Genomic DNA, 51,280 nt, shown 5'->3' on the forward strand with positions numbered 1-51,280 from the left:
TCACTCCGCCCGACCGGCCGCGTGTGTTCGTCGACGCGGTCGGTCGACACATCACGTGAAGGACAGTCCTTGCGGGCGTCAGAGTGGCAACGAGTCAGACCGGCCGCGTCAACGAACCCAACCAGTATCACTGAGTGGCAAAGTGCGTGATGGTGCGCATTTCCGCACCCGTACCGGGAGCGCCTAAGCTCTACCCTTGTGCTTTCCGTCGTTCCTCGCCCCGTCGTCGTCAGGGCCCCGTCCAAGGTCAATCTGCATCTGGCTGTCGGGGACCTGCGTGACGACGGCTATCACGAGCTGAAGACGGTGTTCCAGGCGCTCTCGCTCGGGGACACGGTGTCCGTGGTCCCGGCGGAGACGCTGTCGGTGAAGGTCCGCGGTGAGGACGCCCGCGTCGTGCCCACCGACAGCGGCAACCTCGTGTGGCAGGCCGCCGAGATGCTCGCCGCCGAGGCGGGGCGGCGTCCGGACGTCGAGATCGCCATCGACAAGGGCATCCCGGTGGCAGGCGGGATGGCCGGCGGCAGCGCCGACGCCGCGGCGACGCTGGTCGGTCTGAACGCGCTGTGGCAACTCGACCTGTCGCGGGAGGAACTCGACGGGTTCGCCGCGAAACTCGGCAGTGACGTGCCGTTCTCCCTCCACGGCGGCACCGCGGTCGGGACGGGACGCGGCGAGCGACTGCTGCCGGTGCTCTCCCGCAGCACGTTCCACTGGGTGYTCGCGCTCGCGAAGGGCGGCTTGAGCACCCCGACCGTGTTCCGGGAGCTGGACCGGCTGCGTGCCGACGGGAATCCGCCACGACTCGGCGGACCCGAAGGCCTGATGCACGCCCTCACGACGGGCGACGCTGCCACGTTGGCTCCGTTGCTGGGCAACGACCTGCAGTCGGCCGCGCTGTCGCTGAATCCGGGACTGCGGCGGACGCTGCGAGCCGGGGTCGCGGCGGGCGCCCTGGCCGGGATCGTCTCCGGGTCCGGCCCGACCTGTGCCTTTCTATGTGCTGAAGCGGATGCCGCGGTCCGTGTCAGCGCAGAACTCGCAGGTGCGGGGGTGTGTCGCACGGTGCGAGTCGCCAGCGGACCCGTACCGGGCGCCCGAATAATCAACGACGCGGCGGAGGGATCGCACTGATGGCGAATCTGATCAATCTCGAGCAGGTATCGAAGTCCTTCGGCATCAAGCCGCTGCTCGATTCGGTATCCCTCGGACTGCAGGAAGGCGAACGCATCGGCGTCGTCGGCCTCAATGGCGGTGGCAAGACCACCATGCTCGAGGTGCTCGCCGGGGTGGAGGCGCCCGATTCGGGACGTGTCAGCCGGGTCGGCGGCCTGCGCATGGCGGTCGTGACCCAGCGCGGTGTCCTGCCGCCCGGGTCCAGCGTCGGCGACGTGGTGCTCGGACCGCTCGGGGTTGCCGACCACGAGTGGGCGGGCGACGCCCGCATCCGGTCGATCCTGGCCGGGATCGGCATCGACAACCTCGGGCTCGAGGTGTCGGTCGACGGACTGTCGGGTGGCGAGCGGCGACGCGTCGCGCTGGCGGCCGCGCTCGTCCAGGACCTCGACCTGCTGGTGCTCGACGAGCCGACCAACCACCTCGACGTCGAGGGTGTGCAGTGGCTGGCGGAACATCTCGTCGGCCGGCGCAGCGCGCTGGTGGTCGTGACCCACGACCGGTGGTTCCTCGACACGGTGGCCAACCGCACGTGGGAAGTGGTGGGCGGCAGGGTCGAAAGCTACGAGGGCGGCTACAACGACTGGATCTTCGCCCGGGCGGAGCGCTCCCGGCAGGCCGACGCCTCCGAGGAACGCCGCCGCAACCTCGCCCGCAAGGAACTGGCCTGGCTGCGGCGCGGCGCGCCCGCCCGCACGTCCAAGCCCAAGTACCGGATCGAGGCCGCCGAGGCGTTGATCGCGGATGTCCCGCCGCCCCGCGACAACGTGGCGCTGGCATCGTTCGCGCAGCGCAGGCTCGGCAAGGTTGTCATCGAACTCGAGGATGCGCGCCTGGAGACGCCGGACGGCCGGGTACTCGTCGACGACCTCACGTGGCGGCTGGCGCCGGGCGAGCGCGTCGGTCTGGTCGGCGTCAACGGCTCCGGCAAGACGACGCTCCTGCGCACGCTCGCCGGGGAGATCGCGCCGGCGTCGGGCAAACGCATCCAGGGGCAGACGGTGCACATCGGCTGRCTCCGTCAGGAACTCGACGACCTGCCGACGAACATGCGGGTGCTCGAGGCCGTCAAGGACGTGGCCGAGCGGATCACGTTGGGCGACAAGGAGGTATCGGCCGGGCAGCTCGCCGAACGGCTGGGCTTCACCCCCGCCCGGCAACGCACACCGGTCGGTGACCTGTCCGGTGGCGAACGTCGCCGGCTGCAGCTGACGCGTGTGCTGATGTCGGAGCCGAACGTGTTGTTGCTCGACGAGCCGACCAACGACCTCGACATCGACACGCTGCAGCAACTCGAGGACATTCTCGACGGCTGGGCGGGAACGATGGTCGTCATCAGCCACGACCGGTACCTGATCGAACGCATCTGTGACTCCACCTGGGCGTTGTTCGGCGACGGCAAGCTGACCAACCTGCCCGGGGGGATCGAGGACTACCTGCGTCGGCGAGCGAAGATGGTCGACACCGGCGCACCGTCAGTGGCGTCGACGGCGACCGGTGCGTCCGCGCCCAAGCAGGTGCGGGACGGGGCCGCCGAACGCGCCGCCCGCAAGGAACTGTCGCGTCTCGAGCGGGCCGTGGCGAAGCTGGACGACCGGGAACGCAAGCTGCACGAGAAGCTGGCGGAGGCCGCCACCGATCCGGACAAGCTGCAGAAGCTCGACACGGAGCTCAAGCAGGTCGTCGCGGAGAAGGAATCCACCGAGGAACAGTGGATGGAGCTGGCCGCCGAGCTGGATTAGCGACTCCGGCCGGTCACCACTCGAGTCGGTAGTCGTACATCCAGCGCAGGCTGTCGCGGCGGCCGATCATCCGCATGACCGTCGGCAGGGTGAGGTCGCGGATCGCGCGCCCGACCGGACCGGGTGCCTTGCCGCTGCCGTTTCGCTTGCCCTGGGCGACGATTCGCTCGACCCGGGCGCGCCGTGCGGTCTCGTACGCGGCCAGGGCGACGGCGGTGTCCCGGTACTCGCGCAGGCATCGCGCGAGCACGACGGCGTCCTCGATCGCCATGGAGGCGCCCTGCCCGGACGACGGTGACGTGGCGTGCGCCGCGTCCCCGATGATCACCATCCGCTCGTTGCGCCACGTCGGCACGGTCGGAAGGTCGTAGGTGCTCCAGCTGCCGATGATGTGCTCGGTGGCCTCGACGATCTGCAGCGCGGGCCCGGCGTCGCGCGAGAACAACTCGGTCAGTTCGGCGCGCTGCTGCTCCGGCGTGATCGAGGCGAGTTCGCCTGCCGACGGTTCCGTGCGGCGCCCGGGATTGGCGAACCACCAGACGTCGCCGTCCGGATGGATCAGATAGCCGAAGAAGCACCGCTTGCCGAAGACGAAATGGGCCGCGCCGGGTTCACCGTCCAGGGCGAGGCCGGTCGCGAATCCTCCGGTGTTGAGGAGGCCGAGGTATCGGGGTGTGGGCGCCTGCGGGTCGAGGAGGGACCGGGTGCGCGACCACAGCCCGTCGGCGCCCACCAGCAGATCGCCGTCCGCGGACGTGCCGTCCGCGAAATCGGCGTGCACCCGATCRTCGCCCTGGCGGGCGTCCCGGAGTTGTTTGCCGTACTCGATGCGGATGCCGCGCCGGAGTGCTTCGTCGCGCAGGGTGCGGTAGAGGTCGGCGCGGCGCAGCGTCCGAGACGGCGTGCCGAAGGAGGTGAGTCCACCGTTGTCGAACTCGGCCAGGCGTTTCCCGGTTCCGCTGACGATTCGCATCCTGCGGGTGCCCATTCCGAGCGCGGTGACCTGGTGATCGAGGTCCAGCAGGTGCAGTGCCTCCAGGCCGTTGGTGGCCAGGGTCAGGAACGCGCCGACACCGTCGGCGCCGTGACCGCGCGCTTCGTACACCACGGGATCGAGTCCGGCCTTCTGCATGGCCATCGCCGTGACCGGGCCGGCGACGCCTCCTCCGATGATCACAACCTGTTTAGTCATATAAAGACTATACATAAAATGACTAATTACGGTCGACCGATATGCTCGGCAAATGTCCTCACCGCGTAGATCCGTGCTGGCGATGGCCGTGTTGTCGATGCTGTCGGAAGAGTCGATGCACGCCTACCGCATGCAGCAACTGATCAAGGAGCGGCACAAGGATGAGGTCGTCAACGTCGCTCAGCGCAACAGCGTGTACCAGACGATCGAGCGCCTGCTGCGCGACGGATTGATCGAGGTCGAGGCGACGGAACGGGCCGAGAATCGACCCGAGCGCACGACGTACCGGCTCACCGCACCGGGTGCGACGACGCTGACGCGCTGGCTGCGCGAGATGGTTGCGGAACCGGCGCGCGAATTCCCGGAATTCCCTGCCGCGCTGGCATTCCTGCCGAGTCTCGACGCCGGCGACGCGCTCGGCGCCCTGCGTTCGCGGATCGCCTCGCTCGAACGGCAACTGGCCGGGCTCGATGCCGGCCTCGCCGAGTCCGGGGCGGTTCTTCCGCGACTGTTCCTCGTCGAGGACGAGTACCGCCGGGCGGTGGTGGCCGCCGAACTCGACTACGTCCGGTCGCTGGCCGACGACGTCGCGGGCGGTGACCTGCGCTGGTAGCGCGTCACGCTAGCGCGGGCCGAGGTATCTGTAGATTCGGGGTCACAGCAATCGTGTCCGACGTTCGGTGCGGGCGGCTCGCCCCGTGCGGCCCGCGGCGGCAACGTTCACTGAAAATGCTGTGCAGCAATGGGATTCGAGCGTCATGGCTCCGGGCATGCCGGAGGATCGCATCACTATCAGGTGAGGCTTGCCTAAGGTAGTGTGGAGTGTGTGCTGGAGCGCAGGCCATGCAGTCATTTCGTAACCTTTTCGTGTCCCGGATCACGGCCTGAATATGCATGATCCGGGCAAAACGGGGGAATCCAACGCGAACCTGCAGATTCTCGGACTAATCTGCAGTCCAGGGTTTGCATGTCGCTGCACAGGAGGCGGGGGTCATGGATCTCGAAGCGATCAAACAGATCGAGCAGCTCAAGCACCGTTACTCACGTGCACTCGACACGAAGTCGTGGGTGGAGTTCGCCGACACGATGGTCCCGGACGTCACCGCGACGTACAGCGAATACCTCACGTTCGACTCCCGTGACTCGTTCGTGTCCTTCCTCGAGAACACCCTCGGGACACACGTCATCACCGAGCATCAGTGCGGCCAACCCGAAATCACCGTCACCGGTGACACCGCGGTCGGCGTGTGGTTTCTCGCAGACACCACGCTGATTCCCGAGGACGGCATGCTGCTGCGCGGGTCCGCCTACTACCACGATCGTTACCTTCGGTGCGCCGACGGCAACTGGCGGATCACGCACACCGGGTACGAACGCACCTGGGAATCGGTTGCGGCGCTGTCCGATTTCCCGAGTTTCCGGCTCACTTCCAACAAGTGGGCGATGTTGCAACCTCCGGCGTCCGCCTGAGGGGGCACACTGGGACTCGACGCATCACGGACACTGGGAGGTGACGACGTTGCCCGAAGTCCCCGTTCCCGGCGCGCTGCCGTACCTGACGGTGCGGCGCGGTGTCGAGGCGATCGAGTGGTATTCCAAGGTGTTCGGCGCCCAGGTGGTGGGTGAGCCGATCGTCATGGACGACGGCCGGGTCGGTCATGCGGAACTACGGTTGCCGACCGGCATGATCTATCTCGCCGAGGAGTTCCCCGAGATGGGTCTGACCGCGCCGGAGTCCGGGTCGACGTCCGTGAGCCTGATGTTGTCCGTCGACGACCCCGACGCCGTCCTGGTGGGTGCCCGCGACGCCGGCGGCACCGTGGAACGCTGGATCTCGGAGGGTCACGGACACCGCAACGCCACCCTCATCGACCCATTCGGGCATCGCTGGATGCTGGTGGGGCCTGCCGATCCGGCCGTGTCCGACTGAACGATCCGGGCCGCGGCTACTGTCGGCACATGCCGAACATGCCGACTGCACCCGACCGCTCGTCGTTTCCGGACACCCGCGCATGGATCCGCGCACTGCCCGCACTCAGCGGCGCGACGCCTGCGCCCGTCGACACGCTGCCGGACTCACCGACGGCGCTGTTCCTCGACTGGATCGAGCAGGCCGCGGAAGCCGGCGTGCCGGAACCGCATGCCGCTGCGCTGTCGACCGTCGACGCCGACGGAAATCCGGACGCACGTTTCCTGCTCCTCAAGGACGTCACGGAGCAGGGCTTCTGGTTCTCGGGGGACACCCGCTCACCGAAGGGACATGACCTGGCCGCGAATCCCGTTGCCGCACTGTCATTCTACTGGCGCGAGCAGGGCAGGCAGGTGCGGGTGCGTGGCACCGTGATCGAGGGGGAGCCGGCGCTGTCCGCACGCGACTTCCGCGAACGGTCGGTCACCGCACGCGCCGTGGCGGCCGCCAGCAGGCAGAGCGAGGTGCTGGACGATCCCGCCGAATACGAACGCGCGGTCGCGGCGGCGGTGGCCCGCATCGAGGCCGACCCCGACTTCGTGTCGGCGACCTGGCGGGCATGGTGCATCGTCCCCGACAGCGTCGAATTCTGGCAGGCGGACGCCGGACGCAGACACGTGCGCCGGCTGTACCGCCGGGAGTCGGACCGGTGGATCCGTGAGGTGCTGTGGCCCTGACCGCGCCCGGCGGCAGGAGTCAGCGCGCGGTCGAGGGCGAACGCAGGTCGACGACGATCGACTGGCCGTTCAGCTTCGCGTGGATCTCGGGGCGTTCGAACCCGGCCGCGACGAGGTACTCGCCGAGCAGCGCCAGCAGTTCGTCGGCGTCCACGGTGGGATCGGCGGAGTGGCTGCTCGCCGACGCGAGGTGCTCCTCGAGCAGTTCGGTGTGTGCAAGACGGCCCGCGACTCGCACGGCTGCCACTCCCATCGCGTTGCGTCGCATGACGGTGCGTCCACGAGATTCGGGCGGCGCCGTCGTGTCGGAGGCCGCGGCCGGTTCCTCGGTGCTGTGCGAACCCGAACTGCGCGTCGGCAGCGGGAAGGTGAACGTCTCGGCGGAGCTGGTCGTGGACTTGCCGTTGCCGTTGCTGCTGCCGGTCAGTCCGCCCGTGCCCGGTTCGGCGAAAGGGGACCCCGTCGCCGGGCTCCCCGCGGAGCCGTTGCTGCCCGATCCGTTCGTGGAAATGCCGTTCTCCATCGTTTCGCTTCCTGCTCGTGGCCAAACGGGTACCGCGCAAAGCCCGTCAGTGTGCTCGATTCGGTCTGAAAGCTACCAGCAGCGTCCGGCGGGCCGCGCACCTCGACGGCTCACGACACGGCCCCGTCGCCGCCCGGACTCTCGGCAACGGTGTGTCAGCGGACCCCCTCCGTCCGCAATTCCCTGGCCCATGCCGACGCGTGCCTCGTCAGCACGCCGGCGATCCGCTCCAGCTCACCCGGGTACGACGCGACCTCGGCGGGCATGGACACACTGAGGGCGTCGGTGGCGGGGATCCGGTAGGGCACCACGGTGGCGATGCACACCACGCCGACCGTGCCCTGTTCCCGTTCGAGGGCCCACCCCCGGTTGCGGACCTCGCCGAGTTCGGTGACGAGGTCGTCGAGGTCGACGATGGTGTTGTCGGTGAACCGCTCGAGTTTCGCGGGAAGCAACTCCCGTACCTCGCCGGTGGTGAGTTCGGCGAGAAGGGCCTGCCCGAGTGCGGTGACGTGGCACGGCAGTTTGCGGCCGACGCGGTGCATCCGCCGAACCTCGACCTTCGATCCGCGGCTGGCGAGGTAGATGACGCTTTCCTCGTCGCGTCGCGCGAAGTGCACGGTGTGGCTGACTTCCGACCGGAGCGCCTCGAGCACCGCCGCCGCCCTCGACACGACCGAATCCTTGTCGAGATACGACGTGCCGGTGAGCAGCGCGTGGGTGCCGATGCCGTAGCGGGAACCGGACTCGTCCGCCTCGATCCACCGCAGATCCTTGAGCGTGCGCAGGAGGGCGTGCAGACTCGAGCGCGGATATTTGCACGCTTCCTGCAGCTCGCCGAGGCTCATGCGGGTCGGCGACGCGGCGAGCGTCTCGAGGATGTGGATGGTGCGTTCGGCGGATTTGACCGGCTGGGATTCCGGGGCCGCCCCACGCGTGTCTTCTGTCACCATGAAGACACTATCTCTCATTCTGAACGCGATATCACCTACTGACCCGTGCCCGGTACCGGCGAGGGGTCGCACTCAGTACTCCGCGACGAGGTTGGCCGCGATGTACTCGAGATCGATGTCCTCGCCGAGACCCGGCCGCTGTGGCATCGCCACCATGCCGTTCTCGTCGACGGGGTCGACGATGGACTTCAGGTGCGGCGGCACCCAGTCGTAGTCGACGTGCGGGTGCAGAAGACCGCGCTCGTACCACTGGACGTTGTTGGCGGCGCCGACGAGCGCGAGATTGGGGGCGCCGTTGCCGTGGATCTCGCAGTCGAGGCCGAAGCCCTCGGCCATGTGCATCGTCTTCAGGGCCGGGGTGATGCCACCGCCGTTCATGGCGCCGACGCGCAGGATGTCGCACGCGTCGTTCGCGATCCAGTCGGCACGGGACCGGTGCCTGCCCGGTGTGGTCTCGGGTCCGATCACCGGGGTGTCGATCTGGTCGGCGAGCCACTTGTACGAGCGCAGCGAGAACTCGTCCATCGGCTCCTCGAACCAATCGAACTTCAGCCGGTCCAGTTCGCGCCCGAGTCTCAGGGCGTCGGTGCGTGAGTACCAGTGGTACCCGTCGAGCATCAGCGAGAAGTCCTCGCCGACGGCGTCGCGGACCGCGGCGCACGCGTCGATGTCCCGGCTCAGGCTGGGGGCGCCCGGCAGCGGCGGCATCCAGGTGTGCAGTTTGATGCCCTGGTAGCCACGCCTTTTCAGCTCGACGGCGAAGTTCGCGTAGTCCTCCGGGGTGGCGAGGCCGCCGTCGATGTCGTCACCGCACATGGTGCTGGCATACGCCTTGACCTCGGTGCGCGCGCCGCCGAGCAGTTTCCACACGGGTGTGTCGAACTTGTTGCCCGCGAGGTCCCACAGCGCCTGGTCCAGGTAGCTGCAGGTGTGTTCGGGAAGCTCGACCGCCCGCGTGCGCTGCCGGATCGCCCACTTCTTGTCCGCCGCCTCCCGTGCCAGCGGGTCGGAACCGATGAGGACGGGCCGGAAATGCTGCTCCACCTGGTCCTGACGAAGGTAGTTCGGCTTGCCCAGGACGTACCCGCTGACGCCGTCGGAGTCGGTGATCCGCAGCAGCGCCCCGGTCGTCGGCACGGACGGGCCGGGATGGCGATGACCGTACGAGTCGACCGAGGTCCGTGCCTCCGTCTTGAAAACCTGCACGGCGACTTCTGTGATCACGCTGGACATGATGATTCGCTTCCTCTTCGAAATGTCTTATTTGCCCTGGCGGGCGACGTACTTGGCCATGGAGCGGTCGAGTTTCTCGGCGAAGTCGTCGGCGAAATCCTGCGCACTGAGCTGCCCGATGAGCACCTTCTGCCACTGGCCGAGCATCTGCACCTGAACGATCTTGCCGAAGTCCGGCAGGTAGTCCGGCGGCGTCACCAGCACGGTTTTCGGGTCGTCCAGTGCCGCGAGCGCGGCCTGCACCGACGGCATGCTCGCGAATTCCGGCGCGGAGCGGGCGGCCTTGTTGACCGGGATCTGCCCGACCCGCTCGTTCCAGTACGCCTGCGATTCCTGGGACGTCATGAACTCGAGGAACTTCCACGCCGCGGCCTGGTGCTTGCTGCTCTTGAACACGGTGTACGACGGGAACGGGTCGGTCATGACGGTGCGCTTTCCGTCCTCGTTACGCGGCAGGGCCACGGCGCCGGCCTTGTCGCCGAGCGCCTTCTGGTGGTTGCTCAGCGAGCCGAGGTTGTGCTGCATCATCGCCACGGATCCGCCGCCGAAGCTCGCGACCATCTGCGGGAAGCCGTTGTTGACGTCGGCGGTCGGGGTGGCGACGTCGTAGAGCGCTGCGAAGCGTTCGATGGCGTCGACCATCTCGGGACGGTTCAGCGTCGACTCGCCGTCCTCGAAGAAGCTCTCGATTCCGGTGCTGGCGAACATGTACTGCAGCAGTGGGTAGATCGATCCGGCGCCGCCGCGAATGGTGAATCCGTAACGGCCGTCGTCCTTGTCGGTCAGATCCTTCGCGGCCTCGAAGAACTCGTCGTAGGTGTCCGGCGGTTCGATCCCGGCCTCGGCGAACCAGTCGGCGCGATACCAGAGGGTGGCGTTGTTGCTGGTGTACGGGAGACCGAACAGATGCTCGCCACCACCGGATTCGCGTGCCGACTCGAGAATTCCGGCGTCGTACTCGTCGCGCTGCGGTGACGCCGCCATGAAGTCGTCGAGTGAGATGACCGCGTCCTGGGCGACGAGCGGGGCGAGGTAGGCGGTGGAGACGATGCCGAGATCCGGTGCCGAGCCGCCGGCGAGCGCGGTCTGGTACTTCTGCTGGGCGCTGTCCGACGGAAGGCCCACGTATTGGATGTCGATGCCGGGATTCGCGGCCTCGAACCGGCGGATCAGCTCCTCGTACAGCGGAGTGCGGTCCGGTCCGGCGTTGTTGTCCCAGAACGTGAGCTGGGCGTTGTTCGGATCGCCGAGGGCGCCGTCGGGCAGCGAGGTCTCGGAACTGCAGGAGGCGAGCACGAGCGTGGCCGCCGCCCCGACCAGGGTGGAGCGCAGGAGCGTTCGCCGGTTCATGTGGATCCTCTTTTCGAAAGTCATGATCAGCCCTTGACTGCGCCGGCGCTCAGGCCCTGGACGAGGTATTTCTGGATGACGGCGAAGACGGCGACCACCGGCACCGCGGCGATGAGACCGCCCGCGGCGAGAACTCCGAAGTCGACGTTGTAGGAGCCGATGGTGTAGCTGAGGCCGACCGGCAGCGTGAACTTCTCCTGGCTGCTGATGAACATCAGGCCGAACAGGAAGTTGTTCCAGCTGCCGATGAAGGCGAACGATCCGACGGCGATCAGGCCGGGGCGTAGCAGCGGCAGCATGATGATGCGGAACGCGCGCAGGCGTGAGCAGCCGTCGACCATCGCGGCTTCCTCGAGTTCGACCGGGATCTGCGCGATGAAACCTGCCATGAGCATGGCGGCCAGCGGAAGCTGGAACACGGTGTCGGCGACGATGAGTCCCGTCAGGTTGTTGACGAGGTTCATCTCGCGGAACACCTGGAACAGCGGGATGAGCAGCATGGCGCCGGGGACGAACTGGCTGCAGAGCAGGGCCATCACCAACGGGATCTTGGCGCGGAACTTGAAGCGGGCCAACGCGTATCCGGTGGCCAGCGCGACGAAGGTGGTCAGGACGAGCGACAATGCGGCAACGATGAGGCTGTTCTTGAAGAAGAAGCTGAAGCCGAGGGTGTTCCACACGGTGTCGAAGTGCTCGAACGTGATGGGCCAGGGGAGCATCGAGTTCGATCCGGCGGGCCGGAACGCGAACACGATCATCCAGTAGAACGGCACGAGTGTGAACAGCAGGTACAGGGCGAGCGGCAGTCCGACGCTGAACAGGCGCGGCTTCTTCGTGCGCACCCGCAGCTTCCCGGTGGTGTCCGGCTCGGGCAGCGCAACGGTGGGGCGATCGGTGGTGGTGGTCACGGCGGTCAGACCTTCTCACTGTTGAACTTGCTCAGGCGCAAGTAGAGGATCGAGCAGAACAGCAGGATCACGAATGCGACCGTGGTGAGTGCCGAGCCGTATCCGAAGTCCTGGGCGGTGGTCGCGAGCTGTGAGACGTACAGCGGGAGCGTCGTGGTGACGTCGGCGGGGCCGCCCGCCGTGAGGGTGTAGAGCAGATCGACGTTGTTGAACTCCCACACACCGCGCAGCAGCGTCGACAAGATGATGACGGCCTTCAGGTGCGGGAGGGTGACGAAGCGGAACCGCTGCCAGCGGTTGGCGCCGTCCACGTTGGCCGCCTCGTACAGGTCCTTGGGGGCGCTCTGCAGCTCGGCCAGGATGAGAATGGCGAAGAACGGAACACCGCGCCACAGTTCCGCGACGCCCGTCGCCCAGAACGCGGTGTCCGGATCGGCGATGGGAGCGGCGGTGCCGTCTCCGATGCCCATGTTCCCGAGAAGTTTGAACAGGCCCGTGGACGGGTTGTAGATCAGCAGCCAGATGCCGGTGGTGAGGACGCCGGAGACCGCCCAGGGGGAGAACACCAGGGCGCGGGCCAGGCCGCGGCCCCGGAACACCTCGTTGACCAGCAGGGCCAGCCCGAGGCCGAGGATCAGCTGGAACACGACCTGAAATCCCACCCATTTCGCGGTGGTGACCAGGCTGGTCCAGAAGAGGGAGTCGGCGAACATCAGCCGGAAGTTGTCGAGGCCGGCGAAACCGTTGTCCCACGGCGTCGTCGGATTGTAGTACTGCAGGCTGTAGTAGAAGACGCTGCCGACCGGGTAGAAGATGAAGACCGCCAGCAGGAGGACCACCGGCGCGATCAGGATGTAGGGGGCGGCGGCTCTGCGCCAGGCGGGTCTGCGGCGAATGCGACCGGGAGAGGCCGGCGCCGCCGCCGCGGTCCGCCCTCCTGGCCTGGGGGAGGTGGTGGTGACCATGGTGCACGCTCCGAGGTTCGGTGCCGGTCGCGCCGGCGGGTCAGGGGATTGTGGCTATTGCTGCTGACGCGAGATCACCGAGGGTGGCGCGTCAGCGGGGAAGGAGATGGGGAACGACTGCGGCCTCCGGCCTTCCCGGTGAGCCCGATGTGCTCGGGCCTCCGGTGGCGGTGCGTCCTATCGTTCATGTATGTGAACTCACGTTCTCTATGTGAATTGTCGAACTCACTATGACGGCAGTCACAAGGTCCTGTCAAGCGTGATCGGCTAGACGTTGCACCGGATCCAGTCGGCGGCCCCGGCCTGCATGTCGGCCGAAAACCGGTGCCCGCCCGCGAACCACTGCGTGGTCAGCGCGTCGGATCCGACGTACGCGCGTCGCAGCAGGCTCTCGGAGTCCCGCATCCCCTGCGGGCCGAAGTGCGAATCGTCCCGCGCGAACTGAACCAGCAGCGGCCGCGGCGCAGCGCATGCGGCGACCTCCGGCCAGTCGCAGACCGCCGGCAGGCCTGGAGTGATCATCAGCCACGTCGTGTCGTCTGCCCTGCCGTCCGCGACGTCGGCAAAAGTGCTCATCATCGCGGTGATCACCCCTGCTCGCAGGCGCGTCGAACACGCCAGCAGGTGTGCGACGCGAGCCCCGCCGCCCGAGAATCCCGCCGCGGCCACCCTGTTCGGATCCACGCCGTCGGTCGCGAGGAGAACGTTCAGCGCCCGCAGGTCCTCGGCGACGACCTTGGCGGCGAGCGAGGTGCCGGTCAGGGTCGCTGCCTTGGCGAGGCCGTTCTCGTGCTCGCGGGCCGCCGCCTCGTATCGGCGCAGGCGAACCTCGGGGGTGTCGAGCCCGGGTGGGCATGCGGTGAAACCCGCCGACCTGGCGCGGTCCGGCAGTTCCGGCCAGGGCACGCGCCTGCTGCCCCAGGGGAAGGCGTCGTGCACGAGTACGACGAAACCCGCCTGCACCAGCCCCGTTGCGACGGCCAGGCCGTCGTACCCCCGTGTCCGGAGTTCGGCGACGGCCGGTGTGACGCCGTCGGGGCCATCGGCCACCTTCTCCTTGCCGTAGAACTTGACGCCGTCGTGGGCGTGCATCAGCAGGACCGCGGGACGTGCGGCGGTCTCGGCGGGCCGGTCGGGGCGCAGGAGCCAGGCCGCGGTGTCCGGACCGTCGTCACCGGCCGCCCACGTGAGTTCGCGACCGGCGACGCCGTCTCGGGTCCACGACCTGCCGTACCGCACGTCGGGGGTGGCCGCCGCCTGTTCGCCGGGCACGCCGAGGGCGTCGCGAACGGCGTCGCGGCGTCGATCGGCGGGGGTCGATCGTGGACAGTGGGGCGAAAGGTGTGTTCCCATGTGTGAACTCCGTCTTGTCTACCGAATCCTGTTGTCGAACTGCCGAGGGGTTTTCACATGTCCGAAAGAACCGTCGATCGCATCGTCGCGCACGCCTATCCGTGGGACGTGCTCGGTGATCCGCACTTCGTCGACCGTGCGCGCGCCCTCGGGGTCGCCGAGATCTCGCTCGCCGCCAGCTATCACTCGACCCGCGCCGCAACGCCCCTGCATCCGGCCCACAAGGTGGTCGACGCCCACCACGCTGCGCTGTACCGCCCCATCCGGACCGCCGCGTGGGACGGCCACACCGTCACGGCCAAGGCGGCGACCTGGGCCGGTTCCGAGGATGCGTTCGCGGATGCGGCTCGAATCCTGATCGACGCCGGCATCGAGGTGAACGCATGGATCGTGCTGTCCCACAGCACCGTTCTGGGGCATGCGCATCCGGGCGCCACCGTCGTCAACTGCTTCGGGGACCGCTACCCCTACGCGCTCGCGCCCGGGCACCCGGACATCGTCCGGTACGCCCTAACCCTCGCGGTGGAGGCGGTGCGCGGCGTCGCCCTCCACGGTGTGTCGATCGAAGCGTGCGGACAGCTGGGTATCGCGCACGTCGGCCCGCACGAGAAGACCGATGGCGCCTATCCGGGAATCGGCGACACGCTGATGTCGATCAGCTGCACCGAACGGGAACGGGCACTGTGGGCAGATCGTGGCGTCGATCCGGACAAGCTGACGGCCAAACTGCGTGCCGGCGTGGATGCGCTGACCACGGGCACCCTCGCCCCGGACGCCGCGATCACCGACGTCCTCGACGAGACGGAGGCCGAGGCGGTGCTGTCCGTGCGCCATGCGCAGGCCGATGACCTCCGGGTTGCGGTGCTCGGCGCAGTGCGAGCCGAGATCCCGTCGGCCCGCGTCACGCTGCACGGTCATCCGAACCCCTGGAAGACCGGGCCTTCGCCGGCGCTGACGTCCGCCGCTGCGGAAGACGTCGACGCCGTGCTCGTCTCGGCCTGGCCGGGAACCGCGGAGACCGTCGCCGTCACCACGCAGACCCGGGCGCTCGTCGGTGACGCCGTCGACGTCGGGGCCTACGTGTCGGTGTTGCCGCCGAAGAACCTGGACGACGTGAGCGGCCACGTCGCAGCCACGGTCGCGGCCGGCGCCAACGAGCTGCACCTGTATCACCTCGGGTTGGTCAACGCGGTGCAGCTCGCCGCGTTGGGCCGTATCATCCGCGACTTCTCGGTCTGACGCAGTCGAGGTGGGCGCCCACGGCGCCCACCTCGGGATGTCACCGCATCCGCTGTCCGAGCGGGTGGTCGCAGAACGCTCCGCCGACCCGCTGGAGGATCGGGTCGTCGAAGGACCACTCGTGGTCGGCGAGGAACTCGTCCGCGAACACCTCCGCGTCGTCCCGGGGTTCGTACCCGATGGCGGCGCCCTCCGCTGCGGACCACCAGCTGCGCGTGTTCCGCGAGATGCCCCACACGGTGTGAAATCCCTTGGCGGAGTCTGATAGTGCGGCCTCGATCAGGCGAGCGGTGTCGGCCGGGGACATCCAGGACGCGAGCCCGCGGTAGTTGGGCGGGCGGTCGAAGCTCGAGCCGATGCGCAGGTTGACGACGTCGATGCCGAAACGGTCGTGGTAGAGCCGGCCCAGTGCCTCGACCGCTGCCTTGCTCCAGCCGTAGAACCCGTCCGGGCGCGGCGGAACGTCGCCGGGCAGCGGGTCACCGCCGGCCTCCGCGTGCGTCCAGAAGCCCACGGCATGGTTGCTCGACGCTGCGATCACGCGCGTCACGCCGTGCGCGACGGCGGCCTCGAACACCGCCTGGGTGCCGTCGACGTTGACGGACAGAATGTTCTCCCACGAGTCCTCGGTGCTGAGTCCGCCCAGGTGGAGCACGGCGTCGACACCGTCGACCGCGGCGGCCACGGCGGCGCGGTCGGTGACCGAACCCTGTACGTACTCCTCGTGTTCGGGGTCGATGTCGGTGATGTCGGCGATGTCGAACAGGCGGAGGGTGCGGCCGGGCTTGCGGAGCAACGGCCGCAGCATCTTGCCCATGTTTCCTGCGGCGCCGGTGATCAGCAGACGCGAGGCGGTGTCGGTCATGTCTTCTCGTACCTCTCTGGGAGTAAGTCTTGTAATGCACATCACGGTAGTACATACTTCGAAACGAAGTCACTACCTTGGCATAGATTCACGTATGTGAACAATATATATGGGGATCGGCCGTCTACTTCACACTCCCACTCGGATCGTCCGGCACGTTCCTGCCGGTGAAGGGATCTCCCACCATCATGGCAACAGTCGCATTCCACGGCGTCACCAAGTTGTTCCCCGGCGGCGACAAGGCCGCGGTCGACCACCTGGACCTCCACATCGACGACGGCGAATTCCTCGTCCTCGTCGGACCGTCCGGCTGCGGGAAGTCGACGTCCCTGCGCATGCTCGCCGGACTCGAAGACGTGGACAAGGGCACGATCGCCATCGGCGGCAACGACGTCACCGAGTTCCAGCCGAAGGACCGTGACATCGCCATGGTCTTCCAGAACTACGCCCTCTACCCGCACATGACGGTGGGGGAGAACATGGGCTTCGGTCTCCGGATCGCCGGCGAGGACAAGGCGGAGATCAAACGGCGCGTCCAGGACGCCGCCAGGATCCTCGACCTCACCAAGTTCCTCGACCGCAAGCCCAAGGCCCTCTCCGGTGGCCAGCGGCAGCGAGTGGCCATGGGGCGCGCCATCGTTCGCAAACCGCAGGTGTTCCTGATGGACGAGCCGCTGTCCAACCTCGACGCCAAGCTCCGCGTGCAGACCCGCGCGCAGATCTCGGCGCTGCAGCGCCGGCTCGCCACCACCACCGTCTACGTGACGCACGATCAGGTCGAGGCCATGACGATGGGTGACCGCGTCGCCGTCCTGAAAGACGGAGTGCTCCAGCAATGCGACACTCCCCGTCGCATGTACGAGCACCCGAACAACGTGTTCGTCGCCGGGTTCATCGGCTCGCCCGCGATGAACCTGCTCGAACTTCCCCTCGTCGACGGAGGTGTCAGCTTCGGCGGCTCCGTGGTCCCCGTTCCGCGTGCCGCGATTGCCGGGATCGGGGAGCACTCGGTCACGCTCGGTGTGCGTCCCGAGGATCTCGCGATCACCACGGGCAGCGGGCTCGACGTCACCATCGACGTCGTCGAGGAACTCGGCGCCGACGCATATGTGTACGGCCAGGCGGACATTCACGGGCGCAAGCAGCCCATCGTCGTTCGCGCCGACGGTCGCATCCCGCCCAAGCGCGGAGAGGTGATCACGCTGTCGTACGCGGCCGAGCGCACCCACCTGTTCTCCACCGTCACCGGTGAACGGCTCGTCGACTAGCGGCGACCCGATTCTCCGACGGACACCCGACCACATCGATCAAGGAGTAAGACCATGCTCGACGGAGTTCTCTTCTTTCCTGTCACCCCGTTCGACGACAACGGCGACGTCGATCTGCCCGCACTGGCACAGCACATCGAATCCGGTGTCGCGGCCGGACCGGGCGGAGTGTTCGCCGCGTGCGGCACCGGCGAATTCCACGCACTGTCCGCGGCCGAGTTCCGGACCGTCGTGGAAACGGTGGTCGCGGTCACCGGCGGCCGGGTCCCCGTCTTCGCCGGCGCCGGAGGGCCGCTGCCCGTCGCGAAAGAGTTCGTGGCCGCCGCCGCGGACGCGGGCGCCGACGGCATCCTGCTCCTGCCGCCCTACCTCGTCGGAGCGCCTGCCGACGGCCTCGTGGAGTACGTGAGGCAGGTGTCGGAGTCGAGCGACCTCCCGGTCATCGTGTACCACCGCGCGAACGGCCAGTTCACCGAGCAGAGCGCTCTCGAGGTCGCGCGACTGCCGAAGGTCGTCGGGTTCAAGGACGGCGTCGGCGACCTCGACCTGACGTCGCGAATCGTGCGCACGCTGCGGGATTCTCTCGGCGACAAAGAGTTTCAATTCTTCAACGGCCTCCCGACGGCCGAGGTCTCGCAGCAGGCCTACCGGAGCATCGGCGTCACCCTCTACTCGTCGGCGACGTTCGCCTTCGCCCCGGACGTGTCGCTCGCCTACTACCGGGCACTCGAGGAGGACGACACCGAACTGGTCGACTCGCTCAACCGCGAGTTCTTCCATCCGCTGGTCCGGCTCCGCGACACCACTCCCGGATACGCGGTCGCGCTGGTGAAGGCGGGCGTGACCTTCACCGGCCTCGACGCCGGTTCGGTGCGGGCGCCGCTCGTCGACGCCAGCGCCGAGCACAGGTACGCATTGGAGCAGATTCTGGCAGCGGGCCGGAAGGTGCTGGCGCAGTAGCGTCTTCGATCAWCGGCGGGTTGGAGGACCCGCCGATGATCGAAGAGCGTCTGCACTAGTCGGCGGCGGCCACGAGCGGCTCGAGCGTGAGGTCGGGCAGCTCCTTCTGGATGTACTGCAACCGCCACTTGTCGCTGACGAGGGCCAGCATCACCCCGTCCGACCGGGTGAACACCTCGACACCGCGCTGACGGTTCAGCTCGTCGGCCGACTCGGCGTCGGTGCGCCGCGCCAACGCGTAGCCCAGCGGTTCCATCCGGGCCTCGACGTTGAACTCGGCCTTCATCCGCGCCGCGACCACCTCGAACTGCATGGGGCCGACGGCGGCCATGACGGGCGAAGCGTCGCCGCGGAGGTCGTTGCGGAGGATCTGCACGACACCTTCGGAATCGAGCTGATCGACGGCCCGCCGGAACTGCTTGTACTTGCCCGCGCTCTCGGCCCGAAGGATGGAGAAATGCTCCGGCGCGAACGACGGGATCGGCGGGAACTCCACCTTCTTCTCGAAGAACAGGGTGTGACCGGGGGCGAGTGCGGTGGCGTTCACGAGTCCCACCACGTCGCCGGGGTACGCCGATTCGACGGTCGAACGCTCACGGCCGAACACGGTCTGCGCGTACTTCGTCGTGAACGGTTTACCGGTCTGGGCGTGGGTGACCACCATGCCGCGCTCGAAGACGCCCGACACGATGCGCATGAATGCCAGCCGGTCGCGGTGCGCGGTGTCCATGCCGGCCTGGACCTTGAAGACGACCGCGCTGAACGGGTCCGTGACGTCGCGGGGGGTGCCGTCGACGTCCTCCCGCGCGCGCGGCGGTGGCGCCAGCTCGACGAGCGTGTCGAGGATCTGGCGGACACCGAAGTTGAGCATCGCCGACGCGAAGATCACCGGCGACGTCTGACCGCCGAGGAACAGCTCCTGGTCGTGGTCCTGACCGGTGGCCGACAGCAGTTCGCTCTCCTCCGCGGCGGTCTCCCACTCGGAGCCCTCCTTCGCGAGGGCGGCGTCGGCGTCCATGACCTCTTCGGGGGCGATCTTCGCGCCGCCGGCGGTGCGCGTGAACCGGATGTACTCCCGCGGGGCACCGTCCTCGCCGCGCCGGAGCAGGCCCCGGAAATCGCCGGCGATCCCGACGGGCCAGTACAGGGGAGTGGGGGTGAGCCCGATGCGTTCCTGGATCTCGTCGAGAAGCTCCAGCGGCGTCTGGCCGGGCCGGTCCCACTTGTTGATGACCGTGATCACCGGGATTCCGCGGTGACGGCACACCTGGAACAGCTTCAGCGTCTGCGGTTCGAGACCCTTCGCGGCGTCGATCAGCATGACGGCGGCGTCGACCGCGGTCAGGACGCGGTACGTGTCCTCGGAGAAGTCGGAGTGGCCGGGCGTGTCCACCAGGTTGATCACGTTGTCGACGGGTTCGTCCGCCGACGCCTCGGTGGAGCGGTAGTTGAACTGCAGGGCGGTGGAGCTGACCGAGATGCCGCGGGCCTTCTCCATCTCCATCCAGTCGGACACCGTCGACTTGCGGCCCGCCTTGCCGTGGACGGCGCCCGCTTCGGAAATGACTTTCGCGTGCAGCGCGAGCGCCTCCGTCAGCGTCGACTTACCGGCGTCGGGATGCGAGATCACGGCGAACGTGCGGCGACGCGACGCCTCGGCCCGGACACCCTTCTCGGATTTCCCCTCCGATGAGCCGGACGCGGCGGCAGGCGCCGCCTCGGCTGGAATGGTGTCGGCCGAGTCGGACGGGGTAGTCAACGAAGAACCTCTCGGGGGACGGAATGCGTGCAGGAAGGCCGTGTGGCCGCATACCAGGTTACTCGGGTGCCGAGGACCCACTCGCAGCACAGTCACATCCAGGGAGAAGTAACGATCGGAGGCCGGTGGGGGATTTATATGGGTGAGTCGTCGGGGCGCTCCGGAGTTCACCGTTTCTGCGTTCGGACACCCGTATGTGCAGGAGGAAGACAGTGAGCAAGTTCACCGACGAGATGTACGCGACCGCGGCGAGCAGCACCCGTGGTCTCAACACGGGTGAGCCCGACGCGCCACTGCGACAGCCGTGGGGCGAGATCCACAAGGCGGCGCGGCGCATGGCGGGCGCGCTGGCCGAGACAGGCATCGGCCACGGCGACGCCATCGGCATCCTCGCCGGTCAGCCTGTCGACATCGCGCCCTCCTGCCAGGGCACCTGGATGCGCGGCGCGTCCGTCACCATGCTGCATCAGCCGACCCCGCGAACCGACCTGGCCGTGTGGGCCAAGGACACCGAAACCGTCATCACCATGATCGAGGCCAAGGCCGTCATCCTCGGTGCGCCGTTCGACGCCGCCAAGCCGCTGCTCGAGGAACGCGGCATCACCGTGGTGACGGTGGCCGAGCTGAACGAGGGCACGCCCATCGACCCGGTCGAGACGTTCGAGAGCGACATCGCCCTGCAGCAACTCACGTCGGGTTCCACCGGTTCGCCCAAGGCCGTGCAGATCACGCACGAGAACTTCTACACCAACGCCTACGCCATGATCGACCGCATCAAGTTCTCCATCGAGGACGACGTGATGATCAGCTGGCTGCCGCTGTTCCACGACATGGGCATGGTCGGGTTCCTCAGCGTGCCGATGCAGGTCGGTGCGGAGGTCGTGAGCATCACCCCGATGGACTTCCTCCGCACGCCGCTGCTGTGGGCGGAACTGATGGGCAAGTACAAGGGCACCGTCACGGCCGCCCCCAACTTCGCGTACTCGCTGCTCGCCCGCCGCCTCAAGCAGGCGGAAGACGGCGCCGTCGACCTCAGCACCGTCCGATACATGTGGAACGGCGCCGAGCCCGTCGACCCCGAAACGATGAACAAGCTCGCCGAGGCCGGCGCCCGGTTCGGGCTGAACCCGTCCGCACTCGCCCCCGTCTACGGCATGGCCGAGACCACCCTCGCGGTTTCCATCCCGGATCCGGACCAGGGCCAGGTCCTCGACCGTGTGGACCCGGATCTCCTCGAGGCGATGCAGCGTGCCGTCCCGTCGAGCAAGCCGAACGCGCGTGCCCTCGCCACCCTCGGAAAGATGGTGCCGAACCTCGAGGGACGCGTCGTCGACAGCGAGGGGGAACTGCTCCCGACCCGCGGCGTCGGCATCATCGAGGTCCGCGGCAAGGCGGTCACCCCCGGGTACATCACACTCGACGGGCACAAGCCCGCGCAGGACGCGGACGGCTGGCTGAACACCGGCGACGTCGGCTACTTCACCGAAGAGGGCCTCGTCGTCGTGTGCGGTCGCGTCAAGGACGTCATCATCATGGGCGGCCGCAACATCTACCCGACCGACATCGAACGGGCCGCGGGCACCGTCGCCGGAGTGCGTCCCGGCAATGCGGTGGCCGTCCGCCTCGACGCCGGGCAGAAGCGGGAAAGCTTCGCCGTCGCGGTCGAGACCAACGACTACCAGGACCCCGAGACGGTCAAGCGCATCGAGCACGAGGTCGTGCACGCCGTGTTCTCCGAGGTCGGTGTGCGACCCCGCACCGTCGCCGTCCTCGGTCCCGGCAGCATCCCCAAGACGTCGTCGGGCAAACTCCGCCGCGCCACGTCCGCGTACCTGGTGGGGTAGGCGCTCCGCGCCCGTGCGCGGTTGGAGAGTCCAGAGACTCGTTAACCACTCACGGGCGCGAAGCGCCTAATGCAGGCGGTTCTGCGCGGCCTCGAGCCCCATGCGCAGGACCAGTTCGACGGCGTCGGCGGATTCCTCGCAGACGAGGTCGAGTTCCTTGCGTTCCACCGACGAGAACGGCTTCAGCACGTACGACGCCGGATCCATCCGTCCGGGGGGACGGCCGATCCCGACGCGGGTGCGCAGATAGTCCTTGGTGCCGAGCGACTGCGAGATGGACCGCAGTCCGTTGTGCCCGCCCTCGCCGCCGCCCTGCTTGAGGCGGATGGTCCCGAAGTCGAGGTCGAGTTCGTCGTGGATGACGACGATGTTGCCCGGGTCGACGGAGAAGAACCGGGCCAGCCCGGCGACGGCGGAGCCGGACAGGTTCATGAACGACCGCGGCTTGGCGAGGATCGTCGGACGGCCTTCGAGCCGTCCCTGGACGATTTCGGCGCCGCTCTTCTTGTGCGCGCTGAACTTGCCACCCATGCGCGCGGACAGCACGCCGGCCACCATGAAGCCGACGTTGTGCCGGGTCTTCTCGTACTGCGGTCCGGGATTGCCCAGACCCACCACCAGGGCGGTGTCTTCACTCACCGACAGGGTCCTTCCGTGCGTCAGGGGGTCGTGTCAGACGACAGCGGCGCGTCACCCCGGGACAATCCGGGACGACGCGCCGCCGACATCAGTGCGGTTGCGAGAGGATCAGCTCTCGGCGCCCTCTTCGGCCGGAGCCGCGGCGGTCTCGGCTGCGGCTTCGCCGGTCTCCTCTTCGAGGTCGGCAGCGGTCGGGGCTGCGACGACGTTCACGATGAGCAGTTCCTCGTCGGCCTGCAGGGTCGAACCCTTGGGCAGCTCGAGCTGGTTGGCGAGGATCTGGGTGCCGACCTCGAGGCCCTCGACCGAAACCTCGATCTGCTCGGGGATGTGCAGCGCGTCCGCTTCGAGGGAGATCGTGGCGGCGTCCTGCGCGACCAGGGTGCCGGAAGCGGCCTCACCGGTGACGACGACGGGGACGTCGACGGTGACCTTCTCGCCCTTCTTGATGACGAGGAGGTCGGCGTGCTCGATGTAGTTGCGGATCGGGTGAACCACGACCGACTTGGTGAGCGCGACCTGCTCCTTGCCCTCGATGTCGAGGGTCAGGATGGCGTTGGTGCCGTGCGCGCGCAGGATCGCGGCGAAGTCGCGGGAGGGCACGTTCAGGTGGCGGGGATCCTCGCCGTGGCCGTACAGGACTGCGGGGACCTGGCCGTCGCGGCGTGCGCGGCGGGCGGCGCCCTTGCCGAACTCGGTGCGCACGGCGGCTACGAGGCGATTTTCGTCAGACATGGTGAAACGGCTCCTACAACTCACGGTGGTAACTGGCGGGCGGTTCGAGTCGGCGAGGGACGAACGCGCGACGGCCAGGAGCGAAACGCTCGAGCAGAGCCGTAGCCGCGTCGATCACGGTGAGCCAGCCAATTGGAACTTCTGGTTCACCCTCGCCGAGACAACTTATGGAACTCTACCGGATGGGCCGCTGACCTGCTAATCGGGTGCCGCCGGGCGGGTGGTGCGACCGCGCCGGTCCGGCGGCAGGTAGTGGTGTGGCTCACAACGCCGGGGGTAGCCTCGGCGTTGTGAGCGCTGAACGTCCGACCGCCGACCGGCTGACCGCAGTGGCAACCGGTGTGGATCTGCCGCGACATGCGCGGCTGCTCAGCCGGGTGCACGACGCCGTGCTCTCCGGGCAGCGGCCGCCGGCGCTTCCGCGGGGCGTGGTGGCGCGGTCGTGGTCCCGTCTGCAGGCGGGCGGTGTGAGCCCGGACCATTGCGCCGACGTGGAGCCCGCCGACTTCTCCGAGATCGAGGCGCGGCGCACCCGCACGGCGCTGCGCACCGTGCTTCCGGAGTTGCGCAGCACGTTGACGCAGGTCGCGGAGGACGCGAATTTCATCGTCGTCATCGCCGATGCCGACGGTGTCCTGTTGTGGCAGGAGGGATCCCGCGGGGTCCGGAAAGCGGCCGACGCGCTCGGGTTCACGGAGGGTGCGCGCTGGGCCGAACAGGCCGTCGGTACCAACGCGATCGGCACCGCCCTGATCGAAGATGCTGCGGTGCAACTCTTCTCGGCCGAACACTACGCGCCTACGCATCACGGCTGGTCCTGCACCGGGTCGCCGGTGCACGACCCGCGCACCGGCGAGATCCTCGGCGTGGTCGACATCAGCGGGTCGGCGATGTCCGTCCATCCGACCACCGTCGCGCTGGTCCGCACCGCGGTGCGTCTGGCCGAGGCGACATTGTGGCGTGAGCACACGGCCCAACTGGACAGGCTGCGCGGCCGGGCGGCACCGTTGCTCGCGTCGGCGGGAGGTCCGGCGCTGGTCGTCGACAAGCACGGGTGGGTCGCGGAGGCGAGTGGCATCGCGGCGCCGGAGCGGGTCGCGCCGCCGAGCCTCGACAAGCCGCTGCTCGTCCCGGGGCTCGGGCTGTGCGTGCCCGAACCGCTCGGCGACGGCTGGCTGGTGCGCCGGCACGTCGACGGGGCTGCCATCGAACTGGAACTCGACCTCGGCGATGCGCCGCACGTGACGGTCCGGGGCGACGTCAACTGGACTCGGGCGCTCTCGCCGCGACACGCTCAGATCCTGCGGGTGTTGTCGGCGGCGGGAACGGCGGGCGTCGACGCCGCCTCGCTCAGCGAAGCGTTGTTCGGCGACCGCGACCACGTGGTGGCGGTCCGCGCCGAGGTCTCGCGTTTGCGCAAGAGCCTCGGCGCGGTCCTGAGCACCCAGCCGTATCGATTCGCGGCCGGTGTGACGGTCCGGCGCGTCGGGTAGGCGCGGTCAGGCCTGCTTCGCCGCACTGATGCCGGCGCGGCGGCCGTAGAAGCTGCCGTCGCCGAGGGATGTGCCGCTGGCGTAGCCACCTGCGCACACCCCGGACGTGCACCGTCCCGCCGCGAAGAGGCCGGGAATGGGTTCGCCGGAGACGTGCAGGACCTCGGAGTTCACGGTCGTCCGCAGGCCGCCGAGGGTGAATCCGAGCGTGAACCCGCGCAGGTCGAGGGCGGCGACGGGGGAGCCGATCGGCTTCACCCACTCGGACTTCTTGTGCAGCAACGGGTCCGACCCTTCGGCGGCGTGCTTGTTGTACACCTCGACGGTCGACTGGAGTGCGCCTGCGGGCAGGCCCATGTCGGATTCGAGTTCCTCGACGGTCTCCGCCGCCCACTTCGGCTGGGCGCGCAGGAACGGCGTTGCCGTGGTGGCGGCCGCGCCCTCCTCGTAGGACGCCTCGTCGATAATGAGAAACGCCTGGTTGTCCTGGTGGAACAGGGTCATCTGGCCGATGCGACCGGAGTACGTGTCTTCCGGGACGTAGCGCTGCCCCCGGCCGTTGACGAGGATGCCGCGGACGACCAACTGGGGGTCGCAGAGAAACGCGACCTCGGTGGCGTCCATGTGGGCGAGGTCGGCGCCGAGGGCCTGCGCCATGAGGATCGAGCGCCCGTCGTGCTCCTCGATGGCGGCGCCGGGGCGGCCGATGAGCCGCGGCGCGTGGGCCTCGATCATCTTGTCGTTGTACGCGAAGCTGCCGGTCGCGAGGACGACGCCGCGACGCGCCCGCACGGCCACCTCCTTGCCGTACTGTTTGGCGACGATCCCGACGACGCGTCCGGTGTCGTCGGCGATGAGCGTCTGGACGCGCATGTCGTATTCGGCTCGGACCCCGAGCTTTTCGGCTGTCTCGACGAGCGGCTTCATGAGCATGTAGCCGCCGCCCTTCTCGCCGGTCCGCTTGCCGTCCATCTGCGGAACGTGCCCGCGCGGCGCGGGGGTGGCGATCTCGTTGAACGGCGCCGCGTTCTCGCCGCCGGAGTACATGAGCCCGTCGTCGAACGGGGGCTCCCAGCCGGGTTCGCCCCAGAAGCTCTCCTTGAACGGGACCCCGCAGTCGACGAGCCAGTTGTAGTGCGCGACGCTGCCCTCGCAGTAGTCGRTGATCTTCTCCTCGTCGGCGCCCGGGCCGAGCGCCGCCATCATGAACGTCTTCATGTTCTCGACGGAGTCGTCGAATCCACACGCCTTCTGCAGCGGCGTCCCGCCGCCGAGGTAGATGAAGCCGCCGGCGAGTGCGGCGGCACCGCCCCATCCGCTGGTGCGCTCGAGGACCAGGACGTCGGCGCCGGCCCGCGCCGCCTCGATGGCGGCGGACACACCGGCGATGCCGTAACCCGCGATCACGACGTCGGCCTCGTAGTCCCACTCGGTGACCGTTGGTGCGGACCGGGGGCGGATCGGTGTGGCGTCGACCATGGGTGGAAGTCCTCTCGGGCGGTCACAGGCGTAGTGTGACGTGGGTTACCCCCAAACGGTAACCTGTTACAAAACCCGATTCGGTGGATCTCCCGATGAGTGGGACGTCGCGCTCGGACACGGGCGTGGGCCCGGCCGCCCGACGGGGCTACTTCGCGAGGGTCCGGACCTCGGCGAGGAACCGGTCGAGATCGTCCGGGGAGCAGAAATAGTGCGGCGACGCCCGCACCACGGCGTCCAGCCCGCGGGCGCTCATGTCCAGCAGCGTCGACCCGCGCAGGCTGGCGGTGACGGTGACGTCGCGGGCGGCCAGCTGCTTCCGGACGTCGCCGGGGTCGAACCCGTCGACGGTGAACGAGACGATTCCACACCGGCGGGCGCCGAGGTCCCGCACGGTGACGCGGGGGATCGCCGCGAGCCCCGACCGGAGGTGCTCGGCCCCGGCCGCCACCGCCGCCTCCACCTCGTCCATCCCGAGGGTGAGGAGATAGTCGGCGGCCACCCCGAGTCCGAGGCGGGCGGCGACGTCGCACTCCCAGAACTCGAACCGGCTGGCATCGGTCGCGAGGCGGTACGCGTCCGCCGCGGTCCACTCCGCGCTGTGCAGGTCGAGCGCGGCCGGTTCGAGCGTCGCGGCCAGCTCCGGCCGCACGTAAAGGAAGCCGGTGCCCCGCGGCGCGCGCAGCCACTTGCGTCCCGTGGCGGAGAGGGCGTCGACGCCCAGTTCGCTCACGTCGAGGGCGATCTGGCCGACGGACTGGCACGCGTCGAGTAGTACCAGCGCGCCGTGCGAATGTGCCAGCTCCGTCACCTCGCGGACGGGGTTGACCAGGCCGCCGTTGGTGGGCACGTGCACGAGGGACACGAGACGGACCCGGTCGTCGAGGAGCGTCTCCAGGGCGGCGACGTCGATCTGGCCTGCGGGGTCGCTGGGGATCACGTCGACCGTCGCGCCGACGGACCGGGCCCGCTGCAGAACGGCGATGGCGTTGCTGGCGTACTCGACCTCCGAGATCAGCACGCGGTCACCGGCCCGGAGCGGGACGGCATGGAAAAAATCGTTCCAGGCGGTGGTGGCACTGTCCACCAGGGCGATGCTGTCGGCGCTCGCCCCGATCAGCCGGCCGAGGGACGACTTCACGGCCGCGAGATCGTCGGCCCGTTCGGCGGCCGCGACGTAGCCGCCCACGTCGGCCTCCCGGCGCAGGTGCGCGAACACGGCGTCCAGGACCGGCGTCGGCGGAAGGGAGGAGCCGGCGCTGTCCAGGAACACCTTGTCGAGGCAGCCCGGGGTGTCCCGTCGCGCCTGCTCGAGGTCGAGCATGTCCGATACCTCCCTTTTCGCAGTGAATGCACTCGAACGTACATGTGCAGGTTCTCGAGAAGTATGCCGTTGGGGCGTGCATCGGCGGCCGAGGCGCTCTAATGTCGATAACGACGTTCAGGCGGCGCCCGAAGGGGAGGGTCGAATGGCTACAGCAGTTCAGTCCGTCGAGGCAACGTGTTTCACGTCGCGGCCGGCGGCGGAGGCGTACCTCGGTGGTGTGTGTTTCAAACTGGGGCCACCGCAGCTGATCGGCGCGGAATTGGAGTGGCTGACCGCGCAACTGCCGGAATACGTGCGCCCCGACCTCGCCGCTCTCGCCGAAGCTCTCGGGCCGCACACCCCCAGAACCATCGATCCCTCTTCTCCTGCTCAGCCCCTTCCCGGTGGCAGCGCCGTCACGGTCGAACCCGGCGGACAGATCGAACTGTCCAGCGCCCCCTATTACTCCGCACGCGAATTGTGCGACTATCTCGCCGCCGATCAGGCGGTTCTCGCGGACCTGCTGTCGACCCGATCGATCCTCATGTCGTCCGAGGCCGCGGACACCCGCCGGCCCGCGCAACGTCTCCTCCAATCGCCGCGGTACTGCGCCATGGAATCCCGCTTCACCGGCATCGGGCCCTTCGGGAAGCTGATGATGTGCAACACCGCCGCAACGCAGATCAGCGTGGACGCCGGGGCCGATCCGGTTGCGGTGGAGAGGCGGTGGCACCTGCTCCATGCCATCGGGCCCGCATTGATCGCGGCCTTCGCGTGTTCGCCGCGGCTCTACGGGGTACCCGACGGGCAGTGGGCGTCGCAGCGAATGCGTACGTGGCTCGAACTCGATTCGCCGCGCACCATCGGAACCCCGCACATCGCGGACTATGCGGGGTGGGTGCTGGACGTGCCGTTGCTGTGCATCCGCAACGACGGAACGGACTGGACGGCGCCCGACGGTGCAACTTTCGCGGACTGGGTCGAGGGCGCGTTGGACGACGTGATCGGACGTCCGACGCCCGCCGACCTCGATTATCACCTCACCACCCTGTTTCCGCCCGTTCGTGCGGCCGGTCATCTCGAAGTGCGCTATCTCGATGCGCAACCGGGCGACCAGTGGCGGGTTCCCATTGCGGCGATCGACGCGCTGCTGTCGGGTCCGGGTGCCATGGCCGAGGCGCTCGACGCGGCGCTGCCCACCGCCGAACGCTGGCGGGACGCGGCCGAGTTCGGCCTGGCCGACCTCGAACTGCGCGCTGCGGCAACAGCTCTGCTGTCGCTTGCGGCGGCGTACTCGCCCGACCCCGAATTCGTCAGACTGCTCGATGCCGCCGCCGAACGATGTTGCCGGGGCCAGGCCCCGAGCGAGGAACGCTGATGGGTACCCGCGAGAAGATCGAGACGGTGTTGACACGGGCGCGGGAGCGCACCGCCGGGTTGACGGACTGTGTCGACGGGGAGGACCTCGTCGCACAGCATTCCCCGTTGATGAGCCCGCTCGTGTGGGATCTCGCGCACATCGGCAATCAGGAAGAATTGTGGCTCGTGCGGGACGTCGGCGGCCGTGAACCCGTCCGCCGCGACATCGACGAGTTGTACGACGCATTCAAACATTCGAGGAACTCCCGGCCCTCCCTGCCGCTGCTGAGCCCGGACGCGGCCAGGGATTACATACGCACCGTTCGAGACAAGGTGTGGGACGTCCTCGACCGAAGCACGTTCCGGGGCCGGCCGCTCGAGGAGAACGGATTCGCGTTCGGCATGATCGCGCAGCACGAACAGCAGCACGCGGAAACGATGCTCGCCACCCACCAACTGCGTTCCGGTGCAGCGGTGTTGACCGCGGAGAGCGCGCCGCGTGTCGGTGGGGCGATCGCCGAGGACGAAGTGGTCGTTCCCTCCGGCGAATTCACGATGGGAACGTCGGACGATCCGTGGGCGCTCGACAACGAGAGGACCGCGCACCGCGTAGACGTTCCGGCGTTCGTGATCGACGCCGTCCCTGTCACCAACGCCCGCTACCTCGAGTTCGTCGACGACGGTGGGTACGCGCGGCCCGAGTTGTGGAGCGAGCGGGGATGGGCGCATCGCCTCGACGCCGGGCTGGAAGCACCCCAGTTCTGGGAGAACGACGGCTGCGGAACGTGGTGGCGCCGCAGGTTCGGGGTCACCGAGCCGATTCATCCCCAGGAACCGGTGGTGCACGTCTGCTTCTTCGAGGCCGAGGCGTTCGCACGCTGGGACGGCAAGAGGCTGCCGACGGAAGCCGAATGGGAGAAGGCGGCGCGGTGGGACCCGTTCACCGGCCGGTCGCGCCGATTCCCCTGGGGTGACGCCGAACCCGACTCCTCGCTCGCCAACCTCGGACAGCGCCACCTCGGACCCGCGGTGGTCGGGGCATACCCGTCGGGGGCGTCCCCGCTCGGCGTACATCAGCTGATCGGCGACGTGTGGGAGTGGACGTCGTCGTCCTTCGAGCCCTATCCCGGGTTTGCGGCGTTCCCGTACCGCGAGTACTCGGAGGTGTTCTTCGGCGGCGACTACCGCGTGCTGCGCGGCGGTTCGTTCGGCACCGATCCGGTGGCGTGCCGCGGGACGTTCCGCAACTGGGACCACCCGATCCGCAGGCAGATCTTCTCCGGATTCCGCTGTGCCCGAGACCTTCCGGGAGACGACTACTGAGATGTGCCGACACCTGGGCTATCTGGGACCGGAACTATCAGTGGCCGACCTCGTCAGCCGCGGCGAGAACTCGTTGGTGCATCAGTCCTACGCGCCACGCGACATGAGGGGCGGCGGAACCATCAACGCCGACGGGTTCGGCGTCGGGTGGTGGGGTGCGGACGGCTTCTCCCGCTACCGCAGTGCCGCGCCGCTGTGGTCGGATCCGGTCGTGCGAGAGACGTTGCCGAACATCCGCTCCCGCGCCGTGGTGGCCGCCGCCCGGTCGGCGACGGTCGGGATGCCCGTGCAGCACACGGCCTGCGCACCGTTCTCCGACGACACCTGGGCGTTCAGCCACAACGGTGTGGTGCGTGGGTGGCCCGAGTCGCTCGCCGGGCTCGCCGCGGAACTCCCCGCGAGCGATCTGCTGCAACTCGAGGCGCCGACCGATTCGGCCGCGTTGTGGCTGCTGCTGCGCCGGGCGCTCGGCGAGCAGGACCCCGAGAAGGCGATGAGTTCGCTCGTCCAGTCCGTCGTCGCCGCCGCGCCGAACTCCCGACTGAATCTGCTGCTGGGCAACGGCACGGAACTGTGGGCCACCACCTGGCATCATTCGCTGTCGGTGCTCGTCGACGACGAACGGGCCATCGTGATGTCCGAACCCTACGACGACAACCCCGCATGGCAATCGATTCCGGACCGTCACTTCGTCAGTGCACGTCCCGGACACCTGATCGTCACCCCGCTCGAGATGGGAGCACGATGACCACCACACCGACCCTCGAGGTGTATCTGCAGCCCGAGCAGCTCAGGGCCGCTCTGCGTAAGGACGCCACCGTGGGGCTCACGTCGAACCCGAAGTGGCTGCCTCCCAAATACTTCTACGACGCGCGCGGAAGCGAGCTGTTCGAGCAGATTACCGCGTTGCCCGAATATTTCCCTACGCGGACGGAACGGGAACTGCTGAGGCGATATTCGGGGGAGATCGCCGAGGTCGCGGCGCCGGAGATCCTCGTGGAACTCGGATCAGGGTCCTCGGAGAAGACGCGGCTCCTGCTCGGCGCCGGTACCCGGCGCGGAAGCCTCCATACGTACGTACCGCAGGACGTGTCGGTGTCCGCGCTCGAGGGTGCGGCGGAGCAGATCGGCGTGGAGTTCCCGAATCTGACCGTGCGCGGCGTCGTCAGCGATTTCACCGAGTCGCTGCACCACCTTCCCCGTGGTGGCCGCCGCACGATCGCGTTCCTCGGGGGCACCCTCGGAAACATGGTGCCCGCCGAGCGGGCGGAGTTCCTTTCCGGGATCGCCGACGTCCTGGAACCGGGGGAGCACCTCCTCCTCGGTGTCGGACTGGTGATCGATCCCGCCGTCCTCGTTCCCGCTTACGATGACGCGGCCGGAGTGACGGCGCAGTTCAACCGCAACGTGCTGCAGGTACTCAACTCGCAGCTCGACGCGGATTTCCCGGTGGACGAGTTCCGGCACGTCGCGCTGTGGGACGCCGGCAACGAGTGGATCGAGATGCGGCTCGAGGCCGAGCGGGCGATGTCGATTCGTATCGCCGAGCTGGATCTTGACGTCGAGTTCGCCGCGGGGGAGCAGCTGCGGACGGAGATCTCCGCCAAGTTCACTCTCGACGGCGTCCGACGGGAGTTGGCGGAGGCGGGATTCGGCGTCGACCGCACCTGGACCGACCCGGACGAGCGCTTCGCGCTGGTGTGCGCCGCGCGGAGGTGACCGGCAAGATCAACTGGGGGCGTCGGCGCGCTTATAGTTGCCGCGTAGCGCGTCAACGACCCGAGGAGACCTTGTGCGTCAACCGAAGCTCGCTGCCCTTGCTCTCGCCACCACGGCCGTGATCGGCCTTCCCGCCGCGCAGGCATCCGCTCAGCCGCTGCCCATTCCGTTCGACACGGGAAGTCTCGGCTCGGGCAGCGACGGCCCGGGAGTACCGACGGAAGACACACTTCCCGCCCTGACGGTCACACCCGTCCTCGACGGACTCGACCATCCGTGGGACGCCGTGCAGGCCCCGGACGGCGCGGTGCTCACGGGGCAGCGGTCGGGCGGGTTCTTCGTCCGGCGGGCGGACGGCAGCAGCGGACCGGTCACCGCCGATCTCGCCGACCTCTACGCGCAGTCCGAGACCGGGCTGATGGGTATCGCACTCGCGAGCAACTTCGCACAAACGCGCACTCTGTACACGTGCCAGGGATTCCAGGGCGGCGGCGTCACCGACATCCGGATCCAGTCGTGGACCGTCGATGCCGGCTGGACGGCGCTGACCCGCGGTGCCGCGATCCTTACCGGAATCCCCGTCGACCAGGGACGTCACGGCGGTTGCCGGATCCTGACGGCCGCCGACGGCACCCTGTTCGTCGGCACCGGTGACACGGCGCAGCCGACCGTGTCGCAGGATCCGAACTCGCTGGGCGGCAAGACCCTCCACATCAACGCCGACGGCACCCCCGCAGCCGGAAATCCGGACCCGGCTAGCCCCGTCTACACCCTGGGCCACCGGAACGCGCAGGGGCTCGCGCAGCAGCCCGGAACGGGCCGCGTCTACGCCGTGGATCAGGGGAYGAGCCGGGACGACGAGGTGAACTTCCTGGTCGCGGGCGGCAACTACGGGTACAAGCCGGACCGGATTCCCGGCATCTACGACGAGTCCGTGCCGATGACGGACCCGGTGCGGGTGCCCGGAGCCGTTGCCGCGGCGTGGAGTTCGGGCAGCAGCACCCTGGCGACCGGAAGCGCCGCGTTCGTGACCGGTCCCGGATGGGGACCGTGGGACGGCGCCCTCGTCATGGGCGGACTCAAGACGCAGCAACTGATCTTCCTGCGCCTGGCCGCGGACGGGCAGACGGTGACGGCTCAGACGTTCGGCCTGCAGAATCAGTACGGCCGCCTCCGGTCCGTTACCCCGACCGCCGACGGCTCGTTGCTCGTCACCACGGACAACGGTTCCACCGACCAGGTGCTGCGAGTCACCCCACAAGGCTGACCCCCACGTGAGTGGAGTGGTGTGCCGCCGCACGCTTTGCCGCTCACCTGCTCGGACGAACGGGACGCTCGTTGAGTCAGATCGAACGAGCGTCCCGTTCGTTCAGCGGGACAGTTGCTTCCGGATCTCCTCGGCCGCACGCGCCCCGGAGGAGATCGCGCCGTCGATGTAGCCGTTCCAGATGCTCGCGGTCTCGGAGCCCGCCCAGTGGATGCGGTCGGTGGGAGCACGCCAGCCGCCCCGTCCGTGGGCGAACCACGTTCCGGGGGTGGGGCTCGCCGCGTATCCACCTCGCGCCCACACGTCTTGCGGCCAGATCTTCTCCGTGTAGTCGATCGGCGACGCGGCGCGGTCGCCGAAGAGTTCGACGAGAGTGGCGATGATMGCTGCCCGGCGGTCGTCGTCGGAGAGCGCCGACCAGGACCGCTGGCGGTCGCCGTAGACGAAGCACACGAGCACACCGTGTCCGGCATCCTCGGGGGAGTTGTCGAACACGACTCCGACGGCGCGATTGCCGTAGATGGTCGCCTGGCCGGACAGTCCGTCGGCGCGCCAGAACGGGGTGTCGAAGACGGCGTGCACCTTCGCCACGTCGCCCATCGGGCTGCGATCGACCCAGCGGGTGCGCGGGACCGGCAGCGGGGGAGTGAACGTGACGCGCTGGGTGGCCGAGGGCGGCAGTGCCATGACGACGCTGTCCGCGAGAATCGTTCCCCGAGTCGTCTCGATCCGAACGCCGTCGGTGGTGTGCTCGACTTGGCGCACAGCCGTATTCACGTGAAGCCGGTCGCCGAGATGATTTGCGACGGCCAGCGCCGTCGACTGTGCTCCGTCCCGGAATCGGCGCTCCTGCGCGCACCCTTCGGTTTCCATCAGTTGGTCGAATCCGCCGGCCGATGCGACGTAGAACATCAGATGGAACACCGACAGATCGCGCGGCTCGATCGACCACACACCCTCGACGGCGAGCGCGAGTCGCCGACGGGCGTCCTCGTTCGCGACGGTCCGCTCGAAGTAGGAGTGGACCGTTTCGCTGTCCCACCTCTCGATGCCCGGAGTGGCCGTGGGGTCGTCGAGGTCGACGGTCCTCGCGAGTTCGTCGATGCGATCGGCGGCAGCCAGGTAGTCGGCCATTCCGGGACCGCTGTCGGGACCGGCGCCGGTGTACCGCCGCTGCACACCGTCGGGCCACAGTTCGATGTGTTCGCCCATGTTGTACGTCGGGAAGGTCGGGCAGTCGAAGCGTTCGGCGAGGGCGAGCAGATGCTTTTGCGTGGGGCCGACCCATTGCCCGCCGTGGTCGACGACGACACCGTCCTTCCTCCGTTCGGAGCACACCCTTCCGCCGACTCGATCGGATCCCTCGAGAATCAGGGTGTCGATGCCGTCGTCGTGCAGCGAGAGTGCGGCGGACAGGCCTGCGTACCCCGCGCCGACCACGACGGTCCGAACGCGGGCCGGTAGGGCAGTCGGGTGATCCTTCGTGTTCGTCATGACCAGCATCCTGTTCTTGATTGGCTCGCCAGTCAATACTCAATCCTGGTTTCCTGCGCAAGAATTCGAGGGTTGACACGATGTGACCCGTGCCACAGACTATTGATAACTGGCCCGCCAATCAGAAATGGGGATCGCGTGGACGACGCATTCGAACAGGAACTCGAGAGGCGACTGCTCCTCCTGGAATCCCCCGACGGAGGCGGGATGATCCTGCCCGACCTTCCGTGGCGGGACGTCGTGGCGGCGATCGTCGGGATCGTCGCCACGATCACCGTCATGCTGTGGTGGGGGTACTGATGCTGGACGGGCAGCGGGAGGACCGCACCACGACAGTGGGCAGTGCAGGCGCCAGCGGCACGGACGCCACGCTGAACGAACTGCCGTTGGTGCCGTCGGAGCGGATCTGGGGCTTCTGGGACTACTCGGCGGTCAACATCGGCTTGGCCGTGGCCACCTGGGCGTTTCTGCAGGGCGCGGCCGTCGCGTACTACGTCGGCGCAGTACAGGCGATCGCGAGCATCGTCATCGGCTACGCGATCAGCGTCTTCCTCGTCTCACTCGCGCCGTGCCTGCCGTCGGCGAAATACGGCATCGAGCAGTTCGTCGGGCTGAGAAGCGTGTTCGGCAGCAACGGCGCCCGAATCGTGATGGTCGTGATGTCCACGCTCTTCGCGGCGGCGTGGTCTGCAGTTCTGGCCATCATGTTCGGGCACGGCCTGGTGAACGTCATCGACAACGTCTTCGGGATCGAGATCTCCCAGACGGGTGCGGCCGTGAGCCTGCTGGCACTGGTCGCGGTGGCCCTGTCCTGGCTCGTTCTTGCCCGGGGACCGGTCTCGGTGGAGTCCGTGTGCCGGGTGATCGCACCCGTGCTGGTCCTCATCATCGTCGGGATCCTCGTCATGGTGTTCACCAAGCGATCCTGGTCCGAACTGGCCAGTCTGCCCCCGCTCGATCCGGAGAGTGATCCGCACACCAGTTTCATGGTCGCGATCGAGCTGAACATCGCCGGCGGGTTCGCGTGGTGGCCGAACGTCGGGAACCTCGCGCGGCTCACCCGTGGTCCGCGTGCGGCGTTCTGGCCGAACTGGCTCGGACTCTTCGCCGCGTCGGTGGCCGCGGCCGTCGTCGGTGTCTTCGCGGCGCTGGCGCTGAATCTCGAGGATCCCACGGAGTGGATGATCCCGCTCGCGGGAGTCGTGCTGGGCGTTCTGGCCCTGATCGTCATCGGTTTCGCCAACGTCACGGCCATTCTCTCCCAGGGGTACGCCTCGATGGTGGCGCTCAAAGGCGGTGGCGGGAAGCTGCTCCGCGGCACGCCCTGGCCGGTGCTGGTGGCCTTCATCCTCGGACCCGCGGCGATCCTCGTCTTCTTCCCCTCGGCCGTCTACGACAACTACGGTCGATTCCTGTCCTGGGGAGCGATCCTCGTGGCACCGCTGTGCGCCGTGCAGATCGTCGACTTCTTCCTGCTGCGCAGAGGTGTCCTACGGATCCGCGACCTGTACCTGCCCAGTGCGCGCTCCTGCTACGGGTACTGGGGCGGTGTCAACGCCTTCGCGTTCGCGTCCGTGGCTGCCGGTGCGGCGACGTACGCTCTGCTGCTCAATCCGGTCACCTACATTCCGTCCTCGATCTTTCCGTACACCACCGCCTCGATTCCGGCGTTCCTCGTCGCCGGCACGCTCCATGCCGTGTTGACCAAGACGTTCGTGCAGCCGCTCGGACTCGGCGGCTACGACCCCCTACCGCGGGTCGCCGCCGGCGTCGAAAGGTGAAAGATATGACGTCACAGCTCTTTCCCCACCTGTTCTCCCCGCTTCGCATCGGGAACGTGACGCTCGCGAATCGCATCGTGCCCTCCGGGCACGACACCGTTCTCGTGCAGCAGGGGAAGGTGGCCAACGACGACTGCATCCCGGCCGAGAGCGATGACGACCGGCAAAATAGCGCCGGTTGTCAAGGGGTACGGCGACTCTGCCCGGAGACTGCAGCGCCGGACTCGACGGCGTCCAGATCGTCGCGAGTCACGGCTATCTACCGGCGCAGTTCCTCAATCCCCGCACCAACCTCCGCATGGACGAGTACGGCGGGTCGGCGGAGAATCGCAGGCGGCGCGTCGCTGGACGCGAATGGTCTGCTCGACTACGTCAGTGTGCGCGGGAGTTCGAGTCTGTCGGGTGCGGCACACATCGCCGCCCCGATGACCGAATCCGCCGCCTACACCGCACCGATGGCCGCGGCCGTCAAATCCGTGGTCCGAGTTCCGGTGATCGTGGCGGGCCGGATCAATCAGCCGCACGAGTGAGACGCCGTGATCGCGCGGGGGCAGGCCGACGCGTGCGCGATGACCCGCGCCCTCATCTGCGACCCGACGATGCCGGCGAAAGCCGAACGCAGCGATGTCGATTCGATTTGCGCGTGCATCGGCTGCAACCAGGCGTGCATGGGGCACTTCCAGCGAGGGTCCGCGATCTCGTGCATCCAGCATCCGGAGACCGGCCGCGAACTGCGCTTCGGGGCTCTGCAGATCACGCGCAGGTCGAAGAACGTCATGGTGATCGGCGGCGGACCGGGCGGGCTGAAAGCGGCCGCGGTCGCCGCGGAACGTGGACACCGGGTGACCCCGTACGAGGCGGCGTCCCGGGTGGGAGGCCAGGTGTTGCTGCTCGAACGGCTACCGGGCAGGAGCGAGTTCGGTGGCGCCGTCACCAACCTGGAGGGGGAGGCGCGCCGGGCGGGTGTGCGGTTCGTGACCGGGACGACGGTCGACCCCGGACTGGTCCGGTCGGAGCAAGCTGGTGCTTGTCGAGGGTGTCAGCGCAGTCGTTCTCGCGCACGGACATGCGTCGGTCGCCGACCTGCTGGAGGTCGACGGGTTCCCGCGGGAGCGGATCCATGCCGTCGGCGACTGCCTCTCGCCGCGCACCGTGGAAGAGGCTGTGCTGGAGGGGCTCACCGTCGCATCGGCGCTCTGACGGTCACTTCGCGGTGCGTTTGCCGGCGGTCGACGCGACCCGGTGCTTGTCGACGGTGATGGCGTCGATGAAGTCGTCGCACACGGCCCGCATCCGCGTCGGGGTCATCAGGGTGGAACCGGTGAGCACCTGGATCGCGAGGCCGTCGAGGAGACCGAGGAGCATGTCGGTGGCGGCTCCGGGATCCTTCACCCGCAGAGCGCCCTGTTCGACGCCGGCCTCGACGGTCTCCCGGACCACCCCGCGCCACTCCCCGTACACGGTGTCGTTGAGTTCCTGGAGTTCGACGTTGCCGAGTGCGGACGCCCACAGTTCCACCCACACCCGCCAGGCCGTGATCGTCTCCGGCCCGGCGGGAAGGTACGACTCCACGAGCCGGTGGAGCCGCACGAGCGGAACGTCGCTCTTCTCCATGATCCATCGCCGACGTTCCAGCGAGTGCTCGAAGTTGAACTGGAACGCCGCATGCAGCAGCGCATCCTTGGAATCGAAGTAGTAGTGGATGGTCCCGTTGCTCACCCCGGCCCGTGACGCGACGTCGGCGATCCGGACGGCGCGGAAGCCGAGTTCGGCGATGGCTTCACACGTCGCTTGAAGGATCTGTTCTCGACGTTCCGCTTCAACGCTCGGGCGTGGCATCGCGCTCTCAACTCCTAGGATGTGACGTCTCGTCTACAGAGACCGTAGTCGAGAGTTCGGCCGAACCAGCGTAGCCGTCACACCTGCTGCGTCGCCCTGCTGTTCTCGCGGATGTGCAGGAGAGTCGGACGATCCGCGTCGAACGCCGCCGTGATCGCGTCCGTCAGCGCCGCGGGAGACTCGACGGCTCGTCCGTGACATCCCATCGCCCGCGCCACGGCGGGGAAATCGATGCCGCCGAGCGCGACCGAGTGGACGGTGTCGCCGCGGTCTGCCATCTCGTTGCGGATCTCCCCGTAGCCGCCGTTGTCGACGACCACGATGGGCAGCGGCAATCGGAGCTGCGCCGCCGTCGCGAGTTCGGGAAGCGTGAACATCACCCCGCCGTCACCGAGGATCGCCAGGACCCGTGCGTCCGGGTCGGCGACGGACGCGCCGATCGCCGCRGGCAGACCGTATCCCAGCGTTCCCTGTCCCGTCGGGTACAGGAATCCGCCGGGACGGTGCACGGTGAGGTTCGACAGCGCACCGTAGTAGCAGGCCATCGTGCTGTCCCCGGCGATCACCGTGGAGTCGTCGACGACCGGTGCGATGGCGGCCATCATCTCCAGCCACGGGGCCCCCTCGGCGGCGGCGTCGGCCCGCAACCCGCGTCGGAGCGACGCGGCCCGCTCGTGGGCGCCGGAATCCTCGCGCATCTTCGTGACGTCGAGCAGTTGCGACACCGTCGTCCCGGCATCGCCCAGCAGGCGGACGGCGGGATCGGCGTTCGTGGTCATCGACGTCGGATCGACGTCGATGCGAATCAGCTTGTGGTCCAGCTCGACCGGGCCGTACCAGAAGTCGGAGGGAGCGAATTCCGTGCCGATCGCGAGAACGCAGTCGGCGGCCTCGAGCACGGCGCGGACCGACGGATGGTGAACGCCGGCTCCCACCGACAGTGGGTGGTCCTCGTCGAGGACTCCCTTCCCGTTGGTCGTCGTGAGCACGGGGGCGGACAGACGTTCGGCGAGGGCGCGGACCTGCGGGGCCGCCGACCGGGCCCCGCCGCCCACGACCAGCACAGGAGACTGTGCGGCGGCGAGGCGCTGCGCCGCGTCGGTCACCGCGTGCACGGGAGCGGCGAGTGGAGCGGACTCGACCGGGGCCACGATCCGGACGTCGGCTTCCGCGTCGAGGATGTCGACGGGGATCTCGATGTGCACCGGCCGCGGTCTACCGGAGCTCATGGCGGCGAACGCGTAGGCGATCGCCCGGGGGATCTCGTCGACGCTGGTGACCCGGTGGCTGTAGGACACGATCGCCTCGAGCGCCGCGTGCTGATTCTTCACCTCGTGGAGGTAGCCGTTTCCCCTCCCCGGGTGGGTCAGCGGCAGGGCCGGTGAGATGAAGAGAACCGGGACCGAATCCGACCACGCCTGCGCCGCTGCGGCAGCGGCATTGAGGATGGCGGGACCGGTGGTGGTCAGGCAGACGCCGGGTTTGCCCGTGACGCGCGCATATCCGTCGGCGGCGTAACCGGCCCCCTGCTCGTGCCGCGTCAGGACGGAGCGGATCGGCGAGTCGGCCAAGGCGGCGTAGATGGCGAGGTTGTGGGTGCCCGGAATGCCGAAGACCGTGTCGACTCCGTGTGCGGCGAGGGCCGCGACGAGTGCCTGGCCGCCGTTCTGGCTTGTCATCGATGCCCTCCCATGGGCTGTGCAGTGTTCGTGTGCGGATGGTGCGCGGGTGCCCGGACGGGCGCGCGGCGACGGTGTGTCCGCCGCCGCGCACCCATGTCGTTCAGTCCAGGTTCCGGGAAATGACGAGCTTCATGATGTCGGACGTGCCTTCCTCGATCTCCTCCAGTTTGACGTCGCGCATCCACTGCTCGACGGGGTACTCGCGGGAGTACCCCCAGCCGCCGAGCGTCTGCACCGCGGCATGCGTGACGAACATGGCGGTCTCGGATGCCGTCAGCTTCGCCATGGCGGCGATGCCCCGGGCGTTGCCGCCGCTGTCGATGATGCGGGCGGCGTGATGGACCAGCAGCCGGGCGGATTCGATCCGCGTCGCCATGTCTGCCAGCCGGAAGGCGACCGCCTGATGTTCGATGATCGGCACCCCGAACTGCTTCCGTGTCTTGGCGTAGTCGAGGGCGTATTCGTAGGCGGCGCGGGCGGCGCCGACGGCGGCCGCCCCGAGCACGACCCGTGAGATGTCGAATGTGCCCATCAGTCCGTAGAAGCCCTGTCCTTCCGCGCCGAGACGATTCTCCTCGGGGACGAACACGTTGTCGAAGAAGATCTCCCGGCACACGATGGCGCGCTGCCCCATCTTCTTCATCGGCTCACCGAACGTCATTCCCTCGGCGCCCTTCTCGATCAGGAACGCGGAGACGCCACCGGACCGCTGGGTGCGGTCGGTCTTCGCGAACACGACGTAGAACTGGGCGGCGCCGGCGTTGGAGATCCACGCCTTCTGCCCGCCCAGCCGGTAGCCGCCGTCGACGCGCTCGGCCGTGGTGACGATCGACGCCGCATCCGAGCCGGACCCAGGTTCGGTGGTGGCCAGCGAGGTCATCGGGGCGTTTGGTCCGGTGAGGGGGCCGAGCCACTGCTTCTTCTGTTCCTCCGTGCCGAGGACCATGATCGGATCGGAGAAGAAGCCGTTGGAGCACACGAGGTTTCCGATTCCGGGGTCACCCCAGCACAGTTCCTCCTGCACGAGGCACTGGGTGAAGACGTCGCCCATGCCGCCTCCGCCGAACTCCTCGGGGATCATGAAGTCGGTGATGCCCACCGCGGCGGCCTTGGCGAAGATGTCGACGGGTGTCACGACATCCGCCTCGTCGACCTCCCGGCCGCGGGGCCGGATCTCCTTCTGCGCGAAGTCGCGGCACAGCTCGATGATCTGCTTCTGCTCGTCGGTCAGGGGCCAGGCGGGGATGTTCGTGGTGGTCATATCGTGGTTCCTTCGCTTCGAATGCGGTTGAGTCGGTGCGGGGCTGTGGGTATGGGGTTGTGGGGATGTAGGTGCGACGGTCAGCGCTGCACCGCCGTCAGTTCGGTGAACTCCTCGACGCCGAACCGGCCGAGCTCGCGGCCCAGGCCGGAGGACTTCCAGCCCCCGAACGGGGCCTCGGGGTTGAACGGGGCGCCGTTGATGTCGACCTGACCGGTGTCCATCCGGGCCGCGACGCCCAGTGCCCGTTCCGGGTCGGCAGACCACACGGCGCCGCCGAGCCCGTAGTCGCTGTCGTTGGCGAGCCGGATCGCGTCGTCGTCGCCGTCGTGGGGCAGGACGACCAGCACCGGTCCGAAGATTTCGTCGCGCACGATCGGGTCGTGCGGCCCGACGTCGGCGAGCACCGTCGGTCGCAGGTAGTGGCCCGTCTCGAGGCCGGCGGGCATGCCGGAACCTCCCGCTGCAAGGCGGGCCCCGCCGGCCACGGCCGCGTCGACCGCCTCTGCGATCGATCGTCGCTGGGCAGCCGAGATCACCGGGCCGAGTTGCGTCGCGCGGTCCCTGGGGTCACCCACCCGCAACGTGCCGGCGTGGCCGGCGGCGAGTTCGACCGCATCCTCGTACCGTGTGCGCGGCACGAGCAGGCGAGTCCACGCGCTGCACGTCTGACCCGAGTTGAGCATGGCGGCGTCGACGGTCGCGGTGACCGCTGCCGGCAGCGGGGCATCGCCGAGCACCACGGACGCCGACTTGCCGCCGAGCTCGAGGCACGCGCGTGTCAGGGATTCGGCGGCGGCGTGTGCGACGCCTCTGCCGACTGCGGTGGAGCCGGTGAAGGACACCACGTCGACCCCGGGATGGGCGGTCAGCGCGGCGCCCACCGTTCGACCGCTGCCCGGAACCAGGTTCAGTACTCCTGCCGGAAGGCCGGCATCGATCGCGGCGTCGGCGAACAGGTAGGTGGACAGCGGGGTGAGCTCGGCCGGCTTCACGACGGTGGTGCATCCCGCCGCGAGAGCCGCTCCCACCTTGGCCGCGAGCTGGTAGAACGGGTAATTCCACGGCGTGATGCAGGCGACGACACCCGCGGGGCGGCGCAGCAGCAGCGTCCGGCCCAGCCGCTCCCGGAAGGGAAGGTCCCTGGCGAGCCGCGCATACGAGGCGAGGATCTCGATACCGAGGTCGATGTGCGCTTCCTCCGCCACGGTAACGGGGGCACCCACTTCGGCGACGGTGGTGTCGACGAGGAGCTGCCTCCGCGCGCGCAGCTGGGTGCACAACGCGTCGAGGATCTCGGCGCGATCCTCGGGAGAACTTGTACCCCAAGCTGTTCCGGCGGAGCGTGCCGCCGCGACGGCCGCGTCGACGTGGGCGATGCCGGCCGACGCGGACCGGCCGATCACCGATTCGGTGGCCGGGTCGTGCACCTCCGTGCAGTCGGTGACGGGAATCCAGTCCCCGCCGACGAGGATCGAGTCGCGGTCCCAGGTGGTGTGAATCGTGGTGGTCATCGGGCCGCCGCTCGCGAATCCGTGTACACGGACTTGCCGAGCCACTGGCCGCCGTCGGTGACGAGGACCTCTCCGGTGACGTAGCCGGAGCGGTCGCTGAGCAGGAAGGCCGCGGACTCGGCGACCTCCTCCGGCGTGGTGAAGCGGGCAGCGGGGACGCTCGACAGCACTCGGGCGCGGTCCTGCTCGGTGGGCCACAGGGCCGCGCCGGCTCCCTCGGTCTCGGTGGGTCCCGGTGCGATGCAGTTGATCCGGACGCCGCGGCCGCCCCATTCCACGGCCAGGGTGCGCGTCATGGCGACGACACCCGCCTTGGCCGCCGCACTGTGGACGGTGCCGGGATGACCGTGCCAGGCGTAGCTGGCGATGGTGTTGAGGATGGTGCCGCGGCCGGTCGCCAGCATGTGGCGGCCTGCCGCGCGGGTGCAGTAGAACGTGCCGTTCAGGACGATGTCCACCACGGCCTTCCACCCGCCCGGCGTGAGGTCCTCGCTGGGTGCCACGAAATTGCCTGCGGCGTTGTTGACGAGGGCGTCGAGTCGGCCGTAGCGGTCGACCACCCCGTCGATTGCCGCGTCCACGGCGTCGGAATCCCGCACGTCGCACACCACGGCCTCGGCTTTCCCGCCGACCCGCTCGGCCGCCCGGACGGTGTCCTCGAGCGCGTTCTGCCTGCGGCCGAAGACGACGACGGTGCCGCCCGCGGCTGCCCACCGCATCGCGACAGCGCGTCCGATACCGGAGCCGCCACCCGTGACGACGGCGACACGGCCGCGGAATTCGTCGGCGGTGTTCGGGACGAGGCTGGGGGAGTGGGTTTCGGTCATCGCATGGTTCTCCTGTGCTGTCTCGGGATATGGACTCACGGGGCGGGGGTCGGTTCGGCGGCCACGACGAGCGCGTCGACGGTGAGTGCTCCGTCCGGCGCGACGCGGACCGGATTCAACTCGATCTCGGCGATGTCGGGCCGTTCCGCGATCAACCGGGAGACCCGCGTGATCACGTCGACCAGACCGTCGACGCACACCGCGGGGCGTCCGCGCCACCCGCGCAGAAGCGGCATGCAGCGGAGGCGTTCGAGCATCGCGAGAGCGTCGTCGGGTCCGACGGGGGCCGATTCGAGTCCGATGTCCTGGAGTACTTCGGTTTCGGTGCCGCCGGCGCCCACCACGATCACCGGACCGAGGTCGGGATCGCGGCGTGCGCCGACCAGGATTTCCACGGTGCCCGCCCGGGTGTCCTGCTCCTCGAGCACGTAGTCGCCGTCGCCGAGCCGGGAATGCATGTCCTGGAAGGTGCGCGCCAGTTGTTCGGGGCCGTCGATGCCGACCACGACGCCGCCCGCCTCGCTCTTGTGCTCGAGCCAGCTCGCCTTGAGGACGAACGGGGCACGCAGCCGGCCGGCCACGTCGACCGCCTCCTCATGGGTCCGCACGACTGCGCCGTCGGGGAAGGCGACGCCGAGGTCGGTGAGAAGTTCCCGCGCGGCCCAGTATCCCGCCCGGAGTCCGTCCTTCGGAACAGGCTCGGAGAGAGGGGGATTCGATTGCTTCTGCGGTCGAAGGCGGCCCAGCCCGGACAGGGCGCGGATCGCGGAATCGATCGTGTCGAACACGGGGACGCCGTGCCGCCACAACGCCTGTGCGGTGCTCGATTCCGGAGCCATGGTGTGGACGACGACGGGTTTGCCCGTCTCTACGGACGCCCGGCCGATCCGTTCGGCCACGGCCGCTTCGCGTTCGGCGAGAGTGGGCGCGTCCCGCGCGTAGCAGCCGAAATACCCCGTGAGCACCACGGCGTCCGACTCGTCGGCACGCAGAACGTGCTCGACGACGCTCGCGTAACTTCCCAGATCCTGCTCACCCGCCCCGGCGAGGTCGACCGGATTGCTGCTGGCCGCACCGGGAGGCAGTTGCAGCGCAATGGATTCGGCGAGCGCCGGCGAGAAGTCGGGGACCGTCAGTGCGCTCGCGCTCGTCACGTCCGCGGCGATCGCGCACTGCCCGCCGCTGTCTCCGACGATGGCGACGCGGTTGCCGACGGGAACGGTGGTGGAGAGGAATGCGCGGGCCACGGTGATCAACTCGTCGGGGGTGCTCACGCGGAGCACGCCTGCCGCGCGGCAGGCCGCGTCGACGACATCCACGGCAGAGGTGAGTGAGCCTGTGTGGGAGCGTGCCAGGCGCGTGCTCGCGGCACTGGCGCCAACGGTCAGCAACAGGGTCGGTCGTCCGGTGTCCCGCAGGGCACGCAACGTCCGGAACAGGGATTCACCGTCGCTGAAACTTTCGAGGTACAGAGCGATCACGCGCGTCGGGTCGTGGTTGCCGAGATCGGCGAGCAGTTCCGCTGCGGTGACGTCGGACTGGTTGCCGATGGACACGAACCGGGAGACGCCCACGCCGTGCCGGGCGCCGAGCGTCGCGAGTTCGGAGCCGAGTTGCCCGCTCTGCGAGATGATGGCGAGCGGCCCGGGTGTGAACCGCCCCCACGCCAGCGAGAGGTCGGTGGCGCTGTCGTAGATGCCGAGGCTGTTGGTGCCGACGAGTCGCGCTCCGGCACTGCGGATCCGGGCCGCGAGCTCGGCTTCGCCGGGCACGCCCGCGGTGACGCCGAGGAATCCGCGGACGCCGAGTGCGAGGGCCTCGTCCACCACGTCCGAGACGAACGGCGCCGGCACACAGAGAGCCACGAGGTCGGGGACCTCGGGGAGGGCCGACAGGTTCGGGTGGCACGGGTGTTCGAGGAGGGTGTCGGTTCTCCTGTTGACCAGATGGACCCGGCGGCGGTGCTCGCCGATCAGGGCGCCGCTCGCCAGCCAGTAACCCCACTTCGCGGGATCGGCGGAGGCGCCGACGACGGCTACCGAGGCAGGGTCGGAGAAGGCGCTCAGTTGTGTGACGGACTCGGCCACCACAGTGGTCATAGGGGATTCTCCTCGATCTCGCGTTGCTGTCGATCGGAAAATAGATAACTGGCTCATCAGTCAATTTAGATTGTGGCGGCACTCACAGGGGCTGTCAACCCGCCTTCCGGACGTCGCTCGGGGCGCGATGCGCTCTTGACATCGGGTGTGATCGCCCTCACGATGATTCATAACTGGCCCACCAGCCAACTATTCGACACTCTCTGTCCTGTCATCCGCGAGGAGCATTCATGAAGACTGTGCACGATGGATCGACCACGGAGGACACGATGACGTCCTCGGCGGAAACCAACGCCGAGGCCGGTCAACTGCCGCGCGGAATCCTCCCGACGTGGGCGGTGTTCGGCGTCTCGCTCGGCATTCTGGCGCCCGCGTCGACGCTGGCCCTCGCAATCGGTGTCGTCGTCACCATCGCCGGCAACCTCAGCTGGATCACGTGGGCCGTGACCTCGGTACTGGTCCTCGGATTCGCCGGGGGCATCGGCTGGCTGGCCAAACGCTTCACCACCACCGGAGGGACGTACGGACTCGCGGCTCGCGCGGCAGGCAAACCGGCCGGATTCTTCGTCATGGTCACCCACCTCGCGTCGTCACTCGTCGCGGGACCCGCGTGCGTGATCGGCTCGGCGATCTACCTCGACGCGTTCCTTCAGAAGGTGGGTCTGCCTGCGAGCACGTGGACGCTCGGCATCTGCGCCGGGGCCGTCGCGGTCGCGGTGACCGCCCTGAACCTTCGTGAGGTGAAACTGTCCGCGAAGCTGCTGCTGGTCATCGAATTCTTCACGGTGGCAGTGATCGTCGTGCTCCTGGTCGTGGTCCTCGCGAATTCGGACACCGGACCGATCGACAGCCGGCAGTTCGACTTCCACGGCTTCAGTGCCACAGCGATCCTCGCGACCGCAGGCTTCTCCGTGTTCTCCCTCGCCGGATTCGACCACGCCGCTACGCTGGGCCGCGAGGCGCGTCATCCCAAGCGGGCCATCAGCTTCGCCGTCGTCGGCTCGGTCCTGGCCTGCGGGGTGCTCTACATCGTCGCGACCTACATCATCGTGCTCGGCTTCCGCGGGTTGCCGATCGAGAACATGAACGCACCCCTCGACACCCTGGCGGAGCACAACGGCGTCGGGTGGCTCGGCTATCTGATCGACATCGGTGTCGCCGTCAGCTTCTTCGGATCCACACTCGGGGTCATGGCAGGTACCAGCCGGACCGTGTACACCCTGGCCCGCGACGGTCTGCTGCCCGCCCGCCTCGGCAAGGTCAGTGCCGGCCACGGAACTCCCGTCGGCGCGGTGACGACCCTCGGCGTCATCTACCTCGTGGCCGGGCTCCTCGGCGTGCTGGTGACGACGGCGGAGACGTCGTACGGTCTGCTCGGGACGTACGCCGGCTACATGCTGATCGCCGCATACGGACTCACCGCGCTGGCAGCCGGCTACTGCGCAGTGCGGTCGCGGTCGCTGCGCCTGGGCATCGGACTCGCGACCGTGCTCGCCGCGATCGGGTCCGTGCTCGTGTACTGGTACAGCTTCAACCCGTTCCCGTCCGGAGCGCGAGGCGTGGTCGCGTGGATCTTCTTCGCGACCGTGCTCGGCTACCTCGCCCTGTACTGCTACCTGCGGCTCCGCAAGCCGCGGGTCCTCGCGCGGATCGGTGAATCCGACCGGAAGACGACCCTCGAGGTCGATGCCGACGAGCAGGCGGGCGTGGTGCGCTGACCGTCGTTCTGCCGGACGAACGGGACGCTCGTTGCGTCAGATCGAACGAGCGTCCCGTTCGTCGGCATCGTGTGCGACCAATGCAGGTGCGACGAACTGTTCGAGCATGGTGCGTTCGTCGGAGTCGTCGATGCCCGGGACGGTGAGCAGCGAGACGATGATGCGGACGAGCCACCGAGCCTTCCTGGACGTCTCCTCTCCGGAGAATCCCGCCTGCCCCAGGAACGCGGTGCCCAGCGACTCGATGACATCCGACGAGTGCGCGATCTGCGCGGCCAGGCCCGAGTCGCCGAGCTGAAACCACGCGGCCAGAGTGGGGTCGGCGCGCACCAGCCGGATCGCGGCCAGCATCGCCTCCACGATCGCGTCCTTCGGGTCGGCGGTTCCGGACACCTCCTCCGCGACCAGTGCGCCGATGCGCCGGGCCTCGCGGTGGACGAACGCCAGCTGCAATGCCTGTCTGCTGTCGAAGTAGCGGTACAGCGTGGCGCGGGAACATCCGGCCGCCCGGGCGACGTCGGCCATACCGACAGCGGTGATGCCGTTGTCGACGTACAGCTGGGCGGCGACGTCGAGGATTCGCTCGGCGGCGAGGCGGGGTCGTTCGTCGCGCATCCAGTCGGCGTTCATTCGCGCACCCGGAACGGGATGCTCGTCGGGCGGCGCACGTAGTTGCCCTCGGCGTAGACGACGGCGTCGACGTCGACCGTGAAGTCGGGGCAGCGGGCCAGCAGTTCTTCCAGCGCTACCCGGGCCTGCATCCGGGCCGCGGCCGCACCCAGGCAGTGGTGGGCGCCGTGACTGAACGTGAGGATCTGCGTCGGTCTGCGGCGCACGTCCAGCTCCTCCGAATCCGGTCCGAACCGGCGCGGGTCGCGGTTCGCGGAGCCGTACAGCAGGAACACCTTCCGGCCCTCGGGGATGGTGGTGCCCTCGATTTCGACGTCGCGGGTCACCGTGCGGGCGAGGCCCTGGACGGGGGCGGTGAGCCGCAGCAATTCCTCGACGGCGTCGCCGAGTAGCTCCGGGTGGTCGATCAGATCGCGGCGCTGATCCCGGTGTTCGGTGAGCAACTGGACCGCGCCGCCGAGCATTCCGGTGGTCGTGTCGTTGCCGCCGGTGACCATCGTGAACGCGAAACCGAGGATGGAGAGCAGTCCGGTGAGATCGCCGTCGGCTCCCATCCCGCCCGCGACGAGGTGCGAGACGGTGTCGTCTCCGGGGTCGGTGCGCCGCCGCTCGATCAGTCCGCCGAAGTAGCCCATCAGATCGGTGACCGCACCCGTCGCCTGCAGCGTGTCGCCCTGCGCGTTGGCCGCGACGATGGCGTCGGTCCAGCCGTCGAATTGCGCTCGGTCCTCCTCGGGGACGCCGAGGTAGTGGGCGACGACCATGCTCGGCAGCGGCTTGAACAGCTCCTTCACGACGTCGCCCTCGCCGGCCTCCCGCAGTCGTTCGAGGCGCTCCACCACGAACGCCCGGACCGCCGGTTCGACGGCGGTGACCTGGCGCGGGGTGAATCCCTTCGACACGAGGCGGCGGAACGCGGTGTGGTCGGGTGGGTCGAGCATCACCAGCGGCGGATTGTCCTGCAGGCCGATCTTCTCCAGCTCGCCGTACGTCGTGGTGAGGCCGGCGGCGGACGAGAACGTCTCGGCGTCCCGGGCCGCCGCGTAGACGTCGGCGTGCCGGGACAACACCCAGTAGTCGTTCCCGGGTGCGTCCTCGGGGACGACGCGATGGACGGGGTCGTGGTCGCGCAGGGCGGCGTACATCTGCCACGGGGCGCGCCACGTGGGTCCGGACCTCGGCACGAACGAGACGCTCGACACATGTGCGGTCATGTATCGATAGTGAGACACATCGCCAGAAGTGTCAATGGTGCTAGGGGCCGGGCGCCTAGCCGAACAGGGCGAACGCCACCACGGCGAGGATCATCACGAGTACCGGGGTGAGAATCAGCAGCAGTCCGAGCAAACCGGGATTCTTCACCGGCCGGTGGTCGATGGCGCCCTTGCTGAAACTGCTGAACGGCGACGCGTAATACACCGGGGGCGCCGGGTGGTACCGGTTGTCGACGGTGATCTGCGCCTTGCCCTGCTCCCAGATCCACGGGACCGCGATCTCGATGTGGTGCACACCGGGAGGCGCCGGAATGACGTTGTGACCCCACCGAAGCGGCACGGGAAAGCCGTTGATCCGGGCATTGGGCGTCACCAGCATCGGGCCCATCGGCGGTTTCTTCGCGTCGATGACCAGCGCGGTGGGAGGGGAGACGGGCTGCACGAAGGGCGACGGTATCACCCTGCGGCGGCCCGGAGGATGTGGCCTACTGGCCGGCCGCGATCCGGGCCTTCTCCAGTGCCGCGAGGGTGCGGAGCACAGTGGCGCGCTGCTTCTCGAGGTCGCTGATCCGGGCGCGTGCGGCGAGGCCGGCGGGCTCACCGATCAGGTTCATCTGAGCATCGATGGCCGAGAGCTGATCGAGCAGGCCGGTAACGCGCGATTCGAGCGCGGCGACGTCGACGGCGTCGGTGCGCACCGGTGCCACCGGCGGCGTGGCCGACGTGCGGGACGCGCTCGGGCGAGACGACGCAGTGGCCGATGACGTTCCGGAATGGGCGGTGCTGCGCGGCTCCGACACCACGCTGGCAGCCCGGGGACGGAGCGCCTTGCGCACTGCGGCCGGGTCCGGGAGTTCCGAGAGCTTCGTCTCGTTGAGGTCGCGGCGCGCGTCGCGGGCGTTGACCCGGTGCTCGCGCTCCTCGTCGTCGTCGGACTGCAACGTGCCGCCGAGTGGACGCAGTCCGTACATGCCGAGGAAGCGGCGGGCTTCGTCGATGACCGTTTCCTTCTCGCGGCAAGTGCCACACCGAGGTTCGTTACGGAACATCTCGACTGCGTTGTCGTCTCCGCACCATACGCACGCCCCCGGCGACCAACGCCGGACGTTTCGAATTGCAGCGATATCGATAGGGCCGGAGAGAGTCTGCGCGTCGATCACGACGAGCCACAGTAGGGGAATTCGCGCGTGCGGGTCACATCGCCGTAAGTGCGACCTGCGGTTCTGCGGCCAAGCGTGACGAAGATCATGTCGAGGCCCCGGAAAGTGCCGAGGAAACGCTGTGTGCCACACATGTTTTCCCGACCGGTAAGTTTCATTCTCCGGCGCCGATCACGGTGGTCAGCCAGTCGACGAGCGGGCGCATCGAACGCCAGGCAGTGCGGACTTCGTCAGCGGCGCGGGGAGTTTCGATCCAGTCGGGGGAGAGGTAGCTCCGGCTGGCGGTGAGCGATTTGTGCCGCATCAGGTCGAGGCGCGGGTGGTCCTCGGCGACACCGCGGGGGCGCGTCTTCAGCGTGTCGCCGCCGATCTCGAAGCCGGACGACCGGACCTTCTTCACGAGCCGGACGAGTTCGCGACCCTTGCGGTCGTCGTCGACGGCGTCACGGAAGCGGCCGACCTGCAGCGGGGTATGCGAGTAGAAGCCGCCCGCGACGAACAGTCCGGCCGCGTCGATCTGCACGTAGTAGCCCACGCCTGGGCGGGTCTCGACGAATCCGCCCTGATGGGTCTTGTAGGGCGTCTTGTCCTTCGAGAACCGGACGTCGCGGTAGGGGCGAAACACCTTGCCCGCGCCGAACTCCGATTCGAGTTCCGCGAGCAGGGCGGTCATGGGTGCGCGCACCGAGTCGTCGTAGACGGATTTGTGCGCGGTCCAGAAACTCTTGCTGTTGTCTGCCTCGAGGTCCTCGTAGAAGTCGAGAG

General features: G+C 68.4%; 46 protein-coding genes and 2 pseudogenes. 22 read left to right on the forward strand and 26 right to left on the reverse strand.

The window, feature by feature from the left end; all coding sequences use genetic code 11:
- Nucleotides 1–198 precede the first annotated feature (198 nt).
- Together AC1DWT_RS25005 and AC1DWT_RS25010 are read left to right on the forward strand one after the other, a co-directional pair.
- Entirely contained in the window at nucleotides 199–1,134 is a 936-nt protein-coding gene (locus AC1DWT_RS25005) for a 4-(cytidine 5'-diphospho)-2-C-methyl-D-erythritol kinase (RefSeq protein WP_477922623.1), read from the forward strand.
- Nucleotides 1,134–2,918, forward strand: coding sequence for an ABC-F family ATP-binding cassette domain-containing protein (locus tag AC1DWT_RS25010; protein ID WP_477922625.1), 1,785 nt, complete (start codon nucleotides 1,134–1,136; stop codon nucleotides 2,916–2,918). The genes AC1DWT_RS25005 and AC1DWT_RS25010 overlap by 1 nt, the downstream gene beginning before the upstream one ends.
- A 13-nt stretch (nucleotides 2,919–2,931) precedes the next feature.
- On the opposite strand, the gene AC1DWT_RS25015 is transcribed toward AC1DWT_RS25010, so the two are convergent.
- Complete coding sequence (locus tag AC1DWT_RS25015) at nucleotides 2,932–4,110, reverse strand: FAD-dependent oxidoreductase (RefSeq protein ID WP_477922628.1); 1,179 nt, start codon at nucleotides 4,108–4,110, stop codon at nucleotides 2,932–2,934.
- 52 nt (nucleotides 4,111–4,162) lie between these two features.
- Here AC1DWT_RS25015 and AC1DWT_RS25020 point away from each other — a divergent pair, with 52 nt between their 5' ends.
- From AC1DWT_RS25020 to AC1DWT_RS25035, 4 genes are all read left to right on the forward strand, one after another.
- On the forward strand, nucleotides 4,163–4,723 hold the full coding sequence (locus AC1DWT_RS25020) for a PadR family transcriptional regulator (protein WP_378683906.1): 561 nt from the start codon (nucleotides 4,163–4,165) through the stop codon (nucleotides 4,721–4,723).
- A 380-nt stretch (nucleotides 4,724–5,103) separates the two neighbouring features.
- Nucleotides 5,104–5,580, forward strand: a complete 477-nt coding sequence (locus AC1DWT_RS25025; RefSeq protein ID WP_015889488.1) for a nuclear transport factor 2 family protein — start codon at nucleotides 5,104–5,106, stop codon at nucleotides 5,578–5,580.
- Between the two features lie 40 nt (nucleotides 5,581–5,620).
- Nucleotides 5,621–6,040, forward strand: a complete 420-nt coding sequence (locus AC1DWT_RS25030; protein WP_174705485.1) for a VOC family protein — start codon at nucleotides 5,621–5,623, stop codon at nucleotides 6,038–6,040.
- A 38-nt stretch (nucleotides 6,041–6,078) separates the two neighbouring features.
- Nucleotides 6,079–6,756 carry a pyridoxine/pyridoxamine 5'-phosphate oxidase gene (locus AC1DWT_RS25035; protein WP_072941218.1) on the forward strand — a complete coding sequence of 226 codons (678 nt, stop codon included), beginning with the start codon at nucleotides 6,079–6,081 and terminating at the stop codon, nucleotides 6,754–6,756.
- Between the two features lie 19 nt (nucleotides 6,757–6,775).
- Here AC1DWT_RS25035 and AC1DWT_RS25040 read toward each other — a convergent pair whose 3' ends face one another.
- The 7 genes from AC1DWT_RS25040 to AC1DWT_RS25070 all read right to left on the reverse strand — a co-directional run bounded on the left by AC1DWT_RS25040 (nucleotide 6,776) and on the right by AC1DWT_RS25070 (nucleotide 14,041).
- Entirely contained in the window at nucleotides 6,776–7,279 is a 504-nt protein-coding gene (locus AC1DWT_RS25040) for a metal-sensitive transcriptional regulator (protein WP_072941081.1), read from the reverse strand.
- A 155-nt stretch (nucleotides 7,280–7,434) separates the two neighbouring features.
- Nucleotides 7,435–8,232, reverse strand: a complete 798-nt coding sequence (locus AC1DWT_RS25045) for an IclR family transcriptional regulator (RefSeq protein ID WP_072941079.1) — start codon at nucleotides 8,230–8,232, stop codon at nucleotides 7,435–7,437.
- A 72-nt stretch (nucleotides 8,233–8,304) separates the two neighbouring features.
- Nucleotides 8,305–9,465 carry an enolase C-terminal domain-like protein gene (locus AC1DWT_RS25050; protein ID WP_072941077.1) on the reverse strand — a complete coding sequence of 387 codons (1,161 nt, stop codon included), beginning with the start codon at nucleotides 9,463–9,465 and terminating at the stop codon, nucleotides 8,305–8,307.
- A 27-nt stretch (nucleotides 9,466–9,492) separates the two neighbouring features.
- A complete protein-coding gene (locus tag AC1DWT_RS25055) occupies nucleotides 9,493–10,815 on the reverse strand; it encodes an ABC transporter substrate-binding protein (RefSeq protein ID WP_072941074.1) in 1,323 nt (440 codons plus the stop codon).
- Between the two features lie 26 nt (nucleotides 10,816–10,841).
- A complete protein-coding gene (locus tag AC1DWT_RS25060; protein WP_072941071.1) occupies nucleotides 10,842–11,723 on the reverse strand; it encodes a carbohydrate ABC transporter permease in 882 nt (293 codons plus the stop codon).
- 5 nt (nucleotides 11,724–11,728) lie between these two features.
- On the reverse strand, nucleotides 11,729–12,688 hold the full coding sequence (locus AC1DWT_RS25065) for a carbohydrate ABC transporter permease (RefSeq protein ID WP_072941069.1): 960 nt from the start codon (nucleotides 12,686–12,688) through the stop codon (nucleotides 11,729–11,731).
- Between the two features lie 267 nt (nucleotides 12,689–12,955).
- Nucleotides 12,956–14,041, reverse strand: coding sequence for a hypothetical protein (locus AC1DWT_RS25070; RefSeq protein WP_477922630.1), 1,086 nt, complete (start codon nucleotides 14,039–14,041; stop codon nucleotides 12,956–12,958).
- 57 nt (nucleotides 14,042–14,098) lie between these two features.
- Between AC1DWT_RS25070 and AC1DWT_RS25075 the strand changes: the two genes are divergently transcribed.
- A complete protein-coding gene (locus AC1DWT_RS25075; protein ID WP_477922632.1) occupies nucleotides 14,099–15,280 on the forward strand; it encodes a hypothetical protein in 1,182 nt (393 codons plus the stop codon).
- A 40-nt stretch (nucleotides 15,281–15,320) separates the two neighbouring features.
- Here the strand turns inward: AC1DWT_RS25075 and AC1DWT_RS25080 are convergent, their stop codons facing one another.
- Nucleotides 15,321–16,145 (reverse strand): NAD-dependent epimerase/dehydratase family protein, encoded by an 825-nt coding sequence (locus tag AC1DWT_RS25080; RefSeq protein WP_072941063.1) that lies wholly within the window; start codon nucleotides 16,143–16,145, stop codon nucleotides 15,321–15,323.
- A 188-nt stretch (nucleotides 16,146–16,333) separates the two neighbouring features.
- Here AC1DWT_RS25080 and AC1DWT_RS25085 point away from each other — a divergent pair, with 188 nt between their 5' ends.
- Together AC1DWT_RS25085 and AC1DWT_RS25090 are read left to right on the forward strand one after the other, a co-directional pair.
- On the forward strand, nucleotides 16,334–17,413 hold the full coding sequence (locus AC1DWT_RS25085) for an ABC transporter ATP-binding protein (RefSeq protein WP_477922633.1): 1,080 nt from the start codon (nucleotides 16,334–16,336) through the stop codon (nucleotides 17,411–17,413).
- Between the two features lie 54 nt (nucleotides 17,414–17,467).
- Nucleotides 17,468–18,373 carry a 5-dehydro-4-deoxyglucarate dehydratase gene (locus AC1DWT_RS25090; RefSeq protein ID WP_276135599.1) on the forward strand — a complete coding sequence of 302 codons (906 nt, stop codon included), beginning with the start codon at nucleotides 17,468–17,470 and terminating at the stop codon, nucleotides 18,371–18,373.
- 55 nt (nucleotides 18,374–18,428) lie between these two features.
- Here AC1DWT_RS25090 and AC1DWT_RS25095 read toward each other — a convergent pair whose 3' ends face one another.
- Entirely contained in the window at nucleotides 18,429–20,132 is a 1,704-nt protein-coding gene (locus tag AC1DWT_RS25095; RefSeq protein WP_477922634.1) for a peptide chain release factor 3, read from the reverse strand.
- A gap of 212 nt (nucleotides 20,133–20,344) precedes the next feature.
- Between AC1DWT_RS25095 and AC1DWT_RS25100 the strand changes: the two genes are divergently transcribed.
- Nucleotides 20,345–21,976, forward strand: coding sequence for a fatty acyl-AMP ligase (locus AC1DWT_RS25100; RefSeq protein WP_477922635.1), 1,632 nt, complete (start codon nucleotides 20,345–20,347; stop codon nucleotides 21,974–21,976).
- Nucleotides 21,977–22,042: 66 nt separating this feature from the next.
- Here the strand turns inward: AC1DWT_RS25100 and pth are convergent, their stop codons facing one another.
- Both pth and AC1DWT_RS25110 read right to left on the reverse strand, forming a co-directional pair.
- On the reverse strand, nucleotides 22,043–22,615 hold the full coding sequence (pth, locus tag AC1DWT_RS25105; RefSeq protein ID WP_072941054.1) for an aminoacyl-tRNA hydrolase: 573 nt from the start codon (nucleotides 22,613–22,615) through the stop codon (nucleotides 22,043–22,045).
- 108 nt (nucleotides 22,616–22,723) lie between these two features.
- Nucleotides 22,724–23,350 (reverse strand): 50S ribosomal protein L25/general stress protein Ctc, encoded by a 627-nt coding sequence (locus AC1DWT_RS25110; protein ID WP_072941051.1) that lies wholly within the window; start codon nucleotides 23,348–23,350, stop codon nucleotides 22,724–22,726.
- 290 nt (nucleotides 23,351–23,640) lie between these two features.
- Here AC1DWT_RS25110 and AC1DWT_RS25115 point away from each other — a divergent pair, with 290 nt between their 5' ends.
- A complete protein-coding gene (locus tag AC1DWT_RS25115) occupies nucleotides 23,641–24,843 on the forward strand; it encodes a helix-turn-helix domain-containing protein (protein ID WP_477922638.1) in 1,203 nt (400 codons plus the stop codon).
- Between the two features lie 6 nt (nucleotides 24,844–24,849).
- Here the strand turns inward: AC1DWT_RS25115 and AC1DWT_RS25120 are convergent, their stop codons facing one another.
- Both AC1DWT_RS25120 and AC1DWT_RS25125 read right to left on the reverse strand, forming a co-directional pair.
- The gene (locus AC1DWT_RS25120; RefSeq protein WP_477922639.1) at nucleotides 24,850–26,322 is read right to left on the reverse strand and encodes an FAD-dependent oxidoreductase; all 1,473 of its coding nucleotides are present in this window, start codon (nucleotides 26,320–26,322) and stop codon (nucleotides 24,850–24,852) included.
- Between the two features lie 148 nt (nucleotides 26,323–26,470).
- Nucleotides 26,471–27,646, reverse strand: a complete 1,176-nt coding sequence (locus AC1DWT_RS25125; RefSeq protein WP_095861200.1) for an aminotransferase class V-fold PLP-dependent enzyme — start codon at nucleotides 27,644–27,646, stop codon at nucleotides 26,471–26,473.
- Between the two features lie 145 nt (nucleotides 27,647–27,791).
- Here AC1DWT_RS25125 and egtA point away from each other — a divergent pair, with 145 nt between their 5' ends.
- The 5 genes from egtA to AC1DWT_RS25150 all read left to right on the forward strand — a co-directional run bounded on the left by egtA (nucleotide 27,792) and on the right by AC1DWT_RS25150 (nucleotide 33,296).
- Nucleotides 27,792–29,006, forward strand: coding sequence for an ergothioneine biosynthesis glutamate--cysteine ligase EgtA (egtA, locus tag AC1DWT_RS25130; RefSeq protein ID WP_072941040.1), 1,215 nt, complete (start codon nucleotides 27,792–27,794; stop codon nucleotides 29,004–29,006).
- Nucleotides 29,006–30,310, forward strand: coding sequence for an ergothioneine biosynthesis protein EgtB (gene egtB, locus AC1DWT_RS25135; RefSeq protein WP_477922640.1), 1,305 nt, complete (start codon nucleotides 29,006–29,008; stop codon nucleotides 30,308–30,310). The genes egtA and egtB overlap by 1 nt, the downstream gene beginning before the upstream one ends.
- 1 nt (nucleotide 30,311) lies before the next feature.
- The gene (gene egtC / locus AC1DWT_RS25140; protein ID WP_477922641.1) at nucleotides 30,312–31,058 is read left to right on the forward strand and encodes an ergothioneine biosynthesis protein EgtC; all 747 of its coding nucleotides are present in this window, start codon (nucleotides 30,312–30,314) and stop codon (nucleotides 31,056–31,058) included.
- Entirely contained in the window at nucleotides 31,055–32,029 is a 975-nt protein-coding gene (gene egtD / locus AC1DWT_RS25145; protein WP_477922643.1) for an L-histidine N(alpha)-methyltransferase, read from the forward strand. The genes egtC and egtD overlap by 4 nt, the downstream gene beginning before the upstream one ends.
- A gap of 73 nt (nucleotides 32,030–32,102) precedes the next feature.
- On the forward strand, nucleotides 32,103–33,296 hold the full coding sequence (locus AC1DWT_RS25150; protein ID WP_477922644.1) for a PQQ-dependent sugar dehydrogenase: 1,194 nt from the start codon (nucleotides 32,103–32,105) through the stop codon (nucleotides 33,294–33,296).
- Nucleotides 33,297–33,398: 102 nt separating this feature from the next.
- Here the strand turns inward: AC1DWT_RS25150 and AC1DWT_RS25155 are convergent, their stop codons facing one another.
- Nucleotides 33,399–34,799: a flavin monoamine oxidase family protein gene (locus AC1DWT_RS25155; protein ID WP_477922654.1), complete on the reverse strand. Its 1,401-nt coding sequence runs from the start codon at nucleotides 34,797–34,799 to the stop codon at nucleotides 33,399–33,401.
- Between the two features lie 129 nt (nucleotides 34,800–34,928).
- Here AC1DWT_RS25155 and AC1DWT_RS25160 point away from each other — a divergent pair, with 129 nt between their 5' ends.
- The 5 genes and pseudogenes from AC1DWT_RS25160 (at nucleotide 34,929) to AC1DWT_RS25180 (ending at nucleotide 37,771) form a co-directional block, all read left to right on the forward strand.
- The gene (locus AC1DWT_RS25160; RefSeq protein ID WP_174705484.1) at nucleotides 34,929–35,090 is read left to right on the forward strand and encodes a hypothetical protein; all 162 of its coding nucleotides are present in this window, start codon (nucleotides 34,929–34,931) and stop codon (nucleotides 35,088–35,090) included.
- On the forward strand, nucleotides 35,090–36,571 hold the full coding sequence (locus tag AC1DWT_RS25165; protein ID WP_477922655.1) for a cytosine permease: 1,482 nt from the start codon (nucleotides 35,090–35,092) through the stop codon (nucleotides 36,569–36,571). The genes AC1DWT_RS25160 and AC1DWT_RS25165 overlap by 1 nt, the downstream gene beginning before the upstream one ends.
- Nucleotides 36,572–36,749: 178 nt before the next feature.
- Nucleotides 36,750–36,851, forward strand: a pseudogene (locus AC1DWT_RS25170) (hypothetical protein); the annotation flags it as partial.
- A gap of 496 nt (nucleotides 36,852–37,347) precedes the next feature.
- Nucleotides 37,348–37,503 (forward strand): annotated as a pseudogene (locus AC1DWT_RS25175) (NAD(P)-binding protein); the annotation flags it as partial.
- Between the two features lie 91 nt (nucleotides 37,504–37,594).
- Nucleotides 37,595–37,771, forward strand: coding sequence for a hypothetical protein (locus tag AC1DWT_RS25180; RefSeq protein ID WP_244163882.1), 177 nt, complete (start codon nucleotides 37,595–37,597; stop codon nucleotides 37,769–37,771).
- A gap of 3 nt (nucleotides 37,772–37,774) precedes the next feature.
- On the opposite strand, the gene AC1DWT_RS25185 is transcribed toward AC1DWT_RS25180, so the two are convergent.
- The 6 genes from AC1DWT_RS25185 to AC1DWT_RS25210 all read right to left on the reverse strand — a co-directional run bounded on the left by AC1DWT_RS25185 (nucleotide 37,775) and on the right by AC1DWT_RS25210 (nucleotide 45,793).
- Complete coding sequence (locus AC1DWT_RS25185; protein ID WP_072941028.1) at nucleotides 37,775–38,410, reverse strand: TetR/AcrR family transcriptional regulator; 636 nt, start codon at nucleotides 38,408–38,410, stop codon at nucleotides 37,775–37,777.
- A 77-nt stretch (nucleotides 38,411–38,487) separates the two neighbouring features.
- The gene (locus tag AC1DWT_RS25190; protein WP_477922645.1) at nucleotides 38,488–40,089 is read right to left on the reverse strand and encodes a thiamine pyrophosphate-binding protein; all 1,602 of its coding nucleotides are present in this window, start codon (nucleotides 40,087–40,089) and stop codon (nucleotides 38,488–38,490) included.
- Between the two features lie 103 nt (nucleotides 40,090–40,192).
- On the reverse strand, nucleotides 40,193–41,353 hold the full coding sequence (locus AC1DWT_RS25195; RefSeq protein ID WP_072941024.1) for an acyl-CoA dehydrogenase family protein: 1,161 nt from the start codon (nucleotides 41,351–41,353) through the stop codon (nucleotides 40,193–40,195).
- A gap of 80 nt (nucleotides 41,354–41,433) precedes the next feature.
- Complete coding sequence (locus AC1DWT_RS25200) at nucleotides 41,434–42,867, reverse strand: aldehyde dehydrogenase family protein (RefSeq protein ID WP_477922646.1); 1,434 nt, start codon at nucleotides 42,865–42,867, stop codon at nucleotides 41,434–41,436.
- The gene (locus tag AC1DWT_RS25205) at nucleotides 42,864–43,694 is read right to left on the reverse strand and encodes an SDR family oxidoreductase (RefSeq protein WP_072941021.1); all 831 of its coding nucleotides are present in this window, start codon (nucleotides 43,692–43,694) and stop codon (nucleotides 42,864–42,866) included. The genes AC1DWT_RS25200 and AC1DWT_RS25205 overlap by 4 nt, the downstream gene beginning before the upstream one ends.
- A 35-nt stretch (nucleotides 43,695–43,729) precedes the next feature.
- Entirely contained in the window at nucleotides 43,730–45,793 is a 2,064-nt protein-coding gene (locus tag AC1DWT_RS25210) for an acetate--CoA ligase family protein (RefSeq protein WP_477922647.1), read from the reverse strand.
- Nucleotides 45,794–46,023: 230 nt separating this feature from the next.
- Here AC1DWT_RS25210 and AC1DWT_RS25215 point away from each other — a divergent pair, with 230 nt between their 5' ends.
- Entirely contained in the window at nucleotides 46,024–47,511 is a 1,488-nt protein-coding gene (locus AC1DWT_RS25215; RefSeq protein ID WP_378683960.1) for an APC family permease, read from the forward strand.
- 36 nt (nucleotides 47,512–47,547) lie between these two features.
- On the opposite strand, the gene AC1DWT_RS25220 is transcribed toward AC1DWT_RS25215, so the two are convergent.
- The 5 genes from AC1DWT_RS25220 to AC1DWT_RS25240 all read right to left on the reverse strand — a co-directional run.
- Nucleotides 47,548–48,141 (reverse strand): TetR/AcrR family transcriptional regulator, encoded by a 594-nt coding sequence (locus AC1DWT_RS25220; protein ID WP_387486240.1) that lies wholly within the window; start codon nucleotides 48,139–48,141, stop codon nucleotides 47,548–47,550.
- A complete protein-coding gene (locus AC1DWT_RS25225) occupies nucleotides 48,138–49,355 on the reverse strand; it encodes a cytochrome P450 (protein WP_095861187.1) in 1,218 nt (405 codons plus the stop codon). Before AC1DWT_RS25225 ends, AC1DWT_RS25220 begins: the two co-directional genes overlap by 4 nt.
- Nucleotides 49,356–49,410: 55 nt before the next feature.
- On the reverse strand, nucleotides 49,411–49,797 hold the full coding sequence (locus AC1DWT_RS25230; RefSeq protein ID WP_072941013.1) for a hypothetical protein: 387 nt from the start codon (nucleotides 49,795–49,797) through the stop codon (nucleotides 49,411–49,413).
- A 43-nt stretch (nucleotides 49,798–49,840) separates the two neighbouring features.
- The gene (locus AC1DWT_RS25235) at nucleotides 49,841–50,404 is read right to left on the reverse strand and encodes a hypothetical protein (RefSeq protein ID WP_072941010.1); all 564 of its coding nucleotides are present in this window, start codon (nucleotides 50,402–50,404) and stop codon (nucleotides 49,841–49,843) included.
- A 265-nt stretch (nucleotides 50,405–50,669) separates the two neighbouring features.
- Nucleotides 50,670–51,280 (reverse strand): DUF2461 domain-containing protein (locus tag AC1DWT_RS25240; RefSeq protein WP_477922651.1); only part of this gene is annotated, 611 nt, incomplete at its 5' end.

Source organism: Rhodococcus sp. P4_B6, assembly GCF_056402215.1.

What these genes read in the sequence shown, in the direction of transcription:
- AC1DWT_RS25020 (WP_378683906.1), top strand. Translation starts at nt 4,163, where the DNA reads ATGTCCTCACCGCGTAGATCCGTGCTGGCGATGGCCGTGTTGTCGATG.
- AC1DWT_RS25025 (WP_015889488.1), top strand. Translation starts at nt 5,104, where the DNA reads ATGGATCTCGAAGCGATCAAACAGATCGAGCAGCTCAAGCACCGTTAC.
- AC1DWT_RS25035 (WP_072941218.1), top strand. Translation starts at nt 6,079, where the DNA reads ATGCCGACTGCACCCGACCGCTCGTCGTTTCCGGACACCCGCGCATGG.
- AC1DWT_RS25040 (WP_072941081.1), bottom strand. Translation starts at nt 7,279, where the DNA reads ATGGAGAACGGCATTTCCACGAACGGATCGGGCAGCAACGGCTCCGCG.
- AC1DWT_RS25045 (WP_072941079.1), bottom strand. Translation starts at nt 8,232, where the DNA reads ATGGTGACAGAAGACACGCGTGGGGCGGCCCCGGAATCCCAGCCGGTC.
- AC1DWT_RS25050 (WP_072941077.1), bottom strand. Translation starts at nt 9,465, where the DNA reads ATGTCCAGCGTGATCACAGAAGTCGCCGTGCAGGTTTTCAAGACGGAG.
- AC1DWT_RS25055 (WP_072941074.1), bottom strand. Translation starts at nt 10,815, where the DNA reads ATGAACCGGCGAACGCTCCTGCGCTCCACCCTGGTCGGGGCGGCGGCC.
- AC1DWT_RS25065 (WP_072941069.1), bottom strand. Translation starts at nt 12,688, where the DNA reads ATGGTCACCACCACCTCCCCCAGGCCAGGAGGGCGGACCGCGGCGGCG.
- AC1DWT_RS25070 (WP_477922630.1), bottom strand. Translation starts at nt 14,041, where the DNA reads ATGGGAACACACCTTTCGCCCCACTGTCCACGATCGACCCCCGCCGAT.
- AC1DWT_RS25075 (WP_477922632.1), top strand. Translation starts at nt 14,099, where the DNA reads ATGTCCGAAAGAACCGTCGATCGCATCGTCGCGCACGCCTATCCGTGG.
- AC1DWT_RS25080 (WP_072941063.1), bottom strand. Translation starts at nt 16,145, where the DNA reads ATGACCGACACCGCCTCGCGTCTGCTGATCACCGGCGCCGCAGGAAAC.
- AC1DWT_RS25085 (WP_477922633.1), top strand. Translation starts at nt 16,334, where the DNA reads ATGGCAACAGTCGCATTCCACGGCGTCACCAAGTTGTTCCCCGGCGGC.
- AC1DWT_RS25090 (WP_276135599.1), top strand. Translation starts at nt 17,468, where the DNA reads ATGCTCGACGGAGTTCTCTTCTTTCCTGTCACCCCGTTCGACGACAAC.
- AC1DWT_RS25110 (WP_072941051.1), bottom strand. Translation starts at nt 23,350, where the DNA reads ATGTCTGACGAAAATCGCCTCGTAGCCGCCGTGCGCACCGAGTTCGGC.
- AC1DWT_RS25125 (WP_095861200.1), bottom strand. Translation starts at nt 27,646, where the DNA reads ATGCTCGACCTCGAGCAGGCGCGACGGGACACCCCGGGCTGCCTCGAC.
- egtA (WP_072941040.1), top strand. Translation starts at nt 27,792, where the DNA reads ATGGCTACAGCAGTTCAGTCCGTCGAGGCAACGTGTTTCACGTCGCGG.
- egtB (WP_477922640.1), top strand. Translation starts at nt 29,006, where the DNA reads ATGGGTACCCGCGAGAAGATCGAGACGGTGTTGACACGGGCGCGGGAG.
- egtC (WP_477922641.1), top strand. Translation starts at nt 30,312, where the DNA reads ATGTGCCGACACCTGGGCTATCTGGGACCGGAACTATCAGTGGCCGAC.
- egtD (WP_477922643.1), top strand. Translation starts at nt 31,055, where the DNA reads ATGACCACCACACCGACCCTCGAGGTGTATCTGCAGCCCGAGCAGCTC.
- AC1DWT_RS25165 (WP_477922655.1), top strand. Translation starts at nt 35,090, where the DNA reads ATGCTGGACGGGCAGCGGGAGGACCGCACCACGACAGTGGGCAGTGCA.
- AC1DWT_RS25185 (WP_072941028.1), bottom strand. Translation starts at nt 38,410, where the DNA reads ATGCCACGCCCGAGCGTTGAAGCGGAACGTCGAGAACAGATCCTTCAA.
- AC1DWT_RS25195 (WP_072941024.1), bottom strand. Translation starts at nt 41,353, where the DNA reads ATGACCACCACGAACATCCCCGCCTGGCCCCTGACCGACGAGCAGAAG.
- AC1DWT_RS25200 (WP_477922646.1), bottom strand. Translation starts at nt 42,867, where the DNA reads ATGACCACCACGATTCACACCACCTGGGACCGCGACTCGATCCTCGTC.
- AC1DWT_RS25205 (WP_072941021.1), bottom strand. Translation starts at nt 43,694, where the DNA reads ATGACCGAAACCCACTCCCCCAGCCTCGTCCCGAACACCGCCGACGAA.
- AC1DWT_RS25210 (WP_477922647.1), bottom strand. Translation starts at nt 45,793, where the DNA reads ATGACCACTGTGGTGGCCGAGTCCGTCACACAACTGAGCGCCTTCTCC.
- AC1DWT_RS25215 (WP_378683960.1), top strand. Translation starts at nt 46,024, where the DNA reads ATGAAGACTGTGCACGATGGATCGACCACGGAGGACACGATGACGTCC.
- AC1DWT_RS25220 (WP_387486240.1), bottom strand. Translation starts at nt 48,141, where the DNA reads ATGAACGCCGACTGGATGCGCGACGAACGACCCCGCCTCGCCGCCGAG.
- AC1DWT_RS25225 (WP_095861187.1), bottom strand. Translation starts at nt 49,355, where the DNA reads ATGACCGCACATGTGTCGAGCGTCTCGTTCGTGCCGAGGTCCGGACCC.
- AC1DWT_RS25235 (WP_072941010.1), bottom strand. Translation starts at nt 50,404, where the DNA reads ATGTTCCGTAACGAACCTCGGTGTGGCACTTGCCGCGAGAAGGAAACG.